This is a genomic window from Nonomuraea sp. NPDC049129 (assembly GCF_040648495.1).
Lineage (GTDB): Bacteria > Actinomycetota > Actinomycetes > Streptosporangiales > Streptosporangiaceae > Nonomuraea.
Genome location: NZ_JBEZDU010000009.1, coordinates 113,060 through 170,095, shown reverse-complemented (window position 1 = coordinate 170,095; position 57,036 = coordinate 113,060). Strand labels below are relative to the sequence as shown.

Here is a 57,036-nt window from a genome sequence, read left to right as displayed (position 1 = left end):
AGCCCATCGAGCGGGCCGCCCAGCTGGGCTGCGACATGTCCACCTACGTCGCCTCCCATCCCCTGGCCGGACGCGAGAAGTCGGGCCCCGGAGCCGCCAGGGCCGAGCTGTTCCTGGGCCGCCCATGGGCGCTGTGCCCCACCTCCGACGCCACGCCGGAGGCCAGAGCGGCCGTGCTGCGGCTGGTGGAGCTCTGCGGCGGCAACCCCGTCGAAGTGGACGCCGCCGAGCACGACCAGGCCGTGGCCGTAGTCTCCCACGCGCCCCACGTCACCGCGTCGGCGGTCGCGGCCCGGCTGGCGGACGCGTCCGACATCGCGCTCGGCCTGGCCGGGCAGGGCGTACGCGACGTCACCAGGATCGCGGGCAGCGACCCGGGCCTCTGGCTCGGCATCCTGTCGGGCAACGCGACGCCGGTGGCCGAGGTGCTGGAGGCCATCTCCCGCGACCTGGCCGAGGCCGCTACGGCGCTCCGCGCGCTGGCCGACGGCGACGGCACGGTCACGCAGGAGCTCACCCAGCTGCTCAAGCGCGGCGTGGCCGGTCACGGCCGCATCCCGGGCAAGCACGGGGGGCCCGCGCCGGCGTACGTGATGGTCCAGGTCGTCGTCGGGGACCGCCCCGGTCAGCTGGCCAGGCTCTTCCAGATCTGCGACGAGGTCGGGGTCAACGTCGAGGACGTACGCCTGGAGCACGCTCCCGGCCTGCCTCTGGGCATCGCCGAAGTCTCCGTGCAGCCGGACGCGGCGGCCGTCCTCACCAAGGCGCTGCACGAGCGGGGCTGGCAGGTCCCCTAAAGCGGTGATCACAAGGGTTCCCCGGGTGGGTCGTCACACGACCGTCTCGTTCCCTGTGGCCGGCTGATCGAGTCCCACACCTCCGTGCAGTTCCAGCACAGCGTCAGCGACGTCGTCAGCGCGGTGGCTGCGGTGGGTCCGGCAGCAGCTTCGACCGCCCCAACGATGTGAACCCGATTGAGGGCGTCCTCCTTGTCCTTGTCGGAGGGCAAGCTGTATCGGCGGGTGGTCTCCAGGCGGGCGTGGCCAAGGATCTCGGCGACCAAGACCGGTCGGTCTTGCCGCGGACCCGCGTGGTGGCAAGCGTGTGGCGCAGGACGTGTGCCGTGGTGGGATCGTCCAGCCCGGCTGTCTGGGTGATCTCGGCCATGATGCCGCCTGCGGCGCGGGTGCTCAGCCGTCTGCCCTTGCCGTACAGGCGCAGCCGGCTTGCGGGCCCGACATCTGGATGTCGTCGACGTCGAGGTCCTTGAAGCGGAGAGGCTGCGTCTGAGCCTGCGTCCACCGGACGACAGGCGGGCCGGGCCGGCCGCCTGCCTGCCATGGACCCGCATCACCGAGTGTGAGGCCACCCTGCGGGTGCGGACTTCACTTGTGGTCGCGGAGGAAGGCGGAGATGTCGGGGCGGGCCGGGTGGTTCCGCAGGGGCGGCGGCTGGCTCTGGAGGAACGCCGTGATGACGGCGGCGGCGCGTTCGTTGTTGTCGTTGAGGCCGTTCCACATGTGGTGTCCGACACCGGGCATGTACTGGGTTCGCTCGATGGCGGGGTCGGCGGCAAGGATGGCGGTAGCCCATTGGCGTACCTGTGACGAGCATTCGGCGATCATCAGCATCGCGGGGGTGCGGGAGCGTTTCAGCTCGGAGGCGATGGAGGGTGAGTCCTTGATCGTCTGCATGATGCGGAGGCTCGCGGCGGCGCTGAAGGAGAAGTTCTCCGCGGTGTCCTCGGCAGGGATGCGGCCGGCGTCCTGCGCGCAGTAGGCGGAGGCGGTGTCGCTGCCGAGATCGGCGGCCGTGAAGGCGTTGACGCCTTCGGCCTGCGTGATCAGGCCGGTGTCGGGCGGGAGGAGCCCGAGTTGGATGAGGCCGAGCGCGACGGCGTACCGGGGGACGCGCGTCGCCCGGGGTCCGGCCGTGGCCGGAGCGAGGCCGCGCGCGGACGGTCGTCCCTGTTGCCCGCTGATCAGCGTGGTGGGGCCGTCCATGGGGCCGGGCTCGGCGATGATCGCCCGGTGCACGTGGACGGCGACGTCCGCGGTGGCCAGGGCCCGGGTGAGCACGACCGCGCCGGCGGAGAATCCGAGGACGTCGACCGGGCCCTTGTCCAGGCGATCGATGAAGGCGGCGAGGTCACGTACGGACCTGGAGATCGTGTACTGCTCCATGGGCAGCAGGTCGCTCCGTCCGCCGCCGGGCTGCTCGTAGGCGTACACGTCGTAGCCCTGTCCGGCCAGGCTTCGAAGGAATCGGTGGTCGAGCACGGAGATGTTGCGGACGGGCCCTCCGTGGAGGTACACGAGCGGCGTGGGGTGCCGGGGGACGTCGGCGACGGGGGGATAGTGGTAGACGGCGACCCGGCTGCCCGTGCTCAGGCTCCAGTGTCTCGTCGCGACGAATGACAGGTCGGGCGGGTACTGCCGGGTCGTGGGGGCGGTGGGGATGCAGACCGACGCCGTGAGGGCGGCGGCGACGATCACTGGTGCGAAGGGCCGCAGCCGACCCGGCCAGGTACGGCCGCGGCCTCGCCACAGTGCGGCGATGACTCCGGCGCCAAAGGCGGTCAGCCAGGCGGCGAGCCCCGCGCGGGCGCCATCCGTCAGAACGATGAGGGCGAGGAACAGCCCGGCCAGCCCGACGACGGCGAGCACGGCGAGGATCAGGCGGCCGATGAGGCGGAGGGGGACGGTTAGAGGCATCGACGGTTTCCAAACGTTGTTCCGGAACGGCGTTTGGAAACGCTACCAGCTCGGCTAGGCTGGTCGTCGTGGGAAGACCGAGAACCAACGACGACACCGTGAAGGAGCGCCTCATCGAGTCCGCGACCCAGATGTTCGCGACCCGTCCACGGGAATCGATCACCATCCGCGCCCTGGCCGCTGCCGCCGGGACCGCGACCGCCGCCGTCTACTCGCTGTTCGACGGCAAGGACGGGCTGATCGCCGAAGTGCGCGGCAGAGCGGTCGCCGGGCTGTCCCAGGACCTGTCGGCGGTGGCGGTCTCCGATGACCCCCTCGCCGACCTCTACGCGCTCGCGGTCGCCTACCGGCGGTGGGGACTCGAGCACCGCCATCTCTACACGGTGTTGTTCGGCGGTGTGCAGAGCTTCGACCCATCCGGTGACGTGGGGGTCGGCGATCCCGTCAGGCCGCTCATCGAGGCGATAGATCGCGCCCTGTCGGCCTCCGCGCTCTCGGGCGACGCGACCTCCATCGCGCTCTCACTCTGGGTGACCCTGCACGGGCTGGTGACTCTCGAATTGGCCGGGGCCCTCGACACCGCCACGGCCGAGACCACGTTCCGCTCGACGATCCCCGCCGCGCTACGTGGCTGGACGGCTTGACTTCGCAGCATCCCCAGGCGGGTCATCCACCAAAGACGACGAGAACCAGTAGGCCCGTGCGCCACCCGTGTTGCATCGGACACAGCGCTCGGGCCCGCTCCTGAGCGAGTCGTCCGGGATACTCGCGCGGACCGGACAGTCCGTCGGGGCGGAGATCCCTGGGGGTACACCGCCTTTGGGGGTGTGGAAGAACGGCGCCGGTGTCACATCCCTGGCGGCTCGCTCCGTCTTCAGTGCGGAATCCCATCGGAGTTCGCAAGGAGCCAGGGACATGACGAACATTCTGATTCTGGGCGCCGGCTACACAGGCATCGCGGCCGCGATCAGGGCCGCCACCCGGACGCGCCGCCACGGCGGCAAGGTGACGCTGGTCAGCGCCTCACCACGGTTCACGGAGCGGCTGCGGCTGCACCAGACCGCCGCGGGCGAACGGCTGCCGGACCACGCGGTCGCCGACATCATCGCCGGCACGGGCATCGACCTCGTCCTGGGTCGTGTGAGCGCCCTCGACCCCGAACGGCACGAGGTCACCGTCAACGGCGCGGACACCCGGCGCGTGATCGCGTACGACAAGCTGATCTACGCCCTCGGCACCGTCACCGACGCCTCGACCCCCGGCGTGGCCGAGCACGCCTACGTCTATGACGACCACGACCAGGCCGTACAGCTCGCGCGACGGCTCAGTGAGCTCGACCAGGGGACGGTCGTCGTGGCCGGTGGCGGTCTGACCGGCGTCGAGTCGGCCACCGAGCTCGCCGAAGCGCACCCCAGCCTGCGCGTCGTCCTGCTCAGCCGGGGCCGTCCTGGCTCGATGATGGGTGAGAAGGCCCGCGCCTACGTCGAGCGGGCGATGGACCGGCTCGGCATCCAGGTACGCGACGGTGCCGAGGCCACCAAGGTGCTGCCGGACGCCGTCGAGCTGGCCGGGGGCGAGCTGGTCCACTCCGACGCGACGCTCTGGACCGCCGGCACCAGGGGCCTGCCTCTGGCCGCCGAGGCGGGGCTGACGGTGGACGGGCGGGGCAGGATCGTGGTCGACGCCGCGCTCCGCTCGGTGTCGCACCCGGACGTCTACGCGGTGGGTGACGCCGCCGCGGTGCGCCAGCCGTACGGCGTCATGCACGGGACCTGCCAGGGCGGCATCCCGACGGGCCTGCACGCGGCCGACGCGCTCGCCGACGGGCTGCGCGGCCGTGCGGTGAAGGCTTTCCGGTTCGGGTACGTTCATCAGCCCCTCAGCTTGGGGCGCCGGGACGCCGTCATCCAGTTCACCCACCCCGACGACACGCCGCGCAGGGCGTACCTGAAGGGGAGGTGGGCCATCGTCTACAAGGAGACGGTGAGCGGCAGCCCGTTGCCCACCTACCGCTTGCTCAAGCACGGGTTGGTGCCGGTCGGCCTGTTCCGGCTGACGGCCGGCCTCAAGTGATGGCGGGTGGCGTGTGTCAGGGCTTGGCGAGCGCCTGATCGACCGCGTTGGAACGGTATCCGGCCAAGTGCGCGGTATGGGGACCGTGGTCGGCGGATGGTCGAGCGCGGTATGGGGACTGTGGTCGGGCAGGAGGTCGCGGCGGACGCCGGATTGTCCAGCTGGGCGTAGGGCATGCGTGCGAGGCGGTAGCCTCTTCAGGTTGGAGAAAACGTGCGGTGGGGAAACGTGAAGAGGGAGAGGCCGTGACCGGTCTGGTCGTCGCCATGGACGGTCCCGCGGGGTCGGGCAAGTCGAGCGTGTCGCGTGGAGTCGCTCGCGCACTCGGGCTGCGCTACCTGGACACCGGGGCGATGTACCGGGCGATGACCTGGTGGATGCTCCAGCAGGGCGTCGACCTGGCCGATCCCGCCGCTGTCGCGGCCCGCGCGGGCGAGCCCGAGATCGTCTGCGGCACCGACCCCGACGGTCCGTCCATCCACGTCGGCGGTGTCGACGTGGCCGGGCCGATCCGGGAGGCCGAGGTCACCGGGGCGGTCTCCGTCGTGGCGGCGGTGCCCGAGGTGCGCGCGCGTCTCGTGCACCTGCAGCGGGAGATCATCGGCGTCGGCGACATCGTGGTCGAGGGCCGCGACATCGGCAGCGTGGTCGCCCCCGACGCGACCGTCAAGGTCTATCTGACGGCCAGCGCCGAAGCCCGTGCCCTGCGCCGTACGGCGGAGCTGAGCGGCACCACGGTGGAGGCGCAGCAGGCCGCGATGGCCAAGCGTGACACCCTCGACTCCACTCGCAAGACGGATCCACTCTCGATGGCGGATGGCGCCGTCGAGCTCGACACCACGCCGCTGACCCTCGAAGAGGTCATCGGCGAGGTGCTGAGTCTGATCAAGGAGCGCACCTGACAAGGGTGCGGTACTCACAAAGGATGAAAAATCGTGTCAACGGGGGATTGGGTCGAGGCTGAACTCGACGATCTCGCAGTATCCGACGACGTCGCCGACAGCGGCCCGGTGCCGGTCGTGGCCATCGTCGGTCGCCCGAACGTAGGCAAGTCCACGCTGGTCAACCGCATCATCGGCCGCCGCGAGGCGGTCGTCGAAGACGTGCCGGGCGTCACCCGTGACCGCGTCACCTACGACGCCAACTGGCGCGGGCGCCGCTTCACGGTCGTCGACACCGGCGGCTGGGACCCCGAGGCCACCGGGATGAACCTGCGCATCGCCGACCAGGCGCGAGTCGCGGTCGAGCTGGCCGACGTGATCGTGTTCGTCGTCGACGCCACCGTGGGCGCGACCGACGCCGACGAGACGGTCGGCTCGGTGCTCCGCCAGTCGGGCAAGCCGGTCATCCTGGCCGCCAACAAGGTCGACAACCAGCAGGTGGAGCTGGAGGCCGCCGCGCTCTGGGCGCTCGGCCTCGGCGAGCCGCAGCCGGTCTCGGCCCTGCACGGCCGCTCCAGCGGCGACCTGCTCGACGTGATCCTCGACGCGCTGCCGGAGACGCCGGAGCTGCGGTTCGACGCCGAGCGCGGCCCCTACCGGGTGGCGCTGCTCGGCAAGCCCAACGTCGGTAAGTCCTCGCTGCTCAACAAGCTGGCGGGGGAGGAGCGGGTGCTGGTCGACCCGATGGCGGGCACCACCCGCGACCCGGTCGACGAGCTGATCGAGCTGGGCGGTAAGACCTGGCGCTTCGTCGACACCGCCGGCATCAGGCGGCGCGACCGCGAGCTGCAGGGCGCCGACTTCTACGCCGCCATGCGCACCCGAGCCGCCCTCGAACGCTCCGAGGTGGCGATCGTCCTCATCGACGCCAGTGAGGTGCTCACTGAGCAGGACCTGCGGATCATCGGCCTGGTGATCGAGTCGGGCCGGGCGATGGTCGTCGCGTTCAACAAGTGGGACCTGGTCGACGAGGACCGCCGCTACTACCTGGAGAGGGAGATCGACCGGCAGCTCGTCCGCACACCGTGGGCGCTGCGGGTCAACATCTCCGCCAAGACCGGACGCCACATGGACCGGCTCGTCCCGGCGCTGGAGAAGGCGCTCGGATCGTGGTCGACGCGGGTGCCGACGGCCAGGCTCAACGCGTTCCTGACCGAGCTGGTGCACCAGACGCCGCCGCCGGTGCGGGGTGGCAAGCAGCCGAAGATTCTCTTCGCCACGCAGGCGTCTGTGGAGCCGCCCAAGTTCGTGCTGTTCACCTCGGGCTGGCTGGAGGACACCTACCGGCGCTTCATCGAGCGCCGGATCCGCGAGGAGTTCGGCTTCGCCGGGTCGCCGATCGACGTGTCGATGAAGATCCGGGAGAAGCGGAAGAGCGGCGGCCAGCCCGCCAAGAATTGACGCGCTCCCCGGCTTGAACGTCGGGGATTCAGCCTGCGCCGCGTGACCTCACGCGGCACTTCTGTGGCTTCCTGTTTCATCGACCGTGCCCCTCCGCTCGCCGCGAGAAGCGGGCGGAGGGGTCTTACCAGTCTCCGCAGGCGTTTTCCGTCTCCGCTTCCCGCCCATCTCAGGCACGGGTTTCCGTCCAGCGGCGACGATCCGGCGCCCTTCGGCGCGGATGTTGATCTCGGCGTTGACATCCCGGTCATGGGTGACCCCGCAGGCGCAGGTCCACTCCCGCACCGTCAGCGGCATCGCCTCGGCTATCGCCCCGCAGGCCGAGCACAGCTTGGTGGAGGGGAAGTACCTGCCGATCTTCACGAATGTCCGGTGATACAGCTTCGCCTTGTACTCCAGCATTCCGACGAACTGCGCCCAGCCCGCGTCGTGCACGCTCTTGGCCAGCTTGGTGCGCGCCAGTCCCTTGACCGCCAGATCCTCCACATAGATCGCTTGGTTTTCGCGGATCAGCTTCGTGGAGAGCTGGTGGTGGAACTCGCGGCGCGCGTCGGCGACCTTGACATGCTGCCGGGCGACTTTCCTGCGGGCCTTGGCCCGGTTGGCGCTGCCTTTCTCCTTACCCGACAGGGCTTTGTGCGCCCGCTTGAGGTTCTTCTCCGCCCGGCGCAGGAACCGCGGGCTGTCGATCTTCCGTCCGCCCGACAGCACCGCGAAATGCTTCAAGCCCACATCGATCCCGGTCTCGGCCTCGGTCGCGGGCAACGGGGTCTGGGCGGCATCGACCACGAACGAGGCGAAATATCTTCCGGCGGCATCCTTGATCACGGTGACCGAGGAGGGCTCGGACGGCAAGCACCGCGACCAGCGCACCGTCACCTCGCCGATCTTCGGCAGTCGCAGCCTGCCGACCGCGGTGATGACGAAACGGGCGTTGCGGGTGAACCGGATCGCCTGCCGGGCATCCTTGCGCGACCGGAAACGCGGCGGCCCCAGCTTGGGCCCCTTGCGGGTCCCGGCCAGACAGGCGAAGAAGTTCCGGAACGCCGCGCAGGCGTCGGCCAGTGCCTGCTGCAGCACCACCGCCGACACCTCGCCCAGCCACGCCCGATCCGGCCGCTTCTTCGCCTCGGTGATCACCAGGCGGGACAGTTCCGCGTCGGTGATGAACGGCAGCCCCTGCTCGTGGGTGTGATTGCGCAGTGCGACCGCGTCGTTGAAACCACCCGGGCGCACCCGAACGCCCGTGCGAGCGCGATGCGCTGGCCCGGGGTCGGGTCGATCCGGAAGGAGTACCGCAACTGTACGCGATCATCCTACAGTTGGGTTATGGCCGAGAACAGCGATATCAGGACCGGCAGGCATTGCGTTTTCGTCCTCCATGCCCACTTGGTTTTCGTCACGAAGTTCCGGCATCGGGTGTTCGCCGGGACCCACCTGACCCGGCTGGAGGAGATCATGCGATCCGTGTGCGTCGACTTCGAAACCGAGCTACGCGAGTTCAACGGCGAGGACAATCACGTCCACCTGCTGGTCGGCTTCCCTCCCAAGGTGGCGTTGTCCAAGCTGGTCAACAGCCTCAAGGGCGTGTCCTCGCGCCGGATGCGTCAGGAGTTTCCCGACCTGGCCCGCCATTACTATCGGGCGAACAAGCTGTGGTCGGGCTCCTACTTCGCCGGATCGGTGGGCGGCGCTCCGATCAGTGTCCTGCGCCAGTACATCGAGCAGCAAAACCGGCCCATCTGAGCTGGGTGGACGCCGTTTCGCCTGGCGGCGAATCGGCTGTTCCCGCCCCGCTATGCGGGCTGGTCGGCTTCATCCTCGACCTGAAGCCGGAGCACTGCCGACGATTCAGGTAGCGGCTCATGGCCGTGGTCCAGCACTTCAAGAGCGTCCTGACCGACGGGCGGCCCTCGTACGAGCATGGGCTGGAGACGAGCCGCCCCCGCGTCCGACGATCACAGGGGCCGGATAGGGGTTATCCGGCGCACGCTCGCCGAGCACACTCGGGGCAACCTGTCCCCCTGAGGAGGCCGACATGCGTAGAGCCCTGGTCGGGTGCGCCGTCGCACAGATCGTCGTGGTGATCCTGCAGTTCTACCTGGCCACGTTCGGCGCGTTCCAGATGCCGCGCCCCACAGGCTCGGAGGCCGCGGCGATCGGCCTGCACGCCGGGAACGGCCTGTTCGTCATCCCGGCCGTCTCCGTGGTGGCCACCGTCGTCGCGGCGCTGGCGAAGGTGCCCGGCAAGCTGGTCGCGCTGTGCGCCGCTCCCCTGGTGCTCACCGCGGTCCAGATGCTGGTCGTCTTCCCGCTGGCCGGCCTCGCGGGCGCGACCGCGGACGACACGCCGTTGGCCAGCCTGTTCGTGTACGGTCTGCACGCACTCGTGGGGCTGGGCCAGCTCTGGGCGGTGATCGCTGCCTACCGTGCCGTACGCAGGCACACCAAGGCACCCGTGGAAGAATCCCAGCCTCAGCCGGTCTGACCGAACCCACGCCCAAGCCCGGCCTGAAGAGAACCGGACCGTGACCTGGACCGGGGCTACACCTCTGCGAGGACGTAGAGCAGAGCGTTCATGCTGGTTCCGCTGACGATGTCGCGCTTGTCGATCAGGCGGCGGATGTCCGTCAGGGGGCCCCAGAAGGGAGTGTCGGCCCGCTGCCTGGCCCGAGCAAAGGGGTTTCTCGTTCTGGGGGTCATGAAAGTCTTCGTGGGGTCATGGTGGCGATGTGGGCGCCGTAGGCGAGTACGCAGGCTGCTTGGACCACGTGGATGGTCTTGGACGCCGTGGCGGGGCGGATGAGGGTTCCACAGGTGCAGGTGATGTTGCCGGTCTCGCGGTCCATGGCATCGGGTGCGTGGAGGAAAGTGGTGCCGTCTGGGATGACGGTGAGGGCGTGCTGCGGGCAGAGGTTGGCGCCGCTGAGGTGCCCTCTCTGGAGCATGCTCCAGCCGGGCTCCAGTTCTCCGGTCTCGTACGTCGCAATGGTGTCGTACGAGTTGGGGCAGCCGGTGGCGACGCAGCGGCGGATGCCGGGCGAGGCGATGGTGATCTTGGCCAGGGTGGCGTTGATCGCGGTGGTGCGGTACTGGGGAGGGTTGGAGCCGTCGGCGCGGAGGATCTGGCCGGCCAGCCAGATGTCGCCAGGCGGGTAGTCGCTGGGGCCGGCATCGCGGAGGCACATGGCTAGGGGGCGGGCGCGCTGTGGGGAGGCGCCGGCGGGGATGTAGACGAGACGGCCGGGCTGGAGGTCGTCGAGGGTGGGTGTGGTCATGCGTCAGCCGATCGCGGATGAAGGAAGCTCGGGGTCGATCCTTGATCACAGCAGCGCTAGTTCCTGAAGCTGCATTCCCGAAGCCCGCTGAACTACCTCTTTCTGCCCTAGGTCCCGCCCTGGGATACTCCCAGAGGTTGATCGGCCCTTCGGGAATGGCGGAGTGGGGATGGCCTCTTACGCACTACGTCGGTTCGTAGCCTGGCTGGCACGCAACGCGGATGGAGCGATCGCACTGGGCCTCGCCATCGTTGTTGGAGTTATTGGCGTACTCCCCGATGAGGTGCTCCCTTCGGGGACGACGGACGGGCTCATTCAGAATGTCACGCTTGTCCTTCTTGCCCTCATCGGGACCACATTGCTGCGAGATCGGTTTCGTGCGGAGCAGCAGTTCGCAGACCTCGAGAGACTCATCACGCGAGCCAACCCGCGGGGTCGCGCCCTGGGCGATGCCGATGACGAGAGTCTCGAGACCCAGTTCGCGGATCTGGCCCGCCGCTTGGAAGGCACCTTCGACGAACTGGCTGAGCTTGAGGCCGCGATGAAAGCCCGTGCGGCCGTTGCCCGAAGACTTGCGGCCGAAGCGGAAACCAACAGGCGTGAAGCCGATTCGAGCCGTGAAATCGCGGCGCGACGTAAAGAAGAGGCCGATGCCTTCGACGTCCTCCTCGCCAGGCAGGTCGACGCCGTGGCTCAACGCGTCGAGAAGCGAGGTCAAGGCACTCAACGTCGATACATGCTGTACGGCGTCATTCTCGGAGCCGCAGCCGCCGTACTGCTTGACGCGACCAAGCACTATTGGGCGTTCTGGATGTAGGCGCGCCTGCGTGGACGGGTCCTAATCAGGTTGCCGACGTCCGCCGGCGCTGGCTACGATCTCCGGCAACACGTAGACGGAGACGAGTAACCGAAGGCCCGCGCGGGCTGAGAGAGCCGCCGGCAGCTGTGAAGGCGGCCTCGCGCCCCTTCGGTGAAGACACTCCCGAGTGCGGGGAGGAAATGCCTCGCCGGTCTGACCCCCGTCATCGGGTCGTGGAGGCCGCCCTTTCGTGGGCGGCGAAAGTGCGGTGGCACCGGGAGTTCCCTTCTCCCCCGCACTCCCAAGGGATCATGCAACTCGTGAGGAGCTGTGATGATCTCTCGTGTCCTGTCGGCGGAGCTCGCTGAGCACGCCGGACAACGAGTGACGATCGCCGGTTGGGTACATCGCCGCCGGCGGCTGAAATCCGTGTCCTTCCTGGTCGTCAGGGACCGCAGCGGGCTCGCCCAGGTGGTGGCGCCCGGCGTGGCCCCGGGTGAGGAGCCCGGAGCGGTGCCGGGGGAGGAGACGGTCGTCCGGGTGACGGGCGTCGTGACCGCGAACCCGCAGGCGCCGGGCGGCGCCGAGCTCACTGAGCCGGAGATCGAGGTACTGGCCGAGCCCACCGAGGCGCCGCCGTTCGACCTCTACCGGCCGGTCGTGCCCGCCGCGCTGCCCACGATCCTCGACCACGCGCCGGTCGCGCTGCGCCATCCGCGGCTCAGGGCGCCGCTGGAGATCTCGGCGGCGAGCGTGGCCGGGTTCCGCCGGACGCTGGACCGGCTAGGGTTCACCGAGATCCACACGCCCAAGATCGTCGCCTCGGCCACCGAATCGGGCGCGAACGTCTTCGGCATCGACTACTTCGGCCGCCCCGCCTACCTGGCGCAGTCGCCGCAGTTCTACAAGCAGGCGATGGTCGGTGTGTTCGAGCGGGTCTACGAGGTGGGGCCGGTCTTCCGGGCCGAGCCCCACGACACGGTCCGCCACCTGGCCCAGTACACCAGCCTGGACGCCGAGCTGGGCTTCGTGCGCGACCACCGCGACGTGATGGCGGTGCTGCGCGAGGCGGTGGCGGGCATGGTGGAGGCGGTACGGGGGCAGCCGGCGGTCGACCTGCTCGACGTGACGCTGCCGGAGGTGCCCGCCGAGATCCCGGCGATCCACTTCACCGAGGCGCAGTGCCTCACTGAGGAGTTCGAGCCGGACCTGTCACCGAACCAGGAGCGGTGGCTGTCGGAGTGGGCGGTGCGGGAGCATGGGTCGGAGTTCCTGTTCGTCACGGGGTATCCGATGGCCAAGCGGCCGTTCTACACCCATCCGGACCCGCTGCGTGAGGGGTACTCGAACGGGTTCGACCTGCTTTTCCGGGGGTTGGAGCTGGTGACGGGCGGGCAGCGGCTGCACAGGCATCAGGACTACCTCGACGCGCTCGCCGCGTGTGGTGAGGATGTCGGGCCGTATGAGGGGTATGTGCAGGCGTTCGCGCACGGCATGCCGCCGCACGGGGGGTTCGCGCTGGGGCTCGAGCGCTGGACCGCGCGCCTGGTCGGCGCCGCGAACATCCGCCAAGCCACGTTGTTCCCCCGCGACCTGCATCGCCTCTCGCCGTAGAGCGCACTTATCTCTCTTCGTAGAAAAGCGCCATATTTACGGCAAGCCCGGTGAGCCCCACCCGCCATACGTGTCCGGGCCCTCTCCAGGGGCACGCTCCTCCGGTGGGCGGGGCTGGGCGCCGTGACGTGCGCATGGTCGGCCATGGCTTCCGTATGGTCGGCCACGGCGTCCATGTGGTCGGACAGCCACTCCATGGTCAGCCCCGAAGATCAAGTGGGTCCTCGGGGCTGACGTGAGGCCAGGAAGGGCTTCATCGGGCGCGGGGACAGGAACGACCTCACCGGGTGCGGGGCAGGAAGGCGGCGACCACCGCGCCCAAAAGGCAGATCAGCGCCGTGACGAAGAACATCTCCGTGTATTCCAGATGTAGCGCCGCGTCCACCTTCGCGAGGTACTCGCTCAGCTGCTTCGCGTACACGGCCGGTTCCACCCCCACTGGCAGCGGCGTGTCCAGGCCCGCGGTCAGCGACTGGAACCGGTGGAAACCCCAAGCCGACACCCCCGCGATGCCGATCAGCATGCCCATCATCCTGGCCACCACCACCGCCGCCGAGGCCACCCCGTGCTGCGTGGCGGGCGTCACCCGGAGGACCGCCGCCGACACGGGGGCGATGACCAGCCCCAGCCCCAGCCCGGCCACGACCAGGGAGAGGTCCACCATCAGGCCGGCGTTCGCCAGGTCGAGCGGCCAGCGGCTCATCACGCCGTACCCGGCCGTGGCCACGATCAGGCCCGCCACCGCCACCACGCGGTCGCCGAGCCGGCGGGCCAGCAGGCCGCCCAGCAGCGCGCCCACCGGGAGCGCGATCAGGAACCTGGCCAGCACGAGCGCCGCGTCCAACGTCTCCATGTCGAGCAGCGTCTGCGCCGTGAACTGGACGAACACCATGGTGATCAGCAGCGCGGCCCCGGTCAGGAAGCTCACGCCCAGCGTGGCCAGCAGCGGTCCCTTGCGGGTGCCCGTCAGGTCGAGCAGCCGGACCTTCGACCGGATCTCCCACCAGACGAACGCCGCCCCGGCCACGACCCCGGCCGCGATCACCGGCAGCCCCCAGGGCGGCAGCACGGTCGTGGCGGGATCCGGGTTGTACAGGCCCACGACCAGAAGGGCGAGGCTCAGAGCCAGCAACGCGCCGCCGATCCCGTCCACACGCCGGGCCGATGCCTGTCCCGAAGGCCCGGAAGACGCCTGACCCGGAAGCTCGGAGGACGCCTGTGGCGGGGGGACGGTCAGGTGGACCGCTACGGCGGCCAGTGCCGCCAGTGGCAGGTTGATCCAGAAGATCGCGTGCCAGCCGCCCAGCTCGATCCCGAACACCGTGGTGCTCGGGAGCAGGGCCAGCAGCCCGCCGTACAGCGGCCCGAGCGCGCTGCCCAGCTCCTGCGCCGCGCCGACCGCGCCGAGTGCCACCGGCCGCTCGTGCTCGTGCCACAGGTCGCCGATGAGCGCCATCGTGATCGGCAGCAGCGCGCCTCCCGCGATCCCCTGGATCGTCCGGCCCGCCACCACCATCACCTCTCCGGACGCCAGCGCGGTCAGCACCGAGCCGAGCGCGAACGCCGCCAGGCAGGCGTGGATGAGGGGGCGCCGGCCGTACCGGTCGGAGAGCTGGCCGAGCAGCGGCATCGCGGCGATGTAGCCGAGCAGGAACCCGGTGACCACCGGTGTGGCCCGCTCCAGGCGGTTGGTGGGGATGCCCACGTCGGTGGCGATGTCGAGCAGGACGGTCACGACCACGTACGCGTCGAGGGCGGCCAGCAGCACCACCGCGCCGCCGACGCCGAGCGCGACCCGGCGGGCGCGCCTCATCCGGCGGCGGGTGGCGTGATGGTCACCGGCACGTCGAAGTCGCTCAGCGACACGGTCACCGTGCCGTCCTGCAGCGGCAGTTCGAGCTTGGTGAGCCGGCTGGTGGCCTTGTCCACCCAGAGCTTGCCGTTGACGCCCTGCGTGACGCCGGGGATGAGGGTGCCGAGGACCTGACCGGAGAACCCGGTGGCCACCCGGTAGGCACCGCTCTCCTCGGCCTCCACGCGCGGGTCGGTGGCCGTGCCGAGCAGCTGCGCGAGACCCTTGGACGGGTCGAGGATCTTCGACGGGTCGTAGAGCTGCGCCAGGTCCTTCCTGGTCATCTTCTGGAAGCCGCCGGTCGGACCCTTGAAGTGGACGGTGTCGCCGACCAGGGCGAAGGTGATCTCCTGCAGGCTGCCCAGCACCTCGATGGTGATCGTGCCGTCGGCGTCACCGGCGGCCGTCAGCCTGCCGTCGGCCTTCTTCACCGGCACCTTGGGCTTGCCGTCCGTGGCGATGGAGAAGGTGGCCGACTTGACCGCCTTCATGGCCTCGGTGGACTTCTTCAGCAGGTCGGGCCCGGCGGGCAGCTCGCTTCCGCCGCCGCCCGATGAGCAGGCGGACACCAGCGCGAAGACGACGACGAACAGCAGCTTTCGAAGCATGAGCGGATCGTAGCGAGCGCCCGGAACGATCGTGCGCCGTCGGGCATATCGGTTAGGTGTCGGCGTGGCCGTTCAGCGTAGCTTCTTCAGGTGCTCGACGATCGGCTCGTAGGCGGCCACCAGCGCGTCCAGCTGTTCGTCGGTGAGCCGGTCGACGAAGTGCTCCCGGACACTGGTCACGTGATCAGGCGCGACCCGCTCGATCGTGGCCCAGCCCTCGCTCGTCAGCACCGCGAACGTGCCGCGCCGGTCGTCGTGGCAGTCCTCCCTGACGACGAGTCCCTTGGCCTCCATGCGGGAGATCTGGTGCGACAGCCGGCTGCGTGACTGGATGGTCGCGTCGGCCAGGTCGCTCATCCGCATCCGGTGGTCGGGGCTCTCCGAGAGATTGACCAGGATCTCGTAGTCGTTCACCGAGAGGGCGTGCTCCTGCAGCTCGCGGTCGAGCCGGTGCATGAGCAGCTTGTGCAGCGCCAGGTGGGTACGCCAGGCACGCTGCTCGGCGGGGGAGAGCCAGCGAGGCGCGCTCATCGAGACTCCTCGAGCGTGGATACCCCCGTCTTCAGGCGAGGGAGGAGGTCAAGATCTCCAATCTAGCGCACATAGGCGCCGGCCTCGCAGTCCGTGTGACCTCGCAGTCCGTGGGACAACCCAGGCTCTATGGCGGACCCCCGGACACGGCCCACCATGCCACCGGACGTGGCCCACCATGTCGCCAGGGGTAACGCCCGTCATAGAGTGATCCGTCGTGGCGGACAACTCGGGTGAGAGTCTGGGCACCGTCCTGGTCGCGGGCGGTGCGAACCTGGCCATCGCGGTGGCCAAGCTGATCGCGGGCCTGATCGGCGGTTCGGCGGCGATGCTGTCGGAGGCGGCCCACTCGGCCGCGGACACGGTGACGGAGCTGCTGCTCCTGGTCTCCGTACGCCGGGGCCAGCGGCCCGCCGACTCGCGCCATCCCTTCGGGCACGGCAAGGCGGGCTTCTTCTGGGCGATGATGGCGGCGGTCGCGACCCTGGTCGGTGGCGCGGGCTTCTCCATCACCCACGGCGTGCACGAGATCAGCCACGGCGAGCGGCTCGGCAACCTCATCCCGTCGTACATCGTGCTGGCCCTCTCCTTCGCGATCGAGGGCGTGTCCTTCCTCAACGCGCTCGCGCAGCTGCGCAGGGAGGCCCGCAGGCATGACGTCAGCCCGTTCCGGCTGGTCTCGATCACCTCGGACACCGCGCTGAAGGCCGTCGTGTACGAGGACGCGGCCGCGCTGATCGGGCTGGTGATCGCGGCGCTGGGTCTGCTCGGCTACCAGGTGACCGGCTCGCCCGTGTGGGACGGCGCGGCGTCGATCGCGATCGGCGTGCTCCTGCTGGTGGCCGCGCTCACGCTGATCCGGTCGAACGTGTCGCTGCTGATCGGCCAGTCCGCTCCGGGGCCGATCGAGGAGGAGATCCGCGCGGTGCTGGAGGGGCAGCCCGAGGTGGAGAGCGTGGTCGAGCTGCTCACCATGATGCTGGGCCCGGGACGCTTCCTGGTCGCCGCGAAGATCGACTTCCGGGACGACGCGACTGCCGCGGGGGTGGAGATCGCCTGCGATGAGCTGGACCGCCGGCTGCGGGAGCGCTATCCCGGCATCTCTCAGGTGTTCCTGGATCCGACTCCCACCCGGCGCCGTTAGTCCAGGGCCATGACCACGGCAAGGCCGACGACGTGCATGAGCACGACGGCGACGATCAGCGAGACGAACACGAACTTGGCCGGCCCGTGCTCGAAGGTCTTGCCCTCTTCGAGCGGCTTGCGCTTGGCCATCCGGTCGGCGATTCGCTCCTCGACTGATTTGCTGTAGAACATGCCTCCATTCTAGCTGGTCAGAGGCAATTGCCGGGCTGGTGAGTCTGTGATGACGGCCACTACGATGTCGCCCTCGGCGGTCCATTCGAGCAGGTGGCGGCCCGTCACGTCGGCGTCGGTGGCCCGCAGCCCGTCGATGGTCAGCTCGCCGCGCTTGATCAGGGCCTCCTTGCGGGTCCAGCGCCTGATCAGCTCTTCGTTGGTGCTGACCGCCGCCAGCTCCCGCTCGGTGAGCGCCCGGCCCGCGAGCAGCCGGTCGAACGGGCCCGGCGGCACGCGTTCGGCGTCGATGCCCACCCGGCCCGCACCGGCCGCCGCGCAGACGTAGCCGCGCGTGTGGCTGAGGCTGACACCCAGGGTAGGGGCCTGCTCGATGTACGGGCGGCCGTGGCCGGGGCCGTGCACCTCGCAGTGCTGTAACAGGGTCAGCCCGGCCGGGTCGGTGTCGAGCACCGCCGCGGCGCAGAGGCGTACGAGCAGGTGGGCCGCCGTGAACGAGCGGCGGTCCGGCTCGAACGCGAACCGGGCCGCGCGCGCCCGCTCGACGTCGGTCAGCCAGCCTTCTGGGGCGAGCACCTCGTCGGGGCGCCCACCCATCGCCACGGGGCCGATCAGAGATCTACGCGGACCCCTGGCTTCAGCCATGGGGGTAAGCCCTTCTGTCGAATCTTTGAGCGGTAGGTAGGGCGCCTTGCGTATGCTGATCGATGCGGCTGTGACCTTGCGAAAGAGCCTCTGGGGGCTGGGCGGACGGACTAACTCCCGCTTCGTGGCCACCGTGGGTAGGGCGCCCCTGGACGTCGCCACGCGGTACGTCGAGAACCAGAAGAATCGGTGATCGCGGATGCTGGCTGGACGTAGGTACCGCCTGGACCTGACCGAGGAGCAGGCCGCGTTCGCCGAACGGAACGCTCCGAGCTTCCGGTTTCCTGAGGGCGGGAAAATCGCCGTCGAACGGCTGAACCGGCGCTGGGCGCGGGCGAAACTGCCGAAACTCGGCTGGGTCCGCTTCCGCATTACCCGCCCGCTCGACGGAAAGATCAAGAACGCCACCGTCTCCCGCGACGGCAAACACTGGTACGTCAGTTTCCTCGTCGAGGACGGGTTCACCACCCCGGCCACGCACGCGCGCCCCGGCAGGGCGGTGGGGATCGACCGGGGTGTGGTTAAGGTCGTGACCCGCTCGGATGGCTTGTTTCACCACCAGGTGTTCGCCGGCGGGCGGGAAGCGGAGCACGCCAAGAAGCTGCAGCGGGACTTTTCCCGGACCATGAAGGGATCGGGTCGGCGCACGAAAGCTGCCGCGCGGGTCGCTGACATGGTGCGAAAGGTCCGCAGACGGCGCGAGGACTTCGCTGCCAAGAGCGCCTGCGCCCTGGCCACGAGCTTCGAGCTGGTGGTGTTCGAGGCCCTGGCGATCAAGAACTTGACTGCCGGTGTCGCACCCAGGCCAGACCTTGAACGGCCGGGCGTGTTCCTGCCGAACGGGGCCGCGCGCAAGACCGGGCTGAACCGCTCCATCCTGGACAAGGGCTGGTACCGGATCGAGCTGGCCACCCGTAGCAAGGCCCGGTACACGGGCACCAGTGTGATCACCGTCAACCCGGCGTACACGAGTCAGACGTGCAACGTGTGCACTGTGGTGGATCGCAAGTCCCGCGCGAGCCAAGCGGTCTTCCGGTGCACCTCGTGCGGACACACCGAGCACGCCGACGTGAACGCCGCCAAGAACATCCTCACCGCCGGGAGGGCGGAGCACGCACAACCCAGACCGGGTGTGCGGGTTGGGGCGCGCAAACCACGCAACCGCGTGGGCCGGAAGGCCAACCGCCAAGCAACAGCAGCCCAGGCCACCGCACAGACGGAGCCCGAGCTGGCTGGAATCCCCCGACCTTAGCCGTGGGGAGCGCTTCAACGGTCAGTCCTTTTTCTTCGTGCCAGTGTCCAGGTTGTACTGGTCCTCTTTGGCCGCGCCGAGCACGGTCACGTCGTGGACCTTCCAGACGCCCTTCTCCTTGACCAGGCTGATCTTCAGATGGGAGTCCTTGACCGAGCGTATCGCCTCCGAGGTGTTCACCTGCTGGTCGACCACGACGATGGCGTGTGCGGTGGCCTCGTCGACGTCCGAGAGGTAGACCTCGCGGACGTTCGCCTGCGAGACGGCCTTCAGCTTGACGATGACCTGGGCCATCGCGCCGCCGAACGCCTCGTCGTAGGTGGCCAGGAAGTCGCCGGTGGCCTGGGCCGTCAGCGTGGCGCGGGTGGCCTGGAGGTTCTGGTAGTCGTAGCTGAGCAGCGCCTTGCCGAACGAACTGGCCGCGCCCGAGACCTCCAGTCGCAGGGCCCGCTCGCTCTCCAGCCGGGCCAGCGAGTCGCGGGCCTGGCTCGCGGAGATCCACTGCAGCGCCGCCGTGGCGGCCAGCGCGGCCACCATCAGGGCCACCACCGCCACCAGAATCCGGCCACGCCCCCGCCCCGACCGCCCAGCGGCGACCACTCCATCGTCCGAGGCGCCGTCCGAGGGGCCGTTGTCAGAGGAGACGCCCTCCGAAAGGCCGGTGTCCGGGGTGGTCGGTATTTCTGTCGCTGTGGCCTCCTCCGCAGCGCTCTGCTGGTCCTCCGCGAGGTCCTGCTTGGTGGTCATGAGTTCTCCTCACGGCGGCGGGCGGCCCGGCCCACCGCGATCCACCCCAAGATGCCACCACTCGCCGCCACCGCGAGGAAGATCGCGGCAATCAGCGGAGCGGCGTCCACCGGGGTACGGGACGCGGGCCCGGAAGCCGCGGCGGGTGACTTCGCGCCCGCCGCCTCCGGGGTCCGCTCGGGCTGTGCGGTGGCCTTGGCCTGGGCTTCCGGCCGCCTGGTCTGCTCTGCTTCGGTGTCTTTCCCGGGATGGTCGGCGGCGTCTTCCGTACGGACCGGCTCGTCCGTGGCGCGGTCGGGGCAGGCGCGCAGGCGGGGCACGGTGGGCGGGCCGACCGGGCCCGCGTACTCCTCCGCCGGTTGCGGCCCGCCCGGGACGCTGAAGATGAACGACGCCTTGCCGTACACCGTGTTCCCCTCCCTGACGCTGATGTCGTCCGCCAGGCTCAGCGCGGTCGGCACGATGCTCAGCAGGTGGTGCACGTTCCGCTCGGTCTCGGCGGAGAACACCGGTTTGTGCGGCAGGCCCGCCGCGGTCAGCAGGCACGACAGGCCCGGTCTGGCCCGCTTGATGGCCTGGTCGAGCTGCCCGAACACGCCCGGTCCCTGGTCCAGGAAGGCGTCGAGGTCGGTACGCGAGTCGCGTAGCGTGGCCGTCACCGTGCTCAGGTCCGTGATGCCGGAAGCCAGCTTGTCCTTCCTGCCCGCCAGCGTGTGGGTGAGCTGGGTGAGCTGCACGGACAGGTCGTCGAGCACCTGGGAGTTGTCGGCCAGCGTGCCGGTCAGGTCGTGCGCGTCCTCGATGATGTCCCTGATCGACGACGACCGGCCGTCCAGCGCCACCGCCAGCTCGTGCGTGATCGTCTTGGCGTCCTCGGGCGGCACCGCGGACAGCAGCTTGCCGACGCCCTCGAACAGCTTGCGGTAGTCCAGCGGCACCGTGGTCTTGGACAGCGGGATCACGTCGCCGGCCGCGAGCGTCGGGCCGGTCACGCCGGTCGCGGGCGGCGACAGCTCCACGTACGGCTCGCCGACCGCGGACTTGCGCCGTACCTCGGCCGTGGCGGCCTTCGGCAGCCGGACCTCCTTGTCGATGTCCAGGCCCACGACGATCTTGCCGGGCGCCAGCCGTACGTCCCCGACCTTCCCCACCCGCACACCCAGGTAGGCGACGTCGAAGCCGCGGACCAGACCGGGGGAGGAGACGAACTCCGCCGACACCCGGTAGGGCTGGGTGATCGCGTCGAGCTTGATGATCGTGCTGAACGCCCAGATCGTCATCACGATGCCCAGGACGACGAAGAAGCCAAGGTTCAGATAGATGCGGCGGTTCCTCATCGCGACGGCCCCCAAAGCAGATGGTTCCTCATCGCGGCGGCTCCCAGAGCAGGCGGAAGTCCGCCACCCGGTTGGGCAGCAGGCCCGTCTTGCCGTTCGGCAGCAAGCCCGTCTTGCCGTTCGGCAGGAGTCCCTTGTGCTGCGGCGTCAGCAGGCCCTTCAGCCACACGTAGATCAGCACCTGGCCGTTGACCGTGATCGGCGGCGTGTCGATGAACGCCTGCAGCTTGGCCACCAGCGCCTTCAGGTCCTCCTTGCCGCGCAGCATTGAGGAGGTGATCGCGTCGAGCTCGCGTAGCAGCGTGCGCAGCCGGGCGGCGTGCCTCGGGTAGACCGTGAGGTTGGCCTCCTTGGCCAGGTCGGTCAGTGCGATGATGGCCGTCTTCACGTGCCTGCGGCCGTGCGCGATGCGGGCCGTGGCCGCCGCCAGCGTGCCGGGCAGCCGGTCCAGCTCCTTGCTGCCCTTGGCCAGCTGGTCGCCCAGCTTGGCCAGGGCGTCCACGGTGGTGGCGATGTCCTGGCGGGCGGCGGCGTAGGTGTCGGTCACCTCGGCCGTCTGCTTGATCAGCTTGTTGACGTCGGCGCCCTTGCCGGCGAACGCGGTCGAGGCGGCGTCGAGGATGGCGTTGACGTCCTGCGTGCCGAGCGCCTCGATGAGCGGCCCGGCCTTCGCGGTGACCTGCTCGATGTCCGGTTCGACCGAGGTGTCGGTGATCGTGGCGCCGCTCTTGAGGTAGGGGCCCTTCGACAGGTCCTTGCCGGCGGGCGGCGTGAGCTGGACGTAGTTCTCGCCCAGGACCGAGGTCTTGGCCACCGTCGCGGTGCTGCCCTCGGGCACCGGGTGCTCCGGCGTGATCGACATGGTCACCCTGGCCTGGTAGCCCTGCAGCCGGATGCCGGTCACGGTGCCCACCCGTACGTCGGAGATCTGCACGCTGTGCCCGGCGACCAGGCTCTGGACGTCGTCGAAGGTGGCGTTGATGGTCAAATCGCCGCCGGTGGCGCCGAGTGTCTGGAGCGAGCAGGACGCGGTGATGCCCAGCGCGAGCAGCCCGGACAGGACACGTGCCTTCATCGCTTCTTCTTCCCCTGCTCGAAGGGGCAGTTGCTGAGGCCGGCGGGCAGGCACGGGACCTTGCCGAGGTTCAGGGCGTCGAACAGCGGGGTCAGCCAGGCCCTGGTCATCGCGTTGAGCACCACGCGGATCTTCAGCACGTGCTGCTTCTTGTCCCAGGAGTCGATCAGGATGTCGGAGAAGTCGGCCGCGCCCTTGATCGCCTGGGCCATCGACGCGCTGTTCGCCCGGACCGTCAGCACCAGCTCGGCCAGCGTGCCGGCGGCCTGGGGGAGCCGTTCGGAATACGCTTCGATGATCACGTCGCCCCGGCGCACGAAATCGGCCATGCCCGCGATGAACGTCCGCAGCCGCCGCCGCTCCTCGGCCAGGATGGCGCTGGCCTCGGCGAAGGAGTCGATCGCGCCGGTCACCTGGCTCTGCCGCTTGTTGAGGCTGGTGGCCAGCTTGTTCAGGCCCTTGGCCAGGTCGATGAGCTGCTGGTCCTGCTTGGCCAGCGTGTCGGTGAGCCGCGCGGTGTCGGCGAGCGCGTTGTTGACCCTCTTGCCGCGGCCCCTGACGCTGTCGGCGAGGTCGCCCGCGACGTCGCCCAGCTTGTCGGAGTCCAGCGCGTCGGTCAGCTTGGTGAACGCGTCGAGCGCGTCGTCGATCTCCACCGGCAGGTCGGTGCGCTCCAGCGGGATCGTGGCGCCGGAGGCGATCCGCTGGTCGCCGGGCTTCCAGGGCGGGTAGAGCACCACGTTGCGCTCGCCCAGGGTGTTCTGCGGCGCGACCACGGCCTTGACGTTCGCGGGCAGCGGCACCTCCCGGTCTACCGACAGCTCGACACGTACCTTGTCGCCGTCGATCCGGATGCTCGTCACGTATCCGGCGTCGAGCCCCATCACCTTCACCCGCGCCTGCTCGTACAGGGAGGGCGCCTTGCTGAAGATCGCGGTCAGCCGGTACGGCTCGGGGCCGAGCAGCGTGCACCCGCCGCTGGCCGCCAGCAGCGTGCCGGCCAGCAGGGCCGCCAGTAAACGGGTCATCGGTCGTTCTTCCTGTCCTTGGCGATGGCGCCGAGCACCTCCGGGTCGATGGGGCCCAGGCCCGTGGCTATGGCCTCGAGCCACGGGCCTTGGCCGCCCATCGTGGACAGCCCGGAGAACGTCGGGCCGGCCCACGCCAGGAGCGCGTTGAACTCCTTGTTGCCGCTGTTGAGCTTGGTGGTGATCGCGCCGGTGTCGTCGAGGACCTGGACCAGCGTCTTCTCGTGCTCGTTGATCAACCGGGTGGTGCTCTGGACGAGGTCGCTGCCGTCGCCGAGCAGCGCGCGCAGCTCGTTGCGGCGCGAGCGCAGCTCGTTCAGCATGACCTCGATGGCGTCGATGAGCCGGCCGAGCTGCTTGTCCTTCCGCTCCAGGACGTTCATGATCTTGGTGCCGTTGTCGAGGAGCTTCTGCAGCTGCGGTTCGCTCTGGCTGATGGTGTCCGACAGGTCGCCGATGTTCTTCAGCAGCTTGGTGATCCGGCCGCGCTTGCTGATGTCGACCTTGCCCAGCTGGGTGAGCAGGTCGTCCACGGCCTTGGTGTCGAGCTTCTGAACCAGGTGGGTGGCGTCCTTGATGGCGTCGTTGATCAGTGTGGGGACGCCCGTGCGCGTCACCGGGATCCGCCGCTGCGCCTCGGGGAGCTGGTCGACGTACGGGGCGGTGACCGGGCCCGACAGCTTGACGTAGCGGCCGCCGAGCAGGTTGGACAGCGTGATGTCGGCCCGGGTGGCGCGGCCGAGCCGTACGTCGGTGTCGACCTTCCAGGTGACGACCACGTTGCCCTGGCCGTAGTCGGGCCGTACCTCGGTCACCTTGCCGACCCGCACGCCCGCGACCCGCACGTCGTTGCCGGTGCGCAGGCCGCCGGAGTCCACGAACGTGCCGGACATGTAGTAGCCGCCTTCGAGCAGCCCGAGGCTGCCGACGAGGAAGGTGGCCACCAGGATCGTGCCGATCGCCGCCAGCGAGATCAGGCCGACGACGATCTTGTTGCGGTCGCGGAAGGACTTGAGCGCCATCACTCACCGACCATGAGCTTCTGCAGGTCCTTCGAGCTCTGGATCCGCGTGCTGCCGCGCAGTGGGGGCGGCGTCTTCATCGGGTACGGGCAGGGCGCGGCGCTCAGCGCCAGGCATGGGACCGCGGTGATGAAGTAGTGGCCGCGATCGACGCTGGAGTAGGCGCGGGCCAGCAGCGGCTGGAAGGTGCCGATCGTCTTGTCGATCGCGTTCACATGCCGCCTGATGCCGCCGGTCAGCCCGGAGAGGTGGTCGACCAGCGCGCCCAGCTCGTCGGCGTTCTTGCCGAGCACCTGGTCGGAGGTGTGGACGGTGGTCGAGAGCTGCACGATCGCGTCGTCGATCAGCTTGCGGTTGCCGGCGAACGCCTCGGAGAGGGTGACCAGGTTGTCGACGAGCTGCTCGATCTGCTTGTCGCGCTGGGCGACCACGCCGGTGACGGTGGCGTAGTCCTTGAGCAATCGCTGGATCGTCTGCTTGCGCTCATTGATCGTGCCGGTGATGGCGTTGACGTTGTCGAGCAGCCGCGGGATGTTCTTGTCGTTGCCCTTCAGGGATTTGGCGGCGGCGGTGAGCAGCTGGTTGATCTGGTCCGGGTCCAGGCTGCGGGTCAGCGGGCCGAGGTCGCTCACCAGCTGGCCGATGTCGACCACGGACGACGTACGGACGACCCGCGAGCCGGGGGCCAGCCGGCCCGGCGCGGTGCCGGGGAGCAGATAGACGACCCGCTGGCCGACCGCGTTGCGCCACCTGATCGCGGCCTCGGTGTCCGACGGCACCCTGATGGCGTCCTGGACCTCCATGGTGATCTCGGCGCGGCCGTTCACCACCTTGATCGTGTCGACCTGTCCCACGGGCGCCCCGGCGATCTTCACCTGGTCGCCCTCCCGCAACCCCGACACATCATCAAATGTCGCGACTAGTTGGTATCCGCCGCAGGTGCTGACCCGGGCGATCTGCACCGTGATCACCACGATCAGCGCCACCGTCAAGCCGACGAACAGCACCACGCGCAGCAGCGTCCACCGGCGGGCCACGCGTTCCCTGGACAGCGCCACGTCAGTCCCTCCCGTCGGTGGGTCCGCAGGAGCCGACGACGAGCTCGCAGATGTCGGTCGAGACGAACGCCTCCACCTGCAGTTGGCGGGCGCCGCCGGGGCCCGGCGCCTCGATCAGCTTGTTGAGCAGGTCCACCAGCCGGTTCAGGCCGCGTACGCCGTCACCTGCCAGGCCGAGCTGGGCGTAGATGAGCGAGGCCACCCGCTCGCCCGAGTGGACGGCCGCCCGCAGGTCCTGCCGATGCTTGCGCAGGCCGTGCGCGCCCAGGTCGGAGACAGAGGTGACCTCCTGGAGCAGGACCCGCACCTTGTCGGCCCGTTCCAGCAGGTCGGGGGTGATGACGTTGACGTCGGAGGAGATCGACACCAGCTCGTCGCCCTTGTCCGACAGCGCGGTGGACAGCCCGGCCGTGTCATGCAGGAACTGCCTGGCCCGCGCGCGCTGCCGGTGCGCGACATCGACGACCGTGCCCGCGTCGTCGATGAGCTCGCGCAGCCGCTTCCCCTCGCCGTCGAGCCCCTGGGCCAGCGTGTGCACGATCACGGTGACCTCACGCGGGTCCACGGCGTTCAGGCCCCGGTAGGCGGCGCCGAGCGTGTCGGACAGGTCGAGCGGCTGCTGCGTCTGGGTGATGACCGCGCCGCCGGCCAGGTAGGGGCCGGTGGTCTCGCCCGCGCCGAGCCTGAGGTCGACGAACTTCGGCCCGAACACCGACGACGGCTCGATGGCCGCGACGGTGGTGCGGGGCAGCCGGACGCCGGGCTCGATGGCCATGCTCACCACGGCCTTGCCCTTGGCGTCGAGGGACACCTTCGTCACGTCGCCGACCGTGATGCCGCGGATCTTGACGGGGGACTGGGTGTCCAGGCCCTGACCGGCGCGGGCGAAGACGGCGTCGATCCTGGTGCCGCTGATCTCCGACGCGGTCCGTACGATGAAGATCGTCGTCGCCGCGAGCACCACGATGAGCGCGAGCGCGATGCCCGCGCGGATGGGCAGTGAGAACTCGTCGCGTCCCATCGCTCACCCCGTCAGCTTCAGGTTGCTGCCGTTACCCCAGAACAGGTACGACAGCAGCAGGTTGAGCAGGACGATCGTGACGATCGACTGACGGATCGCGCGGCCCGCCGCCACCCCCACGCCGACCGGGCCGCCGGTGGCGTAGAAGCCGTAGTAGCAGTGGATGACGACGACGGTGAAGGCGAACACGGCCACCTTGGTCACGCTGAACACGATGTCGCTGACCGGCAGATACAGGTAGAAGTAGTAGTCGTAGACGCCCGGCGCCAGCCCGAACAGGACCGTGCTCATCAGCCGGGTGGCGAAGAAACTGGCGAACAGCGCGATCAGATAGATCGGCACCAGCGCCAGCAGCGCCGCCACCACCCGGGTGCAGATCAGGTAGGTGAAGGCGTTGATGCCCATCACCTCCAGCGCGTCGATCTCCTCGGAGATCCGCATCGCGCCCAGCTCGGCGGTGAACGACGAGCCGACCTGCGCGGCCAGCGCGGTCGCGGCGATGATCGGGGTGATCTCGCGTACGTTGGCGAAGCTGCCGACCAGGCCCATGAACGACTCGGCGCCGATCGCCTGCAGCCCCTGGTAGCCCTGCAGGCCCACGGTCGCGCCCACGACGAAGGCCATGGTGAACACCACGAAGATCATGCCGCCGCCGATGACGGTCGCGCCGACGCCCACGACCACGTCGCTGACCTGGCGGATGACGACCTTGAAGTACTTCAGCCGGAGGATCACGTCGCGGACGGAGTAGAACAGTACCTTCCACACGAACAGCGGCCAGTTGGCCAGGGTCGCGAACCGCTCCGCCCATTCGCGCCCCGTGACGGCGAACCTGAGGCCGGCCGTACGCGAGACCATCACAGCGCCTTCGGCGGGTAGGCGAGGAAGTAGACGGCGGAGATCACGTAGTTGAACGCGAACACCAGCATGAACGTGACCACCGTCGACTGGTTGACCGCCCGGCCCACGCCGACGGGGCTGGTGGCGCAGGTCATGCCCTTGTAGCAGGCGACGGCCGCGGCGATGAAGCCGAAGATCCACGCCTTGAACAGCGTCACGTACAGGTCGGAGCCCACCACGAGCGACAGCGCGCCGTCGAAGTAGGCGCCGGAGGTCACTCCCTGGACGATCACGTTGAAGAAGTAGCCGCCGCTGGCCCCGGCCAGGATGACCAGCGGGCACAGGCAGACCGCGACCGTGCTGGCCGCCCACATGCGCGGCGTGACCAGGCGGTGGATCGGGTTGACCGACATCACCTCCATGGCGCTCAGCTCGTCGCGGATGTGCCGGGCGCCGATGTCGGAGGTCATCGCGCTGCCGCCGGCCCCGGCGATCAGCAGGGCGCTGGCCAGCGGCGCGACCTCCCGGATGAGCCCGACGAACACGGCGCTGCCGGTGGCGGACGCCGCGCCGAGCTGCCAGGCCAGGTCGCCCACCTGCAACGCCACGGTGGCGCCGAGGGGTAAGGAGACGAGCAGCACCGGCACGCTGGTCACGCGGGCCAGGAACCAGCACTGGTCGACGAACTCCCACCACCAGCTCCGGACGTCCCAGCTGCGGCGCAATCCCTCCAGGACGATGACGAAGAGGTCACCCACCTGGCCGAGCACGGACACAGCCTTGCGGCCAACGTATCCGGACAACTGACCACCTCGTGGAACCAGCCGACTACGGAAGCAGTAACCCTACTGACGGTCCGTCTAGTAAGTCGATGCTTTCGCTGGAATTTGAGGAAAAGGTATGAGGCTCAGCTCAGAGGTTGTCAGCCCGCTACGAAACGTGATCGCTTCGTAGCCGTTTCAGTTGTTCAGTAGCCCGGCCATCCAGGACTCGACCTCGGCGGGATGGCGCGGCAGGGCGGCCGACATCAGGCGGGCGCCGTCGGCGGTGATCACCAGATCGTCCTCGATCCGGATGCCCAGCCCCCGGAACTCCGCCGGCAGGGTGAGATCGTCGGGCTGCAGGTACAGGCCCGGCTCGACGGTCAGCACCTGGCCCTCCTCCAGGACCCCGTCCAGGTAGACCTCCGAGCGCGCGCGGGCGCAGTCGTGCACGTCCAGGCCGAGCATGTGGCCGCTGCTGCAGAGTGTGTAGCGGCGGTACAGGCCCGACTCCATCAGCGCGTCCGGCGAGTCGCGCAGCAGGCCCCAGTCGTGCAGGCCCTCGCTGATGACGCGCATCGCCGCCAGGTGGAAGTCGCGGAAGCGGGCACCGGGCTTGAGCGCGGCGATCCCGGCCGTCTGCGCCTCGTACACCAGCTCGTACGCCTGCCGCTGCACGGGACTGAAACGGCCGGACAGCGGCAGCGTGCGGGTGATGTCGGCCGTGTAGAGGGTGTCGGACTCGACACCCGCGTCCAGCAGCAGGAGGTCGTTCGGGTCGAGGCGGCCGTCGTTGCGGATCCAGTGCAGCACGCACGCGTGCGCGCCCGAGGCCACGATGCTGTCGTAGCCGGCCGCGTTGCCCTCCAGGCGCGAACGGAGCCCGAACACGCCCTCCAGGTAGCGCTCGCCCCGAGGGTGCCCGAGCGCTGCGGGCAGCGCGCGTACGACGTCTTCGAAGCCGCGCGCGGTGGCATCGACCGCCGACTGCAGCTCGCCGATCTCCCACGCGTCCTTGATCAGCCGCATCTCCGACAGGAAGCTCTCGAACTCCGCGTCGCCCGGCAGCAGCGCGTCGACCGCCGCGTCCACGCCGCCCAGCACCCTGGCGGGCCCGGACAGCGACAGCTCGCGGATGTGGGCGCAGCCGATCTGGTAGAGCTCGGCCGCCTCCTCCAGGTCGGGCCGCCGCCCCACCCAGAACTCCCCATAACGCCGGTCGCGGTAGAACTCCTCGCCGTCCTCGCGCGGCGAGCGCGGCCTGAGGTACAGCGTGGCCTCGCCCGACGGCTCGATGACCAGCACGTCGCCCGGCTCGCCCGCGCCCGTCAGATAGGAGAACGCGCTGTGCGGCCGGAAGCGGTAGTCACTGTCGTTGCTGCGCACCTTCAGCGTCCCCGACGGCACGACGAGCCGCTCACCGGGGAAGCGGGCGGCGAGCGCGGCGCGGCGCCTGGCCGCCCAGGGCGCGATCGGCAGCGCCGCCACGTCGGTGCGCCGGGTGTCGGCCCAGCCCGTCCGCATGAACGCGGTCAGCGCCGCGGTGACGGGCAGATCATGGCTGCCGGTATTGAGCGGCTCTGTCATCACGCATCCTGTTTCACAAGCTCCATGTACGGCATGCAGCCTACGGGAACGCTTGACGGTGCCCCTACCTGCTTGCTTGCCTGGAAAGCTACGCGGGTGGAGCGCTTAGCCGGAGCCACCCGGGGTAACTGAGAGCCGAGGTGGTTCAGATGCTCATCGGGACAATCCTGCGCGGCAAGGGAAGCGCGGTGATGACCGTGGCTCCGGAAGCCACGGTCCGCGAACTCCTGACCAAACTCGCCGAGCACAACATCGGCGCCGTCGTGGTCTCCGCCGACGGCGTGACGATCACGGGCATCGTGTCCGAGCGCGACGTGGTCCGCCGCCTGCACGACCGCGGCGCGGCCGTGCTCGACCAGCCCGTCTCCGCGATCATGACTTCGGAAGTACGCACGGTCGGCCCGCACGACAACGTCGACGAGCTGCGAAGGACCATGACCACACACCGGTTCCGGCACATGCCCGTCGTCGAGGACGGGCGGCTGGTCGGCATCGTGAGCATCGGTGACGTGGTCAAGAGCGCGATCGAGGAACTGGAGACGGAGAAGGCGTCGCTGGTCGACTACCTCCACCGTTGACACGGATGGGACGCTTGTCCCCGTGATGTACGGGCCTCCCGAATACCCTCCGTCTCCGGAATATCCCCGGGCGACGAGCAGTCCGACCATCATCGTGCTCGTTTCCGGGCTGACCTGCTTACTCGGGTTCCTGCTCGGGTACTTCACCGGGCTCGACTCGGGGGAGGCGACGGCCGCGCCTGCGGAGACGCCTCCGGTGACGATGACGATCGGGGACTCGACGCCGCCCGCGGACCAGGGGACGGACCCGTCGGCTCCGGCGGGCGCCGCCACGTCGGATCCATCGGCCCCGGCGGGCACGGTCCCGTCAGACCCGGCCGCGTCCGCTCCGGCGGGGACGCCTGCTCCCGTGGGGACGCCTGCTCCGGTGGGGACACCTGCTCCCGTGGGCTCGGCCGGGCCGCCGGGCGCGGTCGGCGCCATGCGGACGCTCATCGTGGGCGTGGACATCCAGCCCGGCACCTACCGTACGACGGGTCCCGCGACCGCCACGGACAAGTGCTACTGGGCCCGCATGAAGAGCACGTCCGCCCAGATGAGCGACGTGATCGCGGCGGACATGCCCACGGGTCCCGCCACCGTGACGATCCTGGCCACCGACAAGGCGCTCCAAACGGGCGGCTGCGCCCCATGGACCAAGTCCTGACGTGCTTGGAGCCGGGTAGGCCGATATAGGAGGATGCAGCCAGCCCATCAAGGAGGATGACATGTCGATCTTGCGGAGCCTGGTGGAGAGCCTGCGCAGTGGCGCCATCGAGGTGGTCGATCTCACCTCGCCCCTGTCGGCGGAGACGCCGATCCTCCAGCTGCCCGAGCCGTTCGGCAACACGATCCCGTTCCGGCTGGAGGAGATCAGCCGCTACGACGACCGCGGCCCCGCCTGGTACTGGAACGACATCCACACCGGCGAGCACACCGGCACCCACTTCGACGCGCCGATCCACTGGGTGACCGGCCGCGAGGGCCAGGACGTCTCCCAGGTGCCCCCGTCCAGCCTGCTGGCGCCCGCCGTCGTGCTCGACCTGGCGGCGGAGGCGGAGAAGGACCCCGACTTCCTGCTCCAGATCGACCACGTCAAGGAGTGGGAGCGCGCCAACGGCCCGCTGCCCGACGGCGGCTGGCTCCTCTACCGCACCGGCTGGGACGCCAGGTCCGCCGACCAGGCCACCTTCCTGAACGCCGACGAGACCGGCCCACACACCCCCGGCATCTCCGTCGAATGCGCGAACTGGCTGGCCGCCGAGACACCCATCCTCGGGCTCGGCGTCGAGACCGTCGGCACCGACGCGGGCACCGCCCACTCCTTCGACCCGCCTTTCCCGTGCCACTCGTTCCTGCTGGGGGCGGGCAAGTACGGCCTGACCCAGCTGCGCAACCTCGACCGCCTGCCGGTGACCGGCGCCGTCGTCCTGGCCCCGCCGCTGCCCATCGTGGGCGGGTCGGGGAGTCCTGTGCGGGTATTGGCGCTGGTGGAGCGGAGGAGCTCGGAGGGAGAGAGCGAGGGACGAGCCAACGAGCTCCGAAGCGGCCGCGACCATAAGCTCGAGAGATGATCGTCGCCGAGGCCGTCGGGCGGGTGCTGGCCGAGGCCGGGGTCGACACCGCGTTCGGCGTGGTGGGCAGCGGCAACTTCCACGTCACCAACGCCCTCGTGGCGCACGGCGTACGCTTCGTCGCCGCCCGCCACGAGGGCGGCGCCACCACGATGGCCGACGCGTACGCCAGGATGAGCGGCAAGGTCGGGATCGTCTCCGTCCACCAGGGGCCCGGCCTGACCAACGCCGTGACGGGCATCGCCGAGGCGGCCAAGAGCCGTACCCCGCTGATCGTGCTCACCGGCGAAGCGACGGACGTACGGTCCAACTTCCACATCGACCAGGACGCGCTGGCGGCGTCGGTCGGCGCGGTGTCGCTCCGCGTCACGGAGGCCGGCCGGGCGGTCGAGGACACGCTGTCGGCCTACCGTACGGCGACCCGCGACCGGCGCACGGTGGTGCTCAACCTGCCGCTCGACGTGCAGCAGGAGCTCATCGAGTGGCCCGGCCTCCTCGGCGAGCCGCACGGGACGCCGTCGGCCGCAGAGTCGCTCGGGACGCCGTCGGCCGCGGAGTCGCATGGGACGCCGTCGGCCGCGGAGCTCGGCACGCTCGTCCGGCTGCTGGCGGAGTCGCGGCGGCCGGTGTTCGTCGCCGGGCGCGGCGCCAGGCACGCCAGGGCCGAGCTGGAGGAGCTGGCCGACGCCACGGGCGCGCTGCTCGCCACCTCCGCCGTCGCCAAGGGCCTGTTCCGGGGCAACCCCTGGGATCTGGACGTGAGCGGCGGCTTCGCCACACCGCTCGCCGCCGAGCTGATCCACGACGCCGACCTCATCGTGGCCTGGGGGTGCGCCCTCAACATGTGGACCACCCGCCACGGACGGCTGATCGGCGAGCACGCCAGGCTGGTCCAGGTGGACCTCGACGAGAGCGCCCTAGGCGTCCACCGCCCGGTCACCCTCGGCCTGGTCGGCGACACGGCCGCCACGGCGCGCACGGTCCTCCACGCCCTCGCTTCGACCGAGGACGCTCGCGATGCGGCGAGGGACGCTCCCGCTACGACCGGAGACGCTCGCGGTCCGGTGGGGAACGCTCGCGGTTCGGTGGGGGATGCCGGGCGTGGGTATCGGTCGGCGGAGGTCGCCGCGCGGATCCGGGCCGAGGGCCGGTGGCAGGCAGTGCCCTACGACGACGAGGGCGGAGACGGGCTGATCGACCCCAGGACGCTCACGATCGGGCTCGACGACCTGCTGCCGGGGGAGCGGATCGTGGCGGTCGACTCCGGGAACTTCATGGGGTACCCGGCCATGTTCCTCGACGTGCCAGACGAGCGGGGGTTCTGCTTCACCCAGGCGTTCCAGTCGATCGGGCTCGGCCTGGCGACCGTGATCGGCGCCGCGCTCGCCCGGCCCGACCGGCTGCCGGTGGCCGCGCTGGGCGACGGCGGGGCGCTGATGGGCATCGCCGAACTCGACACCGTCGTACGGCTCGGGCTGCCGATGGTGGTCGTGGTCTACGACGACGAGGCGTACGGCGCCGAGGTACATCACTTCGGCCCGCACGGTCACCCGCTCGGCACCGTCAGGTTCCCGCCCGTCGACTTCGCCGCGATCGCCACCGGCTACGGCTTCGCGGCCGTGACGGTCACCGAGCCCGGCGACCTGGCCGGGGCGGCCGAGTGGCTGAAAGGCCCCAGAGACCGGCCGCTTCTGGTCCACGCCAAGGTCGCTGGGAAGCGCGGCTCGTGGTGGCTGGAAGAGGCGTTCAAGGGCCACTGAGCCGACTCAGGAATCCCTGGAGCCGGGTTCAGGAGTCCACTGGCCGGTTCAGGAGCCGCCGAGCGGGCTCAGGAGACGCCGAGTCCCAGGAGCCGCTGAGCGGGCTCAGGAGTCGCTGAGCTTGCGGATGGTGCGGGCCTCCTCGGCGGCCGCGAGAACGGCCGCCAGGGGCGCGCCCGCACCCGCCGTGACGGCCGCCGCGATCGCCCCCTCCACGAACGGCACGTCGGCCACCACCACCCGGCCGGGTTCGGCCAGCAGCCGGGCCGTCAGCACCGAGCTGCCCAGGTCGGGTACGAGCACCACGCCGTCGCCCTGGTCGACCGCCGTGAGCGCCCGCTCGATCAGGTCGAGGCTCGTGCCCACCCCGCCGTCCTCGGTGCCGCCCGCCGCCGCCACCAGCGCGCCCGTACCGGCGATGCCGCGGACGAGCGCGGCCGCCTCCGCCGCCAGCCCGGCGCTGTGGGCCACCAGCACGATGCCCACCATCACGAGCTCACGGTGACCAGGCAGGAGACGATGAGCGCCGACGACGCCGCTCCGGGATCCTCGTGCCCGACGCTGCGCTCGCCCAGGTAACTGGCCCTGCCCTTACGGGCTTGCATCGGGATCGTGGCCCGCGCCCCCTCCTCGGCCGCGCGCGCCGCCAGCTCGAATGCCTCCCGAACCGCCACCCCATCCCGTACGGCCAGCGCCAGGGCCAGCGACGCCGGGGCCAGCGCGTCCACCATGGTCTTGTCGCCCGGAGCCGCCTTGCCCAGCCGCTCGACCGCGACCACCCCGGCCTCGAACGCCGCCGCGAACCCGGCCTGCGTCACCGGCGCCTCCATCGCCTTGCCCATGGCCCGGAACGCCGACCCGTACAGCGGCCCGGAAGCACCCCCGACACGGCGGATCAGCGTCGTGCCCGCGGACACCAGCACCTGGCCCGGCGCGGTCGGCGGGGAGTCGGCCAGCGCCTTGAGTACCTCGGTGAAGCCGCGGTCGAGGTTCGCGCCGTGGTCGGCGTCGCCGATCGCCGCGTCCAGGGCCGTCAGCCGCTCGCGATGCACCCGGACTTGCTCGGCCACCTCCTCCATCCAGGCGACGAAGAAGGCCGTGGTCAACGTGCCGGGGTCCATGAAACCGCCGCCCGTCTCGGGGTCCGTGGGGGCGCCCATCAGCGTCCCCAGCGCAGCCCCGGCGTCTCGACCGGCGCGTCCCAAAGACGCGTCAACGTGTCGTCGAGCCGGCAGATCGTCACGGAGAAGCCCTGCATGTCCAGACTCGTCACGTAGTTGCCCACCAGCGACCGCGCCACCCGCGCCCCTTTGCCGCGGATGATGGTCGCCACCTCGGCGAACGCCACGTACAGCTCCATCAGGGGTGTGCCGCCCATGCCGTTCAGCAGGACGAGCAGGTCGCCCTCCAGCGGCAGATCGCGGTGTATGGCGTCCATGGCGATCTCGGTCAGCTCGCGGGCCGAGGCCATCGGCGCCCGGATCCTGCCGGGCTCGCCGTGGATGCCGATGCCCAGCTCCACCTGCGTATCGGGCAGGTCGAACGTCGGCTTGCCCGACGCGGGCGTCGTACACGAGGTGAGCGCGATGCCGAAGGAGCGGCTGCGCGCGTTCACCTCGCCCGCCACGCTCGCCACCTGCGCCAGCGGCGCGCCCTCCTCGGCCAGCGCTCCGGCGATCTTCTCCACGAACAGCGTCGCGCCGGTGCCCCGGCGGCCCGCCGTGTAGAGGGAGTCCTGGACGGCCACGTCGTCGTCGACGAGCACGCCGGCGACCTGGACGTCCTCGCACAGCTCGGCGGCCATCTCGAAGTTGAGCACGTCGCCGGTGTAGTTCTTGACGATGTGCAGTACGCCCGCGCCGCCGTCGACGGCCGTGGTCGCCTCGACGATCTGGTCGGGCACGGGCGAGGTGAAGACCTCTCCGGGGCAGGCCGCGTCGAGCATGCCGTAGCCGACGAAGCCGGCGTGCAGCGGCTCGTGCCCCGAGCCACCGCCGGAGACCAGCCCGACCTTGCCGGTCCGAGGCCCCGACGCGCGGTAGACCACCCGGTCGCGGATCCGCAGCGACGGGTGGGCGGCCGCCATCCCGGCCAAGGCGTCGTCAACCGCGGATTCGGCCGAGTTGATGAGCTTCTTCATGATGAGAAACTTCTGCCCGTTTCCCCGGCAGGACAAGCGTCTTAGTGGAACTCGGCCACAGCTTCTACGACCCTGCCGACTACCGTCCGACCGGGGTGAATAGGCTACCTTCTGGTCATGGCTGAGATCGTGTACCCGCCGGTGATCGCCGCCGCGCGGACCCTCTTTCGCGTGCTCGACTACCGCTTCCACATGGAGGGGACTGAGCATATTCCGCGCACTGGCGGAGCGGTGCTGGTCAGCAACCACATCAGCTATCTCGACTTCATCTTCGCCGGGTTCGGGGCGGTGCCCGCCAAGCGGCTGGTGCGGTTCATGGCCAAGCAGGACGTGTTCGACCACCGCATCTCGGGGCCGCTGATGCGCGGCATGCACCACATCCCGGTCGACCGGGGCGCGGGCGCGGGATCATACGCGACGGCGCTGCGCATGCTGAAGGCGGGAGAGGTGGTCGGCGTCTTCGCCGAGGCGACGATCAGCCGGTCGTTCACGGTCAAGGAGATCAAGAACGGCGCCATCCGCATGGCTCAGGCGACCAAGGTCCCGGTCATCCCGATGGCGCTGTGGGGGAGTCAGCGGATCTGGACCAAGGGCCGGTCCAAGCAGCTCACTCTGCGGCACGTACCCATCACGATCCTGATCGGGGAGCCCATCCACCCCAAGCGCGGCGAGAACGTCGACCAGCACGTCGCCGACCTGCACGCGCGGATGTCGGAGCTGGTGGACCGGGCCCAGCGCACCTACCCGGAGATCCCGCCGGGCGTGTGGTGGCAGCCCCAGCACCTCGGCGGCACGGCTCCCACGCCGGAGGAGGCCGCCGCCATGGACGCCGCCGAGGCGGAGGCCCGCGCCAAGCGCGGCGAGGAGGAATGAACCCCCGTCAGATCGCCGCGGGGTAGCTGCTGGCGCGCATGCCGGCCAATAAGCCGGCGGTCTGCTCGGGCGTGAAGCGGCGTACCGGGTCGTGGTGGAGCAGGCCCTCGATGAGGGGCCGCATCACCCCGGCCCGGCGCGGCGGCGGGTAGCCGCCGCTCCTGGCCATGCCGAGCACCGTGGCCGCGTCCTGCCCGGGGTAGGGCGGCTGGCCCTCGATGGCGCTGTAGAGCGTGGCACCGAACGACCACATGTCGGCCTCTTTGCTGGCCGGGCCGCCGTGCAGCCGCTCGGGGGCCATGAACGCGGGCGTGCCGCGCAGCCGCCGGGACGTGGTCATCCGGATGTCGCCCTCGACCGTGGCGATGCCGAAGTCGGTCAGCACCACGCGGTCGCCGGTCAGCATCACGTTGGCCGGCTTCACGTCGCGGTGCAGCACCCCTGCCTGGTGGGCGGTACGCAGCGCGGCCAGCAGGTGCTGGCCGATCGCCGCCACCGACTGCGCGGGCAGCGTCCCCACCTGGGAGAGCAGCTGGTGCAGTGAGAGGCCGTCGAGGTACTCCATCACGATCCAGAGCTTGCCGCCCTCTTCGATGAGGTCGTGGACCGTGACGATGTTCGGGTGGGTGAGGCCAGCGGCCATCCGCGCTTCACGGAGGACCCGGCGGCGGACCATCTCGGCCTCACCGCTGAGGGTCAGCTCCTTGAGCGCCACCTCCCGGTGGAGAAGCTGGTCGAAAGCCCGCCAGACGACTCCCATACCTCCACGACCGGCCTCCTCGTTAAGGAGGTACCGTCCGCCGATCTCCCGCATGCCATCCCCTCATTGCTCGGGGTAATCATGTCATCTCGAGGTAGGCCAAAGTGTGACTAACGTGATCTGAATGTGTCGGGAACGGAAGGTGTGCTGGTCAAAGGGTGGGAAATTCGATCGTGTAAGGCGCGCCACACGAGCCCCACGCCCACCAAACAGACGCCCGTGGTGCCGAGAAGCACGGCGGTCAGCCCGGCGAGTTCGGCCACCACCCCGCCGAGGGCGGCCCCCACCGGCATCCCGCCCATGCCGATCAGCCGGTAGGCGGAGTTGACCCGGCCGAGCAGTTCGGGCGGGATCAGCCGCTGCCGTGTGGAGATGACCAGGACGTTCGCGGCGGCCCCGATGACGCCCCACACCACGGAGGTCGGATACAGCAGCCAGGCGACGGGCCACAGCACCGGCACGAGGTACAGCAGAGCGCTCACCAGCCAGGCGCCGACCAGCGTCCGGCCCTCTCCGAGCAGCCCGGAGACCCGCTCCGAGACCAGCGATCCGGCCACCGCGCCGACGGCCATCGCGGTCATCATCAGGCCGTACCCGCTGGGGGACAGCCCGATCCGCGACCCGTCGCCGACGGCCCACAGCACGAACACCCCGAAGTAGGCGGCGCTGGCGAAGTTCAGCAGGCCGGCCGAGACGGCCAGCGTCCGCAGGAACCGCTGGGACCACAGATAGCGCTGCGCCGCCACGATGTCGCGCAGCAGCGAGCGCCTGGGGCCCGCTGTGGCGGCCGTTCCGTAGGAGCCCCTCATGCCCAGCAGGAGCAGGCCCGCCGCGCCGTACAGGAGGGCTGGAGCGCCGAAGACGGCGGCGGGCAGCAGCGTGACCAGGAGGCCCGCGATCGGCGCGCCGGCGAACTCGTTGCCGATCATCTGGGCGCTCTGCACCCGTCCGTTCGCCGCCGTGATGCGCTCCGGCGGCACCGCCATCGGCAGCACCGACTGGGCCGAGGTGTCGGCGAAGACCTCGGCCACGCCCGCGATCAGTACGGCGGCCAGCATGACCCACAGGTTCACCAGCCCGAGCAGCCCGAGCGCGGCCGTCGCCGTGAGCACGGCGGAGCGGGCGAGGTTGGCCAGCACCATGATCCGCCTGCGGTCGAGCCGGTCGGCGATCGCGCCCGCGTGCAGGGCGAACAGTAACCACGGCAGCGTGGCGGCCGCTCCCGTCAGCGACACCAGCGTGGGGGAGCGGGTCAGCGACACGGCCAGGAGGGGCGCGCCCACTTTGAGCACGCCGTCGGCCAGGTTGGAGAGGGCGGTCGACGACAGGAGGAAGCCGAACGATCGGCCGAGACGTGGCATGGCCTACTCCGATAGTGTGTAAGGAAAACTATGCACAGGTTTCTTTGCAAAGATAGGTGTGCACAGGCATGGAGAGCAAGCACTATTCGGCCAGGGCGCTCGACGCGAACGCGCTGAAGTCGTTCGCGCACCCGCTGCGACTGCGCATCTACGAACTGCTCGACGAGCACGGCCCCTCGACGGCCACCCGGCTGGCCGGGCTGCTCGGCCAGAACACCGGGGCGACCAGCTACCACCTGCGTGAGCTGGCCCGGCACAGCATGATCGAGACGGTCCCCGAGCTGGGCAAGGGCAAGGAGAAGTACTGGCGGATCGTGCCGGGCGGCTTCTCCTACGGCGATCCCTCGACCGACCCGTCGGCCGACGCCGAGACGGTCGACGCGTTCGCCCGGCTGATCGACGACCTCATCCGGCAGCGCGGTGCCGAGCTGGCACGCTGGCGGGAGGAGGAGGCGACGACTCCCGAGGAGTGGGTGCGGGCGAGCGGGTTCGGCCGGCGGTCGATGCGGCTCACCGTGGCCGAGACGACGCGGATGCGTGAGGAGGTGTTCGAGGTCCTGGAGAGGTACCGGGCCGTGGCGGACCGCAGGGACCTCGAGTCCCCGGGTGCTCCGGATCCGGCGACCGGCCGCGTGGTGGTCCACTTCGACGTGCTGCCGGTGGGGGTTAAACAGGCGATCAAGGACGCCTAGGGATATCCCTAGGCCGAGCCCTGTCGCGACGCCGCCCCTCGCCGCCTAATGTCCTGCATCAAGCTTCCGTCCCCCGTCCGCATGCCGGGCGCGGCGCCGCCGACGGAGCGGGCGATGCTCGGCGGCGCCGCCGCCCTCGTCATGTCGCTGGCCTCCGAGTCCGCCGGACATAGGGCTCGGAATGGCAGGCGCCCCCGTCCCGGGCTGGAGGGACGGGGGCGTTTGCCGTGCCCGGACGGGACTGGTCGATCAGTATGAGTTAGGTTAGCCTCACCTTAAAGGATCGAGGTGGAGCTGACGATGATCGAGCCCTTTCGCATGTTCGACGTACGCGTGAACCGGTTAGCACGCCTGAGCCCGACGTTCCTGCGCGTGACGTTCGAGGGGGAGGACCTGCACCACTTCGCGGACAACGGGTTCGACCAGCGGATCAAGCTCATCCTGCCGGTCGACGGGCACAGGCTGGAGCACCTGCCCAGCGGTCCCGACTGGTTCCCGCGCTGGCGCGGCCTGCCCGACGCGCTGCGCAACCCGCTCCGTACCTACACCGCCCGCCTCGTACGCCCCGAGGCCCGCGAGGTGGACGTGGACGTGGTCATGCACGACCACGGCGACGGCCCGGTGGCCCGCTGGGCGGCCGATGTGCGGCCCGGGGCCGTCGCGGTGCTGCTCGGCCCCGACGCCCGCCACGACGGGCCGCACGGCGGCCTGGAGTTCCACCCGCCCGCCGACACCGGGGCGGTGCTGATCGCCGGCGACGAGACCGCGGTCCCCGCGATCTGCTCCATCCTCGAACGGCTACCGGCCGGCTATGAGGGCGAGGCGCTCATGGAGGTGCCCTGCGCGGACGACTTCCTGCCGGTCGAGACGGCGAGCGGCGTCAAGGTCACCTGGCTGGCCCGCGCCGACGAGGAGCGCGGCGCCCTGCTGGTGCCCGCCGTCAGGGCCGCCGCCGACCGGCTGCTCCCGCCCCTCCCCACTCCGGACTCCTTCCAGGACATCGACGTAGATGTGGAGGAGTTGTGGGAAGTGCCCGAGGAGGCGCCGTACGGCCCGCTGTACGCCTGGCTGGCCGGCGAGGCGGCGGTGATCAAGTCGCTCAGACGGCACCTGGTCGCGGAGCGCGGGATGGACAAGCGCGCCGTGGCCTTCATGGGGTACTGGCGGCTGGGCCGCGCCGAGCACAACGAGTAAGGGAGTCCCCGGTAATGACCCGCGTCCTGTACGCGCTCGCCGCCATGACCCTCGCCCTGGTCACCGGATGCGGCTCCGCCATGCCTCAGGCCCCCGTGGCGGCGGCCTCCGCCTTCTCCGCCACCCTCAATCACAAGTACGGCAGCACCACGATCACCGCCAAGCCCAAGCGGATCGTCACCGTCGGCCTCGTCGAGCAGGACGCCCTGCTGGCTCTCGGCATCGTGCCGGTCGCCACCACCGAGTGGCTCGGCGGGTATTCCGGCGCCATCGGGCCCTGGGCCAAGCCCAAGCTCGGCTCCGCCGCGGTCCCGCAGGTGCTGAAGGACACGGGCAGCGGCCCTCAGATGGAGAAGATCGCGGCCCTGCGCCCCGACCTGATCCTGGCCCTGTACTCGGGGCTGACCCAGGAGCAGTACACCACCCTGTCCAAGATCGCACCCACCGTCGCGCAGCCCAAGGAGCACATCGACTACGGGATCTCCTGGCAGGAGGTGACCAAGCAGGTCGGCGTGGCCGTGGGCGAGCCCGCCAAGGCGGACGCGCTGGTCAAGCAGGTGGAGGACCGGTTCGCCGCCGTACGGAAGGAGCATCCGGAGTTCGCCGGACAGACCGGGCTGATGGGCACGGTCTACGAGGGCTACTTCGTCTTCGGCAGCCAGGATCCGCGCTCCCGCCTGCTCACCTCGCTCGGCTTCAAGCTGCCCGCCGACCTGGACCAGGCCATCGGCGACAAGTTCGGCGCGAACATCAGCCGCGAACGCCTCGACCTGCTCGACACCGGAGCGCTCCTCTGGAGCGTGACGGACCCCGACAAGGACAAGGCCACCCTGCGCGCCGACACCGTCTACAAGGGGCTCAAGGTGGTCAAGGAGGGACGCGAGGTGTTCGTGCAGGACGGCACCGACTTCGGCAACTCGGTGTCCTTCCTGACCGTGCTGAGCCTGCCGTACGTGCTCGACACGCTGGTGCCGCGGCTCGCCGCCGCCGTCGACGGGAACCCGGCGACCGAGGTCGGGCTCACCTCGTGACCCGGCGGGCCGTCCTGGTGGTGGCGTCGGCCGGCGCCCTCGCCCTGATCTGCCTGCTGTCGCTGGCCCTGGGCGCCCGCCAGATCCCCCTGGGCGAGGTGGTCAGGGCGCTGGGCGGCCTGGGCGCGGACCAGGAGACGCGGGAGGTGATCTGGTCCGTACGCGTGCCGCGGACGCTGCTCGGCGTGCTCGCCGCGGCGGCACTCGGCCTGTCCGGCACGCTCATGCAGGCGCTCACCCGCAATCCCCTGGCGGACCCCGGGGTGCTCGGCGTCAGCGCGGGCGCGGCGTTCGGCGTGGTGATCTCCATGGGCCTGTTCGGGATCAGCGCGTTGTCCGGGTTCGTGTGGTTCGCGTTCGCGGGCGCGCTGCTGGCGAGCCTCGTCGTGTACGCGATGGCCGGCATGGGCCGTGACGGGATGGCACCGGTCAAGCTGGCCCTGGCCGGGGTGGCCGTCACGTTCCTGCTCAGCTCGGTGACCAGCGCCATCGTGCTCGTCGATCCCGAATCGCTGAACCGCTACCGCTTCTGGTCCGCCGGGTCGCTGTCCGGGCACGGCTCCGGCGTGCTGCCGCAACTGCTGCCGTTCATCGTGGCGGGGGCCGTGCTGGCGATCACCTGCGCGCCCGCGCTCAACAGCCTCGCGCTCGGCGACGACGTGGCGCGCGGGCTGGGCCGCCGGGTGGGGCTCGTGCGTCTCCAGGGCGCGGCGGCCGTGATGCTGCTCACCGGCGCGGCGGTCGCGGCCATCGGACCCGTCGTCTTCGTCGGCCTGGTCGTGCCGCATCTGGCGCGGGCCGTCGCAAGACGCGCTGGAGCCGAGACCGACCACCGGCTGCTGCTGCCCCTGTCGGCGCTGCTCGCGCCATGCCTGCTGCTGGCCGCCGACATTCTGGGCCGCCTCGTCGTGCCGCCGATCGAGGTGCAGGCCGGGCTGCTGGTCGCGTTCATCGGCGGGCCGTTCTTTATCGTGCTGGCTCGGCGCCAGCGGCTGGCGGAGCTGTGATGAGCCAGCTCACCTTCCGCCTCTCGACGCCGCCCGTGTCGGGCGTGCTGCGCCCTCGGGTGGTCGTGTTGTGCCTGGCGCTGGCCGCCGTGACGTTCCTGGCCTTCTGCCTCGGCATCGGGCTGGGCGAGTTCCCGCTCGGGCTCGGCGAGGTCGTCCAATCGCTGCTCGGCACCGGCGACCAGGGCATCTTGTTCGTCGTACGGGAGCTGCGCCTGCCCAGGGCGCTGACCGGGCTGCTCACCGGTGCCGCGTTCGGGCTGTCCGGCGCCCTGTTCCAGACCATGACCCGCAACCCGCTGGCCAGCCCCGACATGATCGGGGTCACCCAGGGGGCGGGCGTCGCCGTGGTGGCCGGGATCGTGCTCGGCATCGGATCGGGGCCCGGCGTGCAGGTGCTCGGATTCTCGGGGGCCGTGCTCGCCGCGTTGCTCACGTACCTGTTCGCGTGGCGGCGCGGCACCACCGGGTATCGGATCGCGCTGGTCGGCATCGGCCTGTCGTGGATCTTCACCAGCGCCACCGAATACCTCATGGTCACGAGCAACACCTTCCAGGCCCAGGCCGCGCTCGGCTGGCTCTTCGGCAACCTCAACGGCCGTACCTGGAGCCAGGCCGTGCCGCTGGCGCTCGCCCTGGCCGTGCTCACGCCCGTCGCGCTGCTGCTCGGCCGCTGGAGCCGGGCGCTGCAGCTCGGCGACGAGGTGGCGGTGGTGCTCGGCGCGCCGGTGCAGCGGGCGCGGCTGACGCTGCTGCTGGTGGGCGTCGCGCTGGTCGCCTTCGGCACGGCCGCCGCGGGGCCGATCGCGTTCGTCGCGCTGGCCGCGCCGCAGATCGCCCAGCGGCTGGCCCGCACCGCCTGGCCACCGCCGGTCGCCTCGGCGCTGGCCGGGGCGTTCGTGGTCCTGGCGGCCGATCTCATCGCCCGCCGCCTCATCCCGGACGTGGAGCTGCCCGTCGGCGTGGTGACCGGCGTGCTCGGGGCGCCGCTCCTGCTCTGGCTCCTCGCCCGGGGCCGCCGCGCCTAGGGTGCAGGTGCGCGTTCGACTCCGCGGACGCGGTGCGCGTCCGCTTTCGCGGACGCGCACCGGTCATGCCGTGGGGCTATCGGGCCGCGTTCAACGCGTCGACGATGCCCGAGCCGTAGAAGCCGTTACGCGACCTGCCGCCCTCGCAGGTGTGCGTGGCCGTCGTCGTCGTACCGTCCGGCAGGATCCGGGTGTAGGTGAATGCCCGCGGCTCCGGGCACGGGGTCTTGGTGGCGGTCGACTTCAGCGCCGCCTCCACCGCGTCCGGGTTCATGGTCAGGCCGCCGTGAGCGCGGTCGCGGTGGCCGAACCGGCTGACGATCAGCGCCGCCACGCCCGCGGCCCGCGGCGAGGCCATCGAGGTGCCCTGCAGGTAGGTGTAGTACCCGCAGACCGAGCCGCGGCAGTCGCGCACCACGGACGGGGTGTTCGGCGTGCCGTCGGGGTTGAGCTGCCCGTTCTCCACGGCCAGCGACTTCGGATAGGCCGCCAGCGTCGCCCTGGTCACGTCACGCGTGTTGGCCGGGTTGTCGTAGGCGTCGCCGCCGGGCGAGGCCACGTCCACGTAGCCGTTGCCGTAGTCGGAGTAGTACGCCTTGCGCTTGCTGATGCCGGTGGACGAGACCGCGATCACGTGGTTGCCCTCGCTGGGCATGGACACGCAGCTCGGCGGGATCGTCCGGTCGTACGGCGCCTCGCCGGGCACGCTGGCGAAGTCGGGGCTGGAGCCGTCGACGAGCTCCTTGGTGTAGTCGGTGCCGCCGTTGCCCGCCGCGGACACCAGCGTCACGCCCCTGTCGTGGGCGTAGTTCAGCGCCCGCTGGGTCGCCTTGATGATGGTGGCCTGCTCCACGCGGTCGGCGGGGGAGTCGGCCGGGTTGTCCACGCAGTTGAACAGCCACGGGTCGATGTAGTAGCTCATGTTGACCACGTCGATGCCGTGGTCGCCCGCGTACGTCAGCCCGTCCACACTCGGCTGCAGGAAGAAGAAGCCGGAGTCCTGGCCGACCCGGAGGTTGACGATGGACACCTTGGGCGCCACACCGGACACGCCGAGCCGGTTGATGGGCGAGGCGATGGAGGAGGCCACGTGCGTGCCGTGCTCGTTCTCGTCCACGTCCGCGGGGTCGGTGCAGGAGTGGTCCGGCTCGTCCTCGCAGGGCCCGTCGACCGGCTCGCCGTTGGCGTCGACCGGGATGTCGACCGTGAAGTTACGGCTCAGAGCCCGATTGAAATTGGGTGCTATATCCGGGTGCGAGGCGTCCACGCCAGTGTCCAGGATGCCGACCAGCACTCCCGGGTCGCCCTGCTCGTAGCGGTAGGAGCCGTCGGCGGTGGCGTGGATCTGCTTCATGTCCCACTGCAGCTCCGACAGCGGCTCGGCCGTCGGTCCCGGCTTGCCGAATGTGGTGGCGGCCGGGGCGCCGTCAGCGGCTTTCTCCACGGCGTCGCCGGCCTTGCGCGCCTTGGCGGCGGAGCGGGCGGCGGACGGGACCGTTCCGATGGAGCGGTTGTGCGCCACGCCCTCGATCGAGGCGTTCGCGGCGACGGCGCCGGCGAAGCCCGTGTCGGTGGTGGAGACGGTGGCCACGCCGACCGCGGTGTTCTCCTTGACCACCGTGCCGCCGGCCGCCTGGACGGCCTTGCGGGCGACGTCCGGCCGCACCCCTTCCTTGTATAAGACGATGTATTCGGTTGCCGAGGCGGTTGCGGTCCGGACTGCCTGGGCGGGGCTGACCATAGCGGTCGCCACGAGGGTGCAGGCAGCCAGGACGATGACACGCTTCACGCGTACCTCCGGGCGTAGTTGGATATGTCCACCAATCTGGGCATGTTTCCCGGCTACGTCCATAGGTCCCGCCTACCTCATAAGGTGTGCTCGATGAGGCATATCGCGTTCGAGCGCCTGCACAACTTCCGGGACCTGGGCGGTTACCGCACCCGCGACGGTCGTACGGTGCGCTGGAGGCGCCTGTACCGTTCCGATTCCCTGGCCAAGCTCGAGGGCGAGGACTGGCGGCGCTTTCTCGACCTGGGCGTGCGTACGGTGATCGACCTGCGCTACCCGTGGGAGATAGCCGCCAGGGGCCGCGTACCGGACAGCGACGGCCTGACCTACCACAACCTCAGCATCGAGCATCAGCCCTACGACCAGGCCGAGCTGGGCGCGGACATCGACACCGCCCGCTTCCTCGCCGACCGGTACGCCGAGGTCGCGCTGGACGGCGTCGAGGAGTTGGGGCAGGCACTGAAGGTGATCGCCGCCGAGGAGAGCGCTCCGCTCGTCATGCACTGCGCCTCGGGCAAGGACCGTACCGGGTTGCTGGCCGCGCTGGTGCTGTCCCTGCTGGGGGTGGACGAGGAGACCATCGTCGAGGACTTCGCCCTCACCGAACTGGCCACCGAACGGCTGGTCGCCGACTGGCGGGCGGCCCATCCGGACCGGACGCTGAAGTGGCCGGGCTACGGCCGCGCGCCGGGCGAGATCATGCGGCTCTGCCTGGCGGACCTGGCGGCCGGCCATGGCTCCGTACGGGACTACGCGGCCGACCGGCTCGGCGCCGACGACGAGCTGATCACGGCGTTGCGCGAGCAGTACCTGAGCCCGTGACACGCGCCGGTAGGAACGCCGGGCCCTCGGCAATCGGCTCCTCCATACCACGGTAATAGGGGCAAACTGGCTTATCCCCGGACGGCGTCGGCGCGCCTAGCGTGACAGCACCCCCACTGTCCGAGGAGACCCGATGCACAAACCCCTGCGTCTCGCGCTCTCTCTCATCCTCACCATCGCGTTCTTACTGGCCGCCTCGCCCGCGCAGGCCGCGCCCCTGCTCAGGACCCTCCGGTACGACGCCGGCCGCGCGGCCGAGTTCCGCGGCGCGGTCGACCAGGCCGCGCAGATCTGGAACTCCAGTGTCACGAACGTCCGCCTCGTCGCAGGCACCCCCGCCGACTTCGTCGTCGTCGCCGACAACGGCTGGCCCCGCACCCTGCCCACGAGCCTGGGCCGGGGCACCATCTGGATGGGCAGGGAGGCCACCTCACAGGGCTACAACCCCGTGCGCATCGCGGCTCACGAGATCGGCCACATCTTAGGCCTGCCCGACCGGCGCACCGGCCTCTGCTCCGACCTGATGTCCGGCTCCAGCGCTCCGGTGAGCTGCACGAACGCTAATCCGAGCGCGGCCGAACGGGCCCAGGTCGATCGTAACTTCGCCGGCGCTACCTCGCAGGTCGAGTTCGGCCGGGTGCTCGTGGACCGCTGAACCGGTCAATGGTCACCGACCCGACCTGACCGGGTAGAGCGACAACACCGGATCTACACGGTATCTACACGATCTGAACGGGCTTACTACCGGTCACCGCCACTCTTGATCTCGGCCGCCAGAAGAGTCTGGCGGCCGACGTCAACGGGGAGCCGGTGGGAGCGCGGTGTTGAGAACTCGTTGGGCCCTTGCGGCGGTGTCAGCGATGGCGGCCATGACCTTGTCATGCCTCGCCGTCCCGTCCTGGGGTGCGGCCCCCGGACGGGGAGCGCGGGCCGCCGGTCCTGAGCCCCAGGTGACCGAGGCCGAAGCGGCGCGGACTGCCAGGAAGTCGGGGCAGCCGGTGGAGGTCCTCGGCCTGCGCGGCGAGAGACGTGAGGTGCGGGCGCAACCACAGGGCGGGTTCGTCGCGGTCGAGCACCTGAAACCGGTCCGTACCTTGAAGGACGGCACGTGGGTCGGCATCGACACCACCCTGCGGAGGGATCCCGACGGGTCCATCCGGCCCGCGGCCACCACTGTCGATCTGCGGCTATCGGGCGGCGGCGACGCGCCCATGCTGTCGATGACCCGAGCGGGCCGCCGGATGTCGCTGTCGTGGCCCGGCCGCCTGCCCGCACCCGAACTCGACGGTGACACCGCGGTGTACCGGGGCGTGTTCGGGCCCGACGTCGACCTGCGGGTCCGGGCCACCGCGGACGGCGCGTCCCATGTGCTGGTGGTGAAGACGCCGGAAGCGGCGCGCGATCCCCGGCTGGCCAAGCTCCAGTTCGGGTTGTCGGCGCCGGACCTGCGGCTGGCGGCGGACACGCGAGGCGACCAATCGGCACTCGACCCGGTGACGGGCGCCGAGGTGTTCAGGGCGCCGCCGCCGAAGATGTGGGACTCGAGCGAGCCCGCCGGGGCATTGGCCGCCTCGGCGACGCCCGGGAACGGAGGGCTGCGCAGGCCGTCGGCGGCGGCGCCGGGGGACACCTCACGCGTCGCGGTGATGAAGACGAGCGCCGACGCCGGGCGCATGACGCTCGAGCCGGACCAGGGGCTGCTCACCTCCCCGGACGCGAAGTTCCCGATCTACATCGACCCCATGTGGTACGCGCCCGGCGAGTCCGCCAACCTGATGGTCTCCAGCGGAGGCTGGGAGGACTACACCTTCACCGAAGAGGGCATGGGGCGCTGCCCCATCAGCCTGCCCCCGGCCGGCGCCTACTGCGGCAGTTCCCATGTCAAGCGGCTGTTCTACCGGATGCCGACCAGCCGTTTCGCGGGCAAGCAGATCCTGTCGGCGGAGTTCTCGGTCAAGGAGACCTGGGCGCCGTCCTGTGACGGGCGATCGGTGCACATTTACCGGACCACCGCGTTCGGCAAGAACTCGACCTGGAATTCGACCTCCGACAACTGGGCGGACTACCTCACCTACCGGGACGTCGCCAAGGGCCATTCGAGCAGCTGCCCGGCGGGCGACGTGGTCTTCAACGTGGAGTCGGCCGTCAAGGAGGCCGCCAAGAAGGGCTGGTCGAGCACGACGTTCGGCCTGCGGGCCGGGCACGAGGACGACGAGTACGGCTGGAAGCGGTTCGACGGGGACGCGACTCTGCGCGTGTACTACAACAGCACCCCGCCGCAGCCGCAGATGAAGCAGCTGCACTCCAGCCCCGGCGGACCCTGCCCGGCCTACGGCCACACCACGCCGGTGAACCGGCTGCCGATGCTGTACGCCGACAACCTCACCGACCCCGACAACAGCGGCGCCGAGGGGGAGAAGCTCAACGCCGAGTTCCTGGTGTCGTGGAAGGACGCCGCCGGCACCGAGCACCAGTGGCGCACCACCACCCCCAAGAAGCAGTCGGCCAACGGCTCGCACCGTTCGTCGTTCTCGGCGCAGGTGCCTTCGGGCCTGATCCCGGTGAACACGGACTTCAACTACCAGGTGCGTGCCTACGACGGCGTGGCGTGGAGCCCGTGGAGCTCGGGCGGCGCCGCCACCAACTGCTACCTGCGCTACGACCCCACGGCGCCCCGCACCCCCGTGGTCGGCTCGCCCGAGTACCCGGAGCTGAACCCCGACGACCCGGACGTGAGCGCGCGCGACGGCGTCGGCCGCTACGGGTCGTTCACAATCACCTTCGACCCCGAGGTGGCCAAGTACGCCTACGCGCTCAACACCACCCCCGCCCCCGCCTCGGCGGTCAGCCGCGCCGCCAACCCGCAGACGGTCAGGGTGGTCCCGACGCATCCCGGCGTCAACACCCTGTACATCACCGTGTGGGACGCGGCGGGGAACTTCTCGGTCGGCGACTACCGGTTCTGGGTGAGCGAGGGCGCCCCGGAGAAGACACGATGGAAACTGGACGAACCCGCCGGCTCCACCACGCTCACAGGTGAGACCCCGGGGATCGCGGCCCGGTCCGGCGCCGGGGCCACCCTCGGCGCGGAGGGCAAGGCCGGCAACGGACTCAGCCTCGACGGCTACGCCGGTGGCTACGCCGCCACCGACCTCGCCGTCGCCGACACCGCGCAGAGCTTCACCGTCTCGGCATGGGTCCGGCTGCGCAAGAACGACGCCTTCTACAACGTTCTGGCGCAGGACGCTTCCGTTCAGAGCGGTTTCCAGCTCGGCGTGAATCCCGCCCCCGGTTCATGGGTGTTCAAGACCCCGGCGAACGACGTGAAGGGCGCAAGCGGTCCGTGGACGGGGGCGATCGCGCCCACGCCGCCGGAGCTGAACGTCTGGACCCACCTGACCGGCGTGTACGACGCGCCCGCCAAGATGCTCCGGCTGTACGTCAACGGCACCAAGGCGGCCGAGACCCCGGTCACCTCCGTACTCGATGCCAGGGGTGCGTTCCAGATCGGGCGCAGCCTGTACGACGGCGGGTACGCGAACAACTGGCCGGGCGACGTCGACGAGGTCGAGGTGTTCGCCGAGGCCCTGTCCGACGCCGACGCGGCGAGCCTGGCCGCCGGTTCCACACCGGAAGGCCGGAAGCTCGCGGCGCACTGGCGGCTGGAGGAGCCGGCGGGCAACGAGCGGGTCTACGGCGAGGGCGGCGGCCCCCTCTCCGCCACCGTGCGGGGCAGCGCCACTCTCGCGGTCCCCGGCCAGATCGGCACGGCCATGCAGCTCACCGGGCCCGGAGCGTACGCATCCACCGCGGGCCCGGTGCTGAACACGACCGGCAACTTCGCCATCGCGGCCTGGGTGAAGCTGCCGACCACCGCCGCCACGGACATGACGATCGTCAGCCAGGACGGCGCCAACCAGAGCGGCTTCTATCTCAAGTACCGGGCCGCCAACAAGAAGTGGGCGTTCATGCGGACGGCGGCCGACGTCACGGCTCCGACGACGCTCACCGCGTATTCGGCCGCCACGGCGGCGCTCGGCCAGTGGACTCACCTGGTCGGGGTCCAGGACGTCGTGGCCGGGAAACTCCGGATCTACGTCAACGGCGTCGAGAGCGGCTCCAACGACCTTCCACCGGTGTGGCAGGCCGGAGGCGGGCTGCAGATCGGCCGGTCCAAGTGGAACGGGGCAGCGGTCGACTACGTGACGGGCGCGATCGACGACGTGCGGGTCTACGACCGGATCGTCTCGGTCGAGGAGGCGCAGGACCTGTTCGCCGTCAAGTCCGACATCTTCGGCCGCTGGCGGCTCAACACCGCGACCGGCACCCCGGCGACCAGCCCCGACTCCGCGCCGGTGGCCGTCAAGCACCCGGTCACGCTGGCCGGCGCCGCGAAGATCACCACCGATCCCGCCCTGGCCGTCGTGACCCCGCCCGACGGCCAGGTGGCCGGAGCGCTCGACCTTCCCGGCGGCGACGGGGACTACGCCGCGGCCGACGGGGCGGTGGTGGACAGCGCCGAGAGCTTCACGGTGTCGGCGTGGGTGCAGACGGCGGGCACTCCCACCAGGTCCATGACCGTGCTCGGCCTCGCCGGCGCCACCAACAGCGCCGTGGCGGTGCGCTACGACGCGGCCAAGGGCCGCTACGTCCTGGACGTACCCAGCGTGGACGGGGCGGGCGCGACCACCGCGACGGTGGAGCACTCCAGCTTCCACCAGGGCGGCTTCGGCGACTGGGACCACCTGGCGGTCGTCTACGACGGCTTCAACAGCCGGATCACGCTGTACGTCAACGGCGTGCGGGAGGACGCCGCCGAGGCCCCGACGGTGTCGTACCGCGAGAACACCCGGGTCTTCGTCCCCATCACCTCAGTGCAACTCGGGCGGGCCAGAACCGGCGGCGCCTATCCAACGGGCCAGAACTGGCGCGGCCAGCTGGACGACGTCTGGGTGCTGCGCGGCGCGGCCACCGAGGAAGAGGTCGCCTACCTGGCCAACCCGACCGAGATCGACGAGCTCTAGCCGTGGAGGAAGTTGTGCGTAGCGGCAATGGCATGAAGCGCCGGCGGCGTTCTCCGCGCCTGGTCGCGACCGTGACGGCGCTCCTCGTTTGTGCGGGGCTGCTGGCGGCGGTGCCCGTCGAGGCTCCGCCGGTGGCGGCGGACGCCGCACGGCTGCTGCCCAAGCCGGCGGACCCCGACAAGACGGTGGCCGGGCACGAGGTGAAGGTCAAACCGCGCAAATTGGACGCGTCCGTGGCCCACCCGGCGCCCTCCGCCACCGTGACGTGGCCGAAGGCGGGGGTCGCCGAGGTCTCCCTGTCCGCCGCCGCGCCCGGCCTCCGTACGTCGGCCTCCACGGCTGCCGCGAAGGCGGGCACACTCCCGGTCTGGGTCGGTGCCGTCTCGCCCGCCGGTGCCGCCACCGCCTCGTCCGCCACCCCGGGCAAGGTGCGGGTGCGGATGCTGGACCGCGCGACAGGGCGGCGGGCCGGCGTCGACGGGGTGGTGTTCTCCGTCGAGCAGGCCGGTGCCGCGCCGATCCCCGGGAAGATGGCCGTGCGCCTGGACTACTCCGGGTTCGCCCGCGCGTACGGCGCCTCCTACGGCTCCCGCCTGCGGCTGGTACGGCTGCCCGCCTGCGCGCTCACCACCCCGGACGCCGCCGGCTGCCGTACGGCGACCCCGGTGGCCTCGGCCAACGACACCGAGCACCAGGCCGTGAGCGCGGAGGTGACGACCGCGTCGGCGGACGGCGCGGCGACGGTGCTGGCCGCCGCGGCGGCGCCCTCCAGCGGCAAGGGCGACTACAAGGCGACGTCGCTGTCGGCGTCGGCGACGTGGGGTGTCGGCCCTCAGTCCGGCGACTTCACCTGGTCGTACCCGATGCGGGTGCCGCCGGTGCCGGGCGGGCTGGCCCCGGAGGTCGGCCTGTCGTACTCCTCCTCGTCCATCGACGGCCGGACCTCCAACACCAACACCCAGCCGTCCTGGGCAGGCGACGGGTTCGACCTGTGGCCCGGTTACATCGAGCGGCGCTACAAGTCCTGCAAGGACGACGGCGTGCCGAAGAACACCACGCTCGACCTCTACCCCGGCGATCTGTGCTGGGGTTACGACAACGCCACGATGACGCTGAACGGCAAGGGCGGCGAGCTCATCCCCGCGGGCGGCGACAAGTGGCGGATGAAGAACGACGACGGCACCCGCATCGAGAAGCTGACCAGCGCCTCCCTCGACAACGGCGACAACGACGGGGAGTACTGGAAGGTCACCACCCCCGACGGCACCCAATACTTCTTCGGCCTGAACACGCTGGCCCTGGAGAACCCGCAGACCCAGTCGGCCTGGACCGTGCCGGTGTTCGGCGACGACGACGGCGAGCCGTGCCACAAGTCCGAGTTCAAGGACTCCTGGTGCCGGCAGGCGTGGCGGTGGAACCTCGACAAGGTCGTCGACCGAGACGGCAACGCCATCACCTACTTCTACAAGCAGGAGACGAACCACTACGGCCGCGACCTCAAGGCCGAGGACGAGACGTCGTACGTACGCGGCGGCTACCTCGACCACATCGACTACGGCCTGCGCTCCGACAACCTGTTCCCGGGCAAGGCTCCGGCACGGGTCAGCTTCGAGTCCTCCGAGCGGTGCCTGCGCTCCGCGGACGCCGACTGCGCGGTGGACAAGATCAAGGACCACCCGGAGTACTGGGAGGACGTGCCCTGGGACCTGCACTGCGACTCCGGACAGGAGTGCAAGGAGGACCACGGCAACCTCTCGCCCACGTTCTGGACCCGTAAACGACTGACCATGGTCAAGACCCAGGTCCTCAAGGCGGACGGCAGCGACTACCGCCCGGTGGACTACTGGGAGCTGAAGCACGCGTGGGGGATGGCCGACGTCGACCGGCAGTTGCTGCTGACGTCCATCGTCCACACCGGTCTCGCCGGACCGGACCCGGTCGAGCTGCCCCCCGTGTCGTTCGTCTACACACAGAAGCCGAACCGGGTGGACAAGCTCGGCGACGACCTCGGCCCGTTCGTGAAGGACCGGCTCGGCACGGTGTACAACGAGTTCGGCGGGGTCCTCGACATCAAGTACTCCGACGCGGACTGCACCACGAGCGACCTGCCGACCCCGCAGACCAACCGCCGTCGCTGCTTCCCCACGTACTGGACGAAGACCGACGGCGAGAGCGAGAACCCGACTCTCGACTGGTTCCACAAGTACGTGGTGACCGAGGCCGTCCAGACCGATCTGACCGGCGGGTCGCCGGACATGGTCACCAGGTACGACTACGGCGTCGGGCACCCCGCCTGGCACTTCGACGACGACGACGGCCTCACGCCCGAGAAGTACAAGACGTGGTCGCAGTGGCACGGCTACGACAAGGTACGGGTGATCAGCGCGGCCACCAGCGGCGCGCCCGGCCAGGTCGACCACTGGTACTTCCAGGGCATGGACGGCGACCGCCTGAACACCTCCGGCGGCGAGAAGGACGTCAAGGTCTCCGACGACGAGGGAGGCAGCTATCCCGACCACGAGTCCCTGCAGGGATTCGAGGTCCGCACCGTGACCTACGACAAGGCCGGCGGCAGTGTCGTGTCCAAGAGCGTCTCTTCGCCGTGGCACGCCCAGACCGCCTCCCGCACCCGCTCGTGGGGAACCGTCACCGCCAACCTGATCGGCACCAAGACCACCCGGAAGCTGACCGCGCTCGACGACGGGAGCTGGCGGGAGACCAAGGCCACCACCAACACCTTCGACACCACGACGGGCGCGCCGACGCAGGTCGACGACTTCGGCGATGTCACCACCGACGCCGACAACCGATGCACCACCACGACGCTTGCGGCGCAGAACACCACCGATTGGCTGGTCGGCTTCCCGGCGCAGGTGCGGACGGTGGCGGCGTCCTGCGGTCAGTCCGTGGACCTCAGCAAGCAGCTCATCTCCGACGGGCGCACCTACTACGACGGCGGGGCCTTCGGAGCGGCACCGACCAAGGGGCAGGTCACGGCGACCGACAAGGTCGCGGCCACCGGCACCACCAGCACCGTCGTGCGCTATGTGCCGGCCGCCAAGACCGCCTACGACGCCTACGGCAGGCCGAAGGCCGTGACAGTGGTCGACAACACCACGGCCACCCCCGTCGAGCGCACGACGACCACCGTCTACACCGAGAGCGGCGGCCTGACCACCAGGGCGACGGTCACGGGCCCGCCGGTCAAGAGCGGGGACGCCGGCTCGGCGATGACCACGATCACCGAGCTCGATCCCGCCTGGGGGAGTGCACTCAAGTCCACCGACGAGGGCGACAAGACGACGGTCTTCTCCTACGACGCCCTCGGCCGGGTGAGCAGGGTGTGGGCGCCGGGCCGCGACACCGACCAGCTCCCGAACCGGCAGTTCGGCTACCAGACGGTGGCCGGCCAGATCACCGCGATCTACACCAGGGAGCTCAACAACGACGGCGGCCAGGACACCGCGTACGAGCTGATGGACGGCTGGCTGCGGTCCCGCCAGACCCAGCAGCCCGGCCCGGACGGCGGCCGCCTGATCAGCGACACCTTCTACAACGCCCAGGGCAGCGTGGACCGGACCTACGCCACGTACTACGCCGACGACGCCCCCGGCGCGTCCCTGTTCGGCGTGGACACCCCGGGCCAGGTGGAGAGCCAGACCGCCTACACCTACGACGGGCTCGGCCGCGTCGTCGCCGAACGGCTGCTCGCGGGCAACAGCGACGCCGGGGAGAAGTGGCGCACCACCTACGCCTACGGCGGCGACTGGACGACCGTCACCCCGCCCGCCGGCGGTATCCCCACGACCACGGTGGTCGACGCCCTCGGCAGAAAGGTCGAGGTCCGCCAGCACAAGCCGGGCGGCTACGACTCGACCTCCTACAGCTACACGCCGAGGGGACAGCTGGCGTCGATCAAGGGGTACGGCGGCCACACCTGGACCTACGACTACGACCTGCGCGGTCGCCAGATCCAGGTGTCCGACCCCGACAAGGGTGTCACGAAGTACGCCTACGACGACCTCGACCAGGCCGTCCAGGCCGAGGACGCGCGCGGCAAGAAGATCGGCACCACCTACGACCCGATCGGCCGCCAGACCGCCCGCTACGACACGACGAGCGGCAGCCCCGGCACCAAGCTCGCCGAGTGGACCTACGACACGGTACGCAAGGGACAGCCGACCGCCTCCATCCGATACGAGAACGGCGCCGTCTACACCGAGGCGGTCAACTTCTACGACAACCAGAACCGGCCCACCCGCACGACCGTGACCCTGTCCGGCCTCCCCGCGGCCGAGTCAGCGCTCGCGCCGTCGGCCGGCTACCAGTTCAACACCGTCTACAACCTCGACGGCAGCGTGCAGTCGGTCAGCAGCCCGGCGGTCGGCGGGCTGCCGGCCGAGGTGGTCGCCACCACGTATGACGAGCTCAGCCGTGCGGTGAAGCTGACGAGCAACCTGGCGACGTACGTCATCGGGAGCGACTACAGCAAGACCAGCAAGCTGCTGGGCAGGCGGCTGTCCACCGGAGGCAAGCAGGTCGACCAGACCTACGGGTACGAGTTCGGCACCCAGCGGCTGAAGACCAGCACCACGGTCCACGCCGGCATGCCGGGCGTCGACCGCGACGCCACCTACGACTACGACGACGCGGGCGACATCACGCGGATCACCGACGTCTCCCGCGACGGCACCGACAACCAGTGCTTCCGCTACGACCACCTGAGGCGGCTCACCGACGCCTGGACCCAGGCGACCGACGGCTGTGTGACCGATCCCGGCTCGGCGACCCTGGGCGGCCCCGCGCCGTACCGGACCGCGTACACCTTCGACGCCTCCGGAAACCGCGCCACCGAGACGCAGTACGACACATCCAACAAGCTTGGCACCACGCGCACCTATGCCTACGCGGGTGGCACCGGCGTCGGTACCTCGTACAAGGGGCACCAACTCGCCACCGTCACCACCCAGACCGGGACAGGTGGGCGCACCGACAGCTACGCCTACGACGCCACCGGCAACACCACCAGGCGGACCACAGCCGCCGGCGACCAGACGCTCTCCTGGGACGTCGAAGGCCATCTCACCAAGGTCGCCGACGCGGGCACCGGTGAGACCAGCTTCGGCTACGACTCGGACGGCGACCGGCTGATCCGCCGCGACCCGACCGGGACCACGGTCTACCTCCCAGGGCTCGAGGTGCACCTCAACAAGGGAGCCACGACCACCCAGGCCACCCGCTACTACAGCCACGACGACGTGACCATCGCCATGCGCACCACCGCGGGGGTCACCTTCCTGTCGCCCGACCACCAGGGCACCGGGGAGGTGGCGATCGACGCGACGACCGGCGGGTTGAGCAAGCGGCGCTACACCCCGTTCGGCCAGCCACGCGGCATCGCCGCCGGCGTCTGGCCGGGGGAGAGGGGCTTCGTCGGCGGCACCGTCGACTCCAGCACATCCCTCACCCACCTCGGTGCTCGTGAGTACGACGCGGACATCGGCCGCTTCATCTCCGTCGACCCGCTGTTCAACCTCGGCTACCCGCAGAGCTGGGACGGCTACTCCTACGCGAACCAGACCCCCGTCACGCAGAGCGACCCCGACGGCCTCGACGGCCCGCTCCGCGGCAATCCGAACTGCTACTACGCCAACAAGGGATGCCCGCACTCGAACCCCGGAGGAGGCAACAACACCTCTGGCGGCAGCAGCGGTGGTGGCGGTGGTGGCCATAGCGGTGGTGGTGGTGGCGGTGGTGGCAACTGGTTCGTCAAGTACGTCCTCAAGCCGGCCTGGAACGGCTATGTAGGCGCTGAGATGTGGGGCTTGCAGAACCCTGTGATGAACCCCCTTTCCGGTCTCTTCAATCTGCCCGGAGCCGAAGACAAAATCGCGGGCTGGGTAGGAGCGGACACTCACTCCAA

Annotated in this window: 50 protein-coding genes (2 of these 50 only partly in view); 24 read left to right on the top strand and 26 right to left on the bottom strand. The window is 70.2% G+C overall.

Going from position 1 to position 57,036, the window contains the following annotated elements; all coding sequences use genetic code 11:
* Positions 1-797 carry the 3' portion of a prephenate dehydrogenase gene (locus AB0B64_RS28555; protein ID WP_358180916.1) on the top strand. The gene continues 358 nt to the left of window position 1, outside the view, so 797 of the gene's 1,155 nt are visible here — the last part of the coding sequence; its start codon lies off the left edge, out of view; it ends in the stop codon at positions 795-797.
* Positions 798-1,385: 588 nt separating this feature from the next.
* Here AB0B64_RS28555 and AB0B64_RS28550 read toward each other — a convergent pair.
* A complete protein-coding gene (locus tag AB0B64_RS28550; RefSeq protein WP_357945690.1) occupies positions 1,386-2,714 on the bottom strand; it encodes an alpha/beta fold hydrolase in 1,329 nt (442 codons plus the stop codon).
* A 68-nt stretch (positions 2,715-2,782) separates the two neighbouring features.
* Here AB0B64_RS28550 and AB0B64_RS28545 point away from each other — a divergent pair, with 68 nt between their 5' ends.
* The 4 genes from AB0B64_RS28545 (at position 2,783) to der (ending at position 7,129) form a co-directional block, all read left to right on the top strand.
* Positions 2,783-3,358 (top strand): WHG domain-containing protein, encoded by a 576-nt coding sequence (locus AB0B64_RS28545; RefSeq protein ID WP_357945693.1) that lies wholly within the window; start codon positions 2,783-2,785, stop codon positions 3,356-3,358.
* A gap of 271 nt (positions 3,359-3,629) precedes the next feature.
* Positions 3,630-4,787 (top strand): FAD-dependent oxidoreductase, encoded by a 1,158-nt coding sequence (locus AB0B64_RS28540; protein ID WP_358180913.1) that lies wholly within the window; start codon positions 3,630-3,632, stop codon positions 4,785-4,787.
* Positions 4,788-5,032: 245 nt separating this feature from the next.
* Positions 5,033-5,689 (top strand): (d)CMP kinase, encoded by a 657-nt coding sequence (gene cmk / locus AB0B64_RS28535; RefSeq protein WP_357945698.1) that lies wholly within the window; start codon positions 5,033-5,035, stop codon positions 5,687-5,689.
* A gap of 33 nt (positions 5,690-5,722) precedes the next feature.
* Positions 5,723-7,129, top strand: a complete 1,407-nt coding sequence (der, locus tag AB0B64_RS28530; protein WP_357945701.1) for a ribosome biogenesis GTPase Der — start codon at positions 5,723-5,725, stop codon at positions 7,127-7,129.
* Between the two features lie 48 nt (positions 7,130-7,177).
* Here the strand turns inward: der and AB0B64_RS28525 are convergent, their stop codons facing one another.
* On the bottom strand, positions 7,178-8,365 hold the full coding sequence (locus tag AB0B64_RS28525; protein WP_358180910.1) for a transposase: 1,188 nt from the start codon (positions 8,363-8,365) through the stop codon (positions 7,178-7,180).
* Between the two features lie 93 nt (positions 8,366-8,458).
* On the opposite strand from AB0B64_RS28525, the gene tnpA reads away from it, so the two are divergent.
* Together tnpA and AB0B64_RS28515 are read left to right on the top strand one after the other, a co-directional pair.
* Positions 8,459-8,875, top strand: a complete 417-nt coding sequence (tnpA, locus tag AB0B64_RS28520; protein WP_357945707.1) for an IS200/IS605 family transposase — start codon at positions 8,459-8,461, stop codon at positions 8,873-8,875.
* Positions 8,876-9,167: 292 nt separating this feature from the next.
* Positions 9,168-9,617, top strand: a complete 450-nt coding sequence (locus tag AB0B64_RS28515; RefSeq protein WP_357945710.1) for a hypothetical protein — start codon at positions 9,168-9,170, stop codon at positions 9,615-9,617.
* A 56-nt stretch (positions 9,618-9,673) separates the two neighbouring features.
* On the opposite strand, the gene AB0B64_RS28510 is transcribed toward AB0B64_RS28515, so the two are convergent.
* The 3 genes from AB0B64_RS28510 to AB0B64_RS28500 all read right to left on the bottom strand — a co-directional run bounded on the left by AB0B64_RS28510 (position 9,674) and on the right by AB0B64_RS28500 (position 11,203).
* A complete protein-coding gene (locus AB0B64_RS28510) occupies positions 9,674-9,832 on the bottom strand; it encodes a hypothetical protein (RefSeq protein WP_357945712.1) in 159 nt (52 codons plus the stop codon).
* On the bottom strand, positions 9,829-10,407 hold the full coding sequence (locus tag AB0B64_RS28505) for a hypothetical protein (RefSeq protein WP_357945713.1): 579 nt from the start codon (positions 10,405-10,407) through the stop codon (positions 9,829-9,831). Before AB0B64_RS28505 ends, AB0B64_RS28510 begins: the two co-directional genes overlap by 4 nt.
* A 184-nt stretch (positions 10,408-10,591) precedes the next feature.
* The gene (locus AB0B64_RS28500) at positions 10,592-11,203 is read right to left on the bottom strand and encodes a hypothetical protein (protein ID WP_357945715.1); all 612 of its coding nucleotides are present in this window, start codon (positions 11,201-11,203) and stop codon (positions 10,592-10,594) included.
* A gap of 336 nt (positions 11,204-11,539) precedes the next feature.
* Here AB0B64_RS28500 and aspS point away from each other — a divergent pair, with 336 nt between their 5' ends.
* Positions 11,540-12,820, top strand: coding sequence for an aspartate--tRNA(Asn) ligase (aspS, locus tag AB0B64_RS28495; RefSeq protein ID WP_358180907.1), 1,281 nt, complete (start codon positions 11,540-11,542; stop codon positions 12,818-12,820).
* A 280-nt stretch (positions 12,821-13,100) separates the two neighbouring features.
* Here aspS and AB0B64_RS28490 read toward each other — a convergent pair whose 3' ends face one another.
* From AB0B64_RS28490 to AB0B64_RS28480, 3 genes are all read right to left on the bottom strand, one after another.
* Positions 13,101-14,633, bottom strand: coding sequence for an MFS transporter (locus AB0B64_RS28490; protein ID WP_358180904.1), 1,533 nt, complete (start codon positions 14,631-14,633; stop codon positions 13,101-13,103).
* Positions 14,630-15,280 (bottom strand): LppX_LprAFG lipoprotein, encoded by a 651-nt coding sequence (locus tag AB0B64_RS28485; RefSeq protein WP_358180901.1) that lies wholly within the window; start codon positions 15,278-15,280, stop codon positions 14,630-14,632. The genes AB0B64_RS28490 and AB0B64_RS28485 overlap by 4 nt, the downstream gene beginning before the upstream one ends.
* A 72-nt stretch (positions 15,281-15,352) precedes the next feature.
* Positions 15,353-15,811: a MarR family transcriptional regulator gene (locus tag AB0B64_RS28480; RefSeq protein ID WP_357945726.1), complete on the bottom strand. Its 459-nt coding sequence runs from the start codon at positions 15,809-15,811 to the stop codon at positions 15,353-15,355.
* A 217-nt stretch (positions 15,812-16,028) separates the two neighbouring features.
* On the opposite strand from AB0B64_RS28480, the gene AB0B64_RS28475 reads away from it, so the two are divergent.
* On the top strand, positions 16,029-16,955 hold the full coding sequence (locus tag AB0B64_RS28475; protein ID WP_358180898.1) for a cation diffusion facilitator family transporter: 927 nt from the start codon (positions 16,029-16,031) through the stop codon (positions 16,953-16,955).
* Here AB0B64_RS28475 and AB0B64_RS28470 read toward each other — a convergent pair.
* The gene (locus AB0B64_RS28470) at positions 16,952-17,128 is read right to left on the bottom strand and encodes a hypothetical protein (protein WP_225291654.1); all 177 of its coding nucleotides are present in this window, start codon (positions 17,126-17,128) and stop codon (positions 16,952-16,954) included. The genes AB0B64_RS28475 and AB0B64_RS28470 overlap by 4 nt on opposite strands.
* A gap of 9 nt (positions 17,129-17,137) precedes the next feature.
* The gene (locus AB0B64_RS28465) at positions 17,138-17,725 is read right to left on the bottom strand and encodes a 4'-phosphopantetheinyl transferase superfamily protein (protein ID WP_358181213.1); all 588 of its coding nucleotides are present in this window, start codon (positions 17,723-17,725) and stop codon (positions 17,138-17,140) included.
* A gap of 247 nt (positions 17,726-17,972) precedes the next feature.
* Between AB0B64_RS28465 and AB0B64_RS28460 the strand changes: the two genes are divergently transcribed.
* Positions 17,973-19,025, top strand: a complete 1,053-nt coding sequence (locus AB0B64_RS28460; RefSeq protein WP_358180895.1) for a transposase — start codon at positions 17,973-17,975, stop codon at positions 19,023-19,025.
* A gap of 21 nt (positions 19,026-19,046) precedes the next feature.
* Here the strand turns inward: AB0B64_RS28460 and AB0B64_RS28455 are convergent, their stop codons facing one another.
* The 10 genes from AB0B64_RS28455 to AB0B64_RS28410 form a co-directional block, all read right to left on the bottom strand.
* Complete coding sequence (locus AB0B64_RS28455; protein ID WP_358180892.1) at positions 19,047-19,772, bottom strand: hypothetical protein; 726 nt, start codon at positions 19,770-19,772, stop codon at positions 19,047-19,049.
* On the bottom strand, positions 19,769-21,109 hold the full coding sequence (locus tag AB0B64_RS28450; protein WP_358180889.1) for an MCE family protein: 1,341 nt from the start codon (positions 21,107-21,109) through the stop codon (positions 19,769-19,771). Before AB0B64_RS28450 ends, AB0B64_RS28455 begins: the two co-directional genes overlap by 4 nt.
* A 28-nt stretch (positions 21,110-21,137) precedes the next feature.
* Positions 21,138-22,184 carry an MlaD family protein gene (locus AB0B64_RS28445; RefSeq protein ID WP_357945739.1) on the bottom strand — a complete coding sequence of 349 codons (1,047 nt, stop codon included), beginning with the start codon at positions 22,182-22,184 and terminating at the stop codon, positions 21,138-21,140.
* Entirely contained in the window at positions 22,181-23,212 is a 1,032-nt protein-coding gene (locus tag AB0B64_RS28440; RefSeq protein ID WP_358180886.1) for an MCE family protein, read from the bottom strand. Before AB0B64_RS28440 ends, AB0B64_RS28445 begins: the two co-directional genes overlap by 4 nt.
* A complete protein-coding gene (locus AB0B64_RS28435) occupies positions 23,209-24,234 on the bottom strand; it encodes an MlaD family protein (RefSeq protein WP_357946360.1) in 1,026 nt (341 codons plus the stop codon). The genes AB0B64_RS28440 and AB0B64_RS28435 overlap by 4 nt, the downstream gene beginning before the upstream one ends.
* The gene (locus tag AB0B64_RS28430) at positions 24,234-25,292 is read right to left on the bottom strand and encodes an MlaD family protein (protein WP_358180883.1); all 1,059 of its coding nucleotides are present in this window, start codon (positions 25,290-25,292) and stop codon (positions 24,234-24,236) included. Before AB0B64_RS28430 ends, AB0B64_RS28435 begins: the two co-directional genes overlap by 1 nt.
* 1 nt (position 25,293) lies before the next feature.
* Positions 25,294-26,313 carry an MlaD family protein gene (locus AB0B64_RS28425; protein WP_357945748.1) on the bottom strand — a complete coding sequence of 340 codons (1,020 nt, stop codon included), beginning with the start codon at positions 26,311-26,313 and terminating at the stop codon, positions 25,294-25,296.
* 3 nt (positions 26,314-26,316) lie between these two features.
* Positions 26,317-27,171 carry an ABC transporter permease gene (locus AB0B64_RS28420; RefSeq protein WP_357945750.1) on the bottom strand — a complete coding sequence of 285 codons (855 nt, stop codon included), beginning with the start codon at positions 27,169-27,171 and terminating at the stop codon, positions 26,317-26,319.
* Positions 27,171-27,923 carry an ABC transporter permease gene (locus AB0B64_RS28415; RefSeq protein ID WP_357946362.1) on the bottom strand — a complete coding sequence of 251 codons (753 nt, stop codon included), beginning with the start codon at positions 27,921-27,923 and terminating at the stop codon, positions 27,171-27,173. Before AB0B64_RS28415 ends, AB0B64_RS28420 begins: the two co-directional genes overlap by 1 nt.
* A gap of 189 nt (positions 27,924-28,112) precedes the next feature.
* Positions 28,113-29,501, bottom strand: coding sequence for an aminopeptidase P family protein (locus AB0B64_RS28410; protein WP_357945752.1), 1,389 nt, complete (start codon positions 29,499-29,501; stop codon positions 28,113-28,115).
* Positions 29,502-29,650: 149 nt separating this feature from the next.
* On the opposite strand from AB0B64_RS28410, the gene AB0B64_RS28405 reads away from it, so the two are divergent.
* The 4 genes from AB0B64_RS28405 (at position 29,651) to AB0B64_RS28390 (ending at position 33,392) form a co-directional block, all read left to right on the top strand.
* A complete protein-coding gene (locus AB0B64_RS28405; protein ID WP_357639239.1) occupies positions 29,651-30,079 on the top strand; it encodes a CBS domain-containing protein in 429 nt (142 codons plus the stop codon).
* Between the two features lie 22 nt (positions 30,080-30,101).
* A complete protein-coding gene (locus AB0B64_RS28400; protein WP_358180880.1) occupies positions 30,102-30,725 on the top strand; it encodes a hypothetical protein in 624 nt (207 codons plus the stop codon).
* Between the two features lie 61 nt (positions 30,726-30,786).
* Complete coding sequence (locus AB0B64_RS28395; protein ID WP_358180877.1) at positions 30,787-31,632, top strand: cyclase family protein; 846 nt, start codon at positions 30,787-30,789, stop codon at positions 31,630-31,632.
* A complete protein-coding gene (locus AB0B64_RS28390; RefSeq protein WP_358180874.1) occupies positions 31,629-33,392 on the top strand; it encodes a thiamine pyrophosphate-binding protein in 1,764 nt (587 codons plus the stop codon). The genes AB0B64_RS28395 and AB0B64_RS28390 overlap by 4 nt, the downstream gene beginning before the upstream one ends.
* A gap of 105 nt (positions 33,393-33,497) precedes the next feature.
* On the opposite strand, the gene AB0B64_RS28385 is transcribed toward AB0B64_RS28390, so the two are convergent.
* From AB0B64_RS28385 to dhaK, 3 genes are read right to left on the bottom strand one after another with little or no spacing between them, the layout of a single operon-like run.
* Complete coding sequence (locus tag AB0B64_RS28385; RefSeq protein ID WP_357946364.1) at positions 33,498-33,881, bottom strand: phosphoenolpyruvate--protein phosphotransferase; 384 nt, start codon at positions 33,879-33,881, stop codon at positions 33,498-33,500.
* A complete protein-coding gene (gene dhaL / locus AB0B64_RS28380; RefSeq protein WP_358180871.1) occupies positions 33,881-34,552 on the bottom strand; it encodes a dihydroxyacetone kinase subunit DhaL in 672 nt (223 codons plus the stop codon). The genes AB0B64_RS28385 and dhaL overlap by 1 nt, the downstream gene beginning before the upstream one ends.
* Complete coding sequence (gene dhaK / locus AB0B64_RS28375) at positions 34,552-35,532, bottom strand: dihydroxyacetone kinase subunit DhaK (protein WP_358180868.1); 981 nt, start codon at positions 35,530-35,532, stop codon at positions 34,552-34,554. The genes dhaL and dhaK overlap by 1 nt, the downstream gene beginning before the upstream one ends.
* 117 nt (positions 35,533-35,649) lie before the next feature.
* On the opposite strand from dhaK, the gene AB0B64_RS28370 reads away from it, so the two are divergent.
* Positions 35,650-36,405, top strand: a complete 756-nt coding sequence (locus AB0B64_RS28370) for a lysophospholipid acyltransferase family protein (RefSeq protein ID WP_357945772.1) — start codon at positions 35,650-35,652, stop codon at positions 36,403-36,405.
* A 7-nt stretch (positions 36,406-36,412) separates the two neighbouring features.
* On the opposite strand, the gene AB0B64_RS28365 is transcribed toward AB0B64_RS28370, so the two are convergent.
* Both AB0B64_RS28365 and AB0B64_RS28360 read right to left on the bottom strand, forming a co-directional pair.
* A complete protein-coding gene (locus AB0B64_RS28365; protein WP_357945775.1) occupies positions 36,413-37,219 on the bottom strand; it encodes a serine/threonine-protein kinase in 807 nt (268 codons plus the stop codon).
* Between the two features lie 56 nt (positions 37,220-37,275).
* On the bottom strand, positions 37,276-38,526 hold the full coding sequence (locus AB0B64_RS28360; protein ID WP_358180865.1) for an MFS transporter: 1,251 nt from the start codon (positions 38,524-38,526) through the stop codon (positions 37,276-37,278).
* 68 nt (positions 38,527-38,594) lie between these two features.
* Between AB0B64_RS28360 and AB0B64_RS28355 the strand changes: the two genes are divergently transcribed.
* The 5 genes from AB0B64_RS28355 (at position 38,595) to AB0B64_RS28335 (ending at position 43,478) form a co-directional block, all read left to right on the top strand.
* Entirely contained in the window at positions 38,595-39,218 is a 624-nt protein-coding gene (locus AB0B64_RS28355) for a helix-turn-helix domain-containing protein (RefSeq protein WP_358180863.1), read from the top strand.
* Between the two features lie 300 nt (positions 39,219-39,518).
* On the top strand, positions 39,519-40,412 hold the full coding sequence (locus tag AB0B64_RS28350) for a siderophore-interacting protein (RefSeq protein ID WP_358180860.1): 894 nt from the start codon (positions 39,519-39,521) through the stop codon (positions 40,410-40,412).
* Positions 40,413-40,426: 14 nt separating this feature from the next.
* On the top strand, positions 40,427-41,443 hold the full coding sequence (locus AB0B64_RS28345) for an iron-siderophore ABC transporter substrate-binding protein (RefSeq protein WP_358180858.1): 1,017 nt from the start codon (positions 40,427-40,429) through the stop codon (positions 41,441-41,443).
* Entirely contained in the window at positions 41,440-42,450 is a 1,011-nt protein-coding gene (locus AB0B64_RS28340; protein ID WP_357945788.1) for an iron ABC transporter permease, read from the top strand. Before AB0B64_RS28345 ends, AB0B64_RS28340 begins: the two co-directional genes overlap by 4 nt.
* A complete protein-coding gene (locus AB0B64_RS28335; RefSeq protein WP_358180855.1) occupies positions 42,450-43,478 on the top strand; it encodes an iron chelate uptake ABC transporter family permease subunit in 1,029 nt (342 codons plus the stop codon). Before AB0B64_RS28340 ends, AB0B64_RS28335 begins: the two co-directional genes overlap by 1 nt.
* Positions 43,479-43,554: 76 nt before the next feature.
* Here AB0B64_RS28335 and AB0B64_RS28330 read toward each other — a convergent pair whose 3' ends face one another.
* Positions 43,555-45,267, bottom strand: a complete 1,713-nt coding sequence (locus AB0B64_RS28330) for a S8 family serine peptidase (RefSeq protein WP_358180852.1) — start codon at positions 45,265-45,267, stop codon at positions 43,555-43,557.
* Positions 45,268-45,360: 93 nt separating this feature from the next.
* Between AB0B64_RS28330 and AB0B64_RS28325 the strand changes: the two genes are divergently transcribed.
* From AB0B64_RS28325 to AB0B64_RS28310, 4 genes are all read left to right on the top strand, one after another.
* Entirely contained in the window at positions 45,361-46,089 is a 729-nt protein-coding gene (locus AB0B64_RS28325) for a tyrosine-protein phosphatase (RefSeq protein WP_357945794.1), read from the top strand.
* 133 nt (positions 46,090-46,222) lie between these two features.
* Complete coding sequence (locus AB0B64_RS28320; RefSeq protein ID WP_357945797.1) at positions 46,223-46,744, top strand: snapalysin family zinc-dependent metalloprotease; 522 nt, start codon at positions 46,223-46,225, stop codon at positions 46,742-46,744.
* 205 nt (positions 46,745-46,949) lie between these two features.
* Positions 46,950-51,113: a LamG-like jellyroll fold domain-containing protein gene (locus AB0B64_RS28315; RefSeq protein ID WP_358180849.1), complete on the top strand. Its 4,164-nt coding sequence runs from the start codon at positions 46,950-46,952 to the stop codon at positions 51,111-51,113.
* A 14-nt stretch (positions 51,114-51,127) separates the two neighbouring features.
* Positions 51,128-57,036 carry the 5' portion of a polymorphic toxin-type HINT domain-containing protein gene (locus AB0B64_RS28310; RefSeq protein ID WP_358180846.1) on the top strand. Its footprint extends 1,039 nt past the window's final position, so 5,909 of the gene's 6,948 nt are visible here — the first part of the coding sequence; it begins with the start codon at positions 51,128-51,130; its stop codon lies off the right edge, out of view.

Excerpts from the sequence above, each read along its gene's own strand:
- AB0B64_RS28390 (WP_358180874.1), top strand. The coding sequence starts at position 31,629 with ATGATCGTCGCCGAGGCCGTCGGGCGGGTGCTGGCCGAGGCCGGGGTC.
- AB0B64_RS28465 (WP_358181213.1), bottom strand. The coding sequence starts at position 17,725 with ATGGGTGGGCGCCCCGACGAGGTGCTCGCCCCAGAAGGCTGGCTGACC.
- dhaL (WP_358180871.1), bottom strand. The coding sequence starts at position 34,552 with ATGGGCGCCCCCACGGACCCCGAGACGGGCGGCGGTTTCATGGACCCC.
- AB0B64_RS28335 (WP_358180855.1), top strand. The coding sequence starts at position 42,450 with ATGAGCCAGCTCACCTTCCGCCTCTCGACGCCGCCCGTGTCGGGCGTG.
- tnpA (WP_357945707.1), top strand. The coding sequence starts at position 8,459 with ATGGCCGAGAACAGCGATATCAGGACCGGCAGGCATTGCGTTTTCGTC.
- AB0B64_RS28470 (WP_225291654.1), bottom strand. The coding sequence starts at position 17,128 with ATGTTCTACAGCAAATCAGTCGAGGAGCGAATCGCCGACCGGATGGCC.
- AB0B64_RS28350 (WP_358180860.1), top strand. The coding sequence starts at position 39,519 with ATGATCGAGCCCTTTCGCATGTTCGACGTACGCGTGAACCGGTTAGCA.
- AB0B64_RS28425 (WP_357945748.1), bottom strand. The coding sequence starts at position 26,313 with ATGGGACGCGACGAGTTCTCACTGCCCATCCGCGCGGGCATCGCGCTC.
- AB0B64_RS28365 (WP_357945775.1), bottom strand. The coding sequence starts at position 37,219 with ATGCGGGAGATCGGCGGACGGTACCTCCTTAACGAGGAGGCCGGTCGT.
- AB0B64_RS28345 (WP_358180858.1), top strand. The coding sequence starts at position 40,427 with ATGACCCGCGTCCTGTACGCGCTCGCCGCCATGACCCTCGCCCTGGTC.
- AB0B64_RS28450 (WP_358180889.1), bottom strand. The coding sequence starts at position 21,109 with ATGAGGAACCGCCGCATCTATCTGAACCTTGGCTTCTTCGTCGTCCTG.
- AB0B64_RS28510 (WP_357945712.1), bottom strand. The coding sequence starts at position 9,832 with ATGACCCCCAGAACGAGAAACCCCTTTGCTCGGGCCAGGCAGCGGGCC.
- AB0B64_RS28410 (WP_357945752.1), bottom strand. The coding sequence starts at position 29,501 with ATGACAGAGCCGCTCAATACCGGCAGCCATGATCTGCCCGTCACCGCG.
- AB0B64_RS28460 (WP_358180895.1), top strand. The coding sequence starts at position 17,973 with ATGCTGGCTGGACGTAGGTACCGCCTGGACCTGACCGAGGAGCAGGCC.
- AB0B64_RS28490 (WP_358180904.1), bottom strand. The coding sequence starts at position 14,633 with ATGAGGCGCGCCCGCCGGGTCGCGCTCGGCGTCGGCGGCGCGGTGGTG.
- AB0B64_RS28360 (WP_358180865.1), bottom strand. The coding sequence starts at position 38,526 with ATGCCACGTCTCGGCCGATCGTTCGGCTTCCTCCTGTCGTCGACCGCC.
- AB0B64_RS28385 (WP_357946364.1), bottom strand. The coding sequence starts at position 33,881 with ATGGTGGGCATCGTGCTGGTGGCCCACAGCGCCGGGCTGGCGGCGGAG.
- AB0B64_RS28395 (WP_358180877.1), top strand. The coding sequence starts at position 30,787 with ATGTCGATCTTGCGGAGCCTGGTGGAGAGCCTGCGCAGTGGCGCCATC.
- AB0B64_RS28505 (WP_357945713.1), bottom strand. The coding sequence starts at position 10,407 with ATGACCACACCCACCCTCGACGACCTCCAGCCCGGCCGTCTCGTCTAC.
- AB0B64_RS28405 (WP_357639239.1), top strand. The coding sequence starts at position 29,651 with ATGCTCATCGGGACAATCCTGCGCGGCAAGGGAAGCGCGGTGATGACC.
- aspS (WP_358180907.1), top strand. The coding sequence starts at position 11,540 with ATGATCTCTCGTGTCCTGTCGGCGGAGCTCGCTGAGCACGCCGGACAA.
- AB0B64_RS28515 (WP_357945710.1), top strand. The coding sequence starts at position 9,168 with ATGCGTAGAGCCCTGGTCGGGTGCGCCGTCGCACAGATCGTCGTGGTG.
- AB0B64_RS28320 (WP_357945797.1), top strand. The coding sequence starts at position 46,223 with ATGCACAAACCCCTGCGTCTCGCGCTCTCTCTCATCCTCACCATCGCG.
- AB0B64_RS28485 (WP_358180901.1), bottom strand. The coding sequence starts at position 15,280 with ATGCTTCGAAAGCTGCTGTTCGTCGTCGTCTTCGCGCTGGTGTCCGCC.
- AB0B64_RS28420 (WP_357945750.1), bottom strand. The coding sequence starts at position 27,171 with ATGGTCTCGCGTACGGCCGGCCTCAGGTTCGCCGTCACGGGGCGCGAA.
- AB0B64_RS28370 (WP_357945772.1), top strand. The coding sequence starts at position 35,650 with ATGGCTGAGATCGTGTACCCGCCGGTGATCGCCGCCGCGCGGACCCTC.
- AB0B64_RS28550 (WP_357945690.1), bottom strand. The coding sequence starts at position 2,714 with ATGCCTCTAACCGTCCCCCTCCGCCTCATCGGCCGCCTGATCCTCGCC.
- AB0B64_RS28540 (WP_358180913.1), top strand. The coding sequence starts at position 3,630 with ATGACGAACATTCTGATTCTGGGCGCCGGCTACACAGGCATCGCGGCC.
- AB0B64_RS28355 (WP_358180863.1), top strand. The coding sequence starts at position 38,595 with ATGGAGAGCAAGCACTATTCGGCCAGGGCGCTCGACGCGAACGCGCTG.
- dhaK (WP_358180868.1), bottom strand. The coding sequence starts at position 35,532 with ATGAAGAAGCTCATCAACTCGGCCGAATCCGCGGTTGACGACGCCTTG.
- AB0B64_RS28455 (WP_358180892.1), bottom strand. The coding sequence starts at position 19,772 with ATGACCACCAAGCAGGACCTCGCGGAGGACCAGCAGAGCGCTGCGGAG.
- AB0B64_RS28435 (WP_357946360.1), bottom strand. The coding sequence starts at position 24,234 with ATGGCGCTCAAGTCCTTCCGCGACCGCAACAAGATCGTCGTCGGCCTG.
- AB0B64_RS28440 (WP_358180886.1), bottom strand. The coding sequence starts at position 23,212 with ATGACCCGTTTACTGGCGGCCCTGCTGGCCGGCACGCTGCTGGCGGCC.
- AB0B64_RS28445 (WP_357945739.1), bottom strand. The coding sequence starts at position 22,184 with ATGAAGGCACGTGTCCTGTCCGGGCTGCTCGCGCTGGGCATCACCGCG.
- AB0B64_RS28315 (WP_358180849.1), top strand. The coding sequence starts at position 46,950 with ATGGCGGCCATGACCTTGTCATGCCTCGCCGTCCCGTCCTGGGGTGCG.
- AB0B64_RS28480 (WP_357945726.1), bottom strand. The coding sequence starts at position 15,811 with ATGAGCGCGCCTCGCTGGCTCTCCCCCGCCGAGCAGCGTGCCTGGCGT.
- AB0B64_RS28325 (WP_357945794.1), top strand. The coding sequence starts at position 45,361 with ATGAGGCATATCGCGTTCGAGCGCCTGCACAACTTCCGGGACCTGGGC.